Annotated in this window: 41 protein-coding genes, 1 pseudogene and 1 riboswitch; of the genes and pseudogenes, 25 read left to right on the top strand and 17 right to left on the bottom strand. The window is 62.4% G+C overall.

Features of this window, described 5'->3' with window-relative positions; all coding sequences use genetic code 11:
- Window positions 1-131 precede the first annotated feature (131 nt).
- Both ACNPAA_RS14060 and ACNPAA_RS14055 read left to right on the top strand, forming a co-directional pair.
- Window positions 132-458: pseudogene (locus ACNPAA_RS14060) on the top strand (NrdJb); the annotation flags it as partial.
- 206 nt (window positions 459-664) lie between these two features.
- Entirely contained in the window at window positions 665-2035 is a 1371-nt protein-coding gene (locus tag ACNPAA_RS14055; protein WP_010673145.1) for a PhoH family protein, read from the top strand.
- Between the two features lie 66 nt (window positions 2036-2101).
- On the opposite strand, the gene ACNPAA_RS14050 is transcribed toward ACNPAA_RS14055, so the two are convergent.
- The 4 genes from ACNPAA_RS14050 to thiB form a co-directional block, all read right to left on the bottom strand.
- Entirely contained in the window at window positions 2102-2263 is a 162-nt protein-coding gene (locus ACNPAA_RS14050; RefSeq protein WP_164882965.1) for a hypothetical protein, read from the bottom strand.
- 15 nt (window positions 2264-2278) lie between these two features.
- On the bottom strand, window positions 2279-2989 hold the full coding sequence (thiQ, locus tag ACNPAA_RS14045) for a thiamine ABC transporter ATP-binding protein (RefSeq protein ID WP_049637131.1): 711 nt from the start codon (window positions 2987-2989) through the stop codon (window positions 2279-2281).
- A 141-nt stretch (window positions 2990-3130) separates the two neighbouring features.
- On the bottom strand, window positions 3131-4759 hold the full coding sequence (gene thiP / locus ACNPAA_RS14040) for a thiamine/thiamine pyrophosphate ABC transporter permease (RefSeq protein WP_201872920.1): 1629 nt from the start codon (window positions 4757-4759) through the stop codon (window positions 3131-3133).
- A complete protein-coding gene (gene thiB, locus ACNPAA_RS14035) occupies window positions 4735-5715 on the bottom strand; it encodes a thiamine ABC transporter substrate binding subunit (RefSeq protein WP_042016675.1) in 981 nt (326 codons plus the stop codon). The genes thiP and thiB overlap by 25 nt, the downstream gene beginning before the upstream one ends.
- An 83-nt stretch (window positions 5716-5798) precedes the next feature.
- Window positions 5799-5889, bottom strand: a riboswitch (TPP riboswitch).
- Window positions 5890-5980: 91 nt separating this feature from the next.
- On the opposite strand from thiB, the gene ACNPAA_RS14030 reads away from it, so the two are divergent.
- Complete coding sequence (locus ACNPAA_RS14030; RefSeq protein WP_039041182.1) at window positions 5981-6271, top strand: PilZ domain-containing protein; 291 nt, start codon at window positions 5981-5983, stop codon at window positions 6269-6271.
- A gap of 51 nt (window positions 6272-6322) precedes the next feature.
- Here the strand turns inward: ACNPAA_RS14030 and ACNPAA_RS14025 are convergent, their stop codons facing one another.
- The 5 genes from ACNPAA_RS14025 to leuA all read right to left on the bottom strand — a co-directional run bounded on the left by ACNPAA_RS14025 (window position 6323) and on the right by leuA (window position 12166).
- Window positions 6323-7252, bottom strand: a complete 930-nt coding sequence (locus ACNPAA_RS14025; RefSeq protein WP_201872922.1) for a transglutaminase domain-containing protein — start codon at window positions 7250-7252, stop codon at window positions 6323-6325.
- 112 nt (window positions 7253-7364) lie between these two features.
- Window positions 7365-7964 (bottom strand): 3-isopropylmalate dehydratase small subunit, encoded by a 600-nt coding sequence (gene leuD, locus ACNPAA_RS14020; RefSeq protein WP_109111918.1) that lies wholly within the window; start codon window positions 7962-7964, stop codon window positions 7365-7367.
- Window positions 7965-7976: 12 nt separating this feature from the next.
- A complete protein-coding gene (leuC, locus tag ACNPAA_RS14015; protein WP_041211113.1) occupies window positions 7977-9374 on the bottom strand; it encodes a 3-isopropylmalate dehydratase large subunit in 1398 nt (465 codons plus the stop codon).
- A gap of 32 nt (window positions 9375-9406) precedes the next feature.
- Window positions 9407-10492, bottom strand: a complete 1086-nt coding sequence (gene leuB, locus ACNPAA_RS14010; RefSeq protein ID WP_161470222.1) for a 3-isopropylmalate dehydrogenase — start codon at window positions 10490-10492, stop codon at window positions 9407-9409.
- Window positions 10493-10603: 111 nt separating this feature from the next.
- Window positions 10604-12166: a 2-isopropylmalate synthase gene (gene leuA, locus ACNPAA_RS14005; protein ID WP_010673154.1), complete on the bottom strand. Its 1563-nt coding sequence runs from the start codon at window positions 12164-12166 to the stop codon at window positions 10604-10606.
- A 405-nt stretch (window positions 12167-12571) separates the two neighbouring features.
- Here leuA and ACNPAA_RS14000 point away from each other — a divergent pair, with 405 nt between their 5' ends.
- The 6 genes from ACNPAA_RS14000 (at window position 12572) to ilvN (ending at window position 17721) form a co-directional block, all read left to right on the top strand.
- Complete coding sequence (locus ACNPAA_RS14000) at window positions 12572-13195, top strand: TetR/AcrR family transcriptional regulator (RefSeq protein ID WP_010673155.1); 624 nt, start codon at window positions 12572-12574, stop codon at window positions 13193-13195.
- A 125-nt stretch (window positions 13196-13320) separates the two neighbouring features.
- Window positions 13321-13824 (top strand): phosphatase PAP2 family protein, encoded by a 504-nt coding sequence (locus tag ACNPAA_RS13995; RefSeq protein ID WP_202044164.1) that lies wholly within the window; start codon window positions 13321-13323, stop codon window positions 13822-13824.
- Window positions 13821-14930 carry an MJ1255/VC2487 family glycosyltransferase gene (locus ACNPAA_RS13990; protein WP_029313827.1) on the top strand — a complete coding sequence of 370 codons (1110 nt, stop codon included), beginning with the start codon at window positions 13821-13823 and terminating at the stop codon, window positions 14928-14930. Before ACNPAA_RS13995 ends, ACNPAA_RS13990 begins: the two co-directional genes overlap by 4 nt.
- A gap of 35 nt (window positions 14931-14965) precedes the next feature.
- On the top strand, window positions 14966-15118 hold the full coding sequence (locus tag ACNPAA_RS13985; protein WP_010673158.1) for a hypothetical protein: 153 nt from the start codon (window positions 14966-14968) through the stop codon (window positions 15116-15118).
- A 390-nt stretch (window positions 15119-15508) separates the two neighbouring features.
- Window positions 15509-17227 carry an acetolactate synthase 3 large subunit gene (locus tag ACNPAA_RS13980; protein WP_279987821.1) on the top strand — a complete coding sequence of 573 codons (1719 nt, stop codon included), beginning with the start codon at window positions 15509-15511 and terminating at the stop codon, window positions 17225-17227.
- Window positions 17227-17721, top strand: coding sequence for an acetolactate synthase small subunit (ilvN, locus tag ACNPAA_RS13975; protein WP_010673160.1), 495 nt, complete (start codon window positions 17227-17229; stop codon window positions 17719-17721). Before ACNPAA_RS13980 ends, ilvN begins: the two co-directional genes overlap by 1 nt.
- Window positions 17722-18199: 478 nt before the next feature.
- On the opposite strand, the gene pta is transcribed toward ilvN, so the two are convergent.
- Together pta and ACNPAA_RS13965 are read right to left on the bottom strand one after the other, a co-directional pair.
- Window positions 18200-20353 carry a phosphate acetyltransferase gene (pta, locus tag ACNPAA_RS13970; RefSeq protein WP_049637125.1) on the bottom strand — a complete coding sequence of 718 codons (2154 nt, stop codon included), beginning with the start codon at window positions 20351-20353 and terminating at the stop codon, window positions 18200-18202.
- 70 nt (window positions 20354-20423) lie between these two features.
- Window positions 20424-21626, bottom strand: coding sequence for an acetate kinase (locus ACNPAA_RS13965; protein ID WP_109421833.1), 1203 nt, complete (start codon window positions 21624-21626; stop codon window positions 20424-20426).
- Window positions 21627-21927: 301 nt separating this feature from the next.
- Here ACNPAA_RS13965 and yfbV point away from each other — a divergent pair, with 301 nt between their 5' ends.
- Window positions 21928-22368 (top strand): terminus macrodomain insulation protein YfbV, encoded by a 441-nt coding sequence (gene yfbV / locus ACNPAA_RS13960; RefSeq protein ID WP_039040944.1) that lies wholly within the window; start codon window positions 21928-21930, stop codon window positions 22366-22368.
- Between the two features lie 52 nt (window positions 22369-22420).
- Here yfbV and ACNPAA_RS13955 read toward each other — a convergent pair whose 3' ends face one another.
- The 3 genes from ACNPAA_RS13955 to ACNPAA_RS13945 all read right to left on the bottom strand — a co-directional run bounded on the left by ACNPAA_RS13955 (window position 22421) and on the right by ACNPAA_RS13945 (window position 24139).
- Window positions 22421-22921, bottom strand: coding sequence for a YfbU family protein (locus tag ACNPAA_RS13955; protein WP_039040945.1), 501 nt, complete (start codon window positions 22919-22921; stop codon window positions 22421-22423).
- 196 nt (window positions 22922-23117) lie between these two features.
- Complete coding sequence (bcp, locus tag ACNPAA_RS13950) at window positions 23118-23582, bottom strand: thioredoxin-dependent thiol peroxidase (protein WP_010673165.1); 465 nt, start codon at window positions 23580-23582, stop codon at window positions 23118-23120.
- A 23-nt stretch (window positions 23583-23605) separates the two neighbouring features.
- Window positions 23606-24139, bottom strand: a complete 534-nt coding sequence (locus ACNPAA_RS13945) for a glycine cleavage system protein R (RefSeq protein WP_201872398.1) — start codon at window positions 24137-24139, stop codon at window positions 23606-23608.
- A gap of 188 nt (window positions 24140-24327) precedes the next feature.
- Here ACNPAA_RS13945 and dapA point away from each other — a divergent pair, with 188 nt between their 5' ends.
- The 3 genes from dapA to ACNPAA_RS13930 all read left to right on the top strand — a co-directional run bounded on the left by dapA (window position 24328) and on the right by ACNPAA_RS13930 (window position 27599).
- Window positions 24328-25215, top strand: a complete 888-nt coding sequence (gene dapA / locus ACNPAA_RS13940; protein WP_201872397.1) for a 4-hydroxy-tetrahydrodipicolinate synthase — start codon at window positions 24328-24330, stop codon at window positions 25213-25215.
- Complete coding sequence (bamC, locus tag ACNPAA_RS13935; protein WP_029313833.1) at window positions 25208-26326, top strand: outer membrane protein assembly factor BamC; 1119 nt, start codon at window positions 25208-25210, stop codon at window positions 26324-26326. Before dapA ends, bamC begins: the two co-directional genes overlap by 8 nt.
- A gap of 169 nt (window positions 26327-26495) precedes the next feature.
- Window positions 26496-27599, top strand: a complete 1104-nt coding sequence (locus tag ACNPAA_RS13930) for a phosphoribosylaminoimidazolesuccinocarboxamide synthase (RefSeq protein WP_039040947.1) — start codon at window positions 26496-26498, stop codon at window positions 27597-27599.
- A gap of 123 nt (window positions 27600-27722) precedes the next feature.
- Here the strand turns inward: ACNPAA_RS13930 and ACNPAA_RS13925 are convergent, their stop codons facing one another.
- Entirely contained in the window at window positions 27723-28325 is a 603-nt protein-coding gene (locus tag ACNPAA_RS13925) for a short chain dehydrogenase (RefSeq protein ID WP_102948889.1), read from the bottom strand.
- Between the two features lie 97 nt (window positions 28326-28422).
- Between ACNPAA_RS13925 and ACNPAA_RS13920 the strand changes: the two genes are divergently transcribed.
- From ACNPAA_RS13920 to ACNPAA_RS13905, 4 genes are all read left to right on the top strand, one after another.
- Window positions 28423-29325 carry a LysR family transcriptional regulator gene (locus tag ACNPAA_RS13920; protein ID WP_042016837.1) on the top strand — a complete coding sequence of 301 codons (903 nt, stop codon included), beginning with the start codon at window positions 28423-28425 and terminating at the stop codon, window positions 29323-29325.
- A gap of 74 nt (window positions 29326-29399) precedes the next feature.
- Complete coding sequence (locus ACNPAA_RS13915; protein WP_408757409.1) at window positions 29400-30023, top strand: DUF2057 domain-containing protein; 624 nt, start codon at window positions 29400-29402, stop codon at window positions 30021-30023.
- A gap of 73 nt (window positions 30024-30096) precedes the next feature.
- Window positions 30097-30543, top strand: a complete 447-nt coding sequence (locus tag ACNPAA_RS13910; RefSeq protein WP_039040966.1) for an HIT domain-containing protein — start codon at window positions 30097-30099, stop codon at window positions 30541-30543.
- A 118-nt stretch (window positions 30544-30661) separates the two neighbouring features.
- On the top strand, window positions 30662-31354 hold the full coding sequence (locus ACNPAA_RS13905; protein ID WP_029313837.1) for a DUF3334 family protein: 693 nt from the start codon (window positions 30662-30664) through the stop codon (window positions 31352-31354).
- A gap of 61 nt (window positions 31355-31415) precedes the next feature.
- Here the strand turns inward: ACNPAA_RS13905 and ACNPAA_RS13900 are convergent, their stop codons facing one another.
- On the bottom strand, window positions 31416-32414 hold the full coding sequence (locus tag ACNPAA_RS13900) for a DUF2860 family protein (protein ID WP_201872395.1): 999 nt from the start codon (window positions 32412-32414) through the stop codon (window positions 31416-31418).
- 202 nt (window positions 32415-32616) lie between these two features.
- Between ACNPAA_RS13900 and arcB the strand changes: the two genes are divergently transcribed.
- From arcB to ACNPAA_RS13860, 8 genes are all read left to right on the top strand, one after another.
- Entirely contained in the window at window positions 32617-34929 is a 2313-nt protein-coding gene (gene arcB, locus ACNPAA_RS13895; protein WP_201872393.1) for an aerobic respiration two-component sensor histidine kinase ArcB, read from the top strand.
- A 29-nt stretch (window positions 34930-34958) separates the two neighbouring features.
- The gene (gene dgt / locus ACNPAA_RS13890; protein ID WP_043152541.1) at window positions 34959-36335 is read left to right on the top strand and encodes a dGTPase; all 1377 of its coding nucleotides are present in this window, start codon (window positions 34959-34961) and stop codon (window positions 36333-36335) included.
- A 293-nt stretch (window positions 36336-36628) separates the two neighbouring features.
- Window positions 36629-36832, top strand: a complete 204-nt coding sequence (locus tag ACNPAA_RS13885) for a hypothetical protein (RefSeq protein WP_041211124.1) — start codon at window positions 36629-36631, stop codon at window positions 36830-36832.
- A 144-nt stretch (window positions 36833-36976) separates the two neighbouring features.
- A complete protein-coding gene (locus ACNPAA_RS13880; RefSeq protein WP_234924966.1) occupies window positions 36977-37405 on the top strand; it encodes a transporter substrate-binding domain-containing protein in 429 nt (142 codons plus the stop codon).
- Window positions 37406-37432: 27 nt separating this feature from the next.
- Window positions 37433-40546, top strand: a complete 3114-nt coding sequence (locus ACNPAA_RS13875; protein WP_417891831.1) for an ATP-binding protein — start codon at window positions 37433-37435, stop codon at window positions 40544-40546.
- A complete protein-coding gene (locus ACNPAA_RS13870) occupies window positions 40536-41252 on the top strand; it encodes a response regulator (RefSeq protein ID WP_223954416.1) in 717 nt (238 codons plus the stop codon). Before ACNPAA_RS13875 ends, ACNPAA_RS13870 begins: the two co-directional genes overlap by 11 nt.
- A complete protein-coding gene (locus ACNPAA_RS13865; RefSeq protein ID WP_201872391.1) occupies window positions 41245-42456 on the top strand; it encodes an EAL domain-containing protein in 1212 nt (403 codons plus the stop codon). The genes ACNPAA_RS13870 and ACNPAA_RS13865 overlap by 8 nt, the downstream gene beginning before the upstream one ends.
- Before the next feature lie 37 nt (window positions 42457-42493).
- On the top strand, window positions 42494-44470 hold the full coding sequence (locus ACNPAA_RS13860; protein WP_417891830.1) for a methyl-accepting chemotaxis protein: 1977 nt from the start codon (window positions 42494-42496) through the stop codon (window positions 44468-44470).
- Window positions 44471-44637: 167 nt separating this feature from the next.
- Here the strand turns inward: ACNPAA_RS13860 and rfaH are convergent, their stop codons facing one another.
- On the bottom strand, window positions 44638-45138 hold the full coding sequence (rfaH, locus tag ACNPAA_RS13855) for a transcription/translation regulatory transformer protein RfaH (RefSeq protein ID WP_010673182.1): 501 nt from the start codon (window positions 45136-45138) through the stop codon (window positions 44638-44640).
- Window positions 45139-45333 lie beyond the last annotated feature (195 nt).

Raw genomic sequence — 45333 nt, 5'->3', positions numbered from 1 at the left:
ACTTCACGCAAGGCGAGCGTAAGACGGAAGCAAAAAATCGCAGGAATGAGCAGTGAATATCTGGAAACGGTACTCAATGCGGGTCTCAAAAAACTGGGTGAAATTTAACAAAATGTTCACGCTCTCACCCTGAGTTGCGCTCCGTGTTCGATCCCAAGGGGGGGTACTGGAACAAGGGCAAGTACGTGCCCTCTCTCATCGCCGAAATTGGCAACGTGATCGAAACCCATCTCACCGAGATCGGGATGCTCAAGGTGCCCGGGCTGGACGAGCACCAGCAGGCGTTCCTGGCCGAGAAGCAGGCGCAATTGCAGGCACAGCAACAGGCAGAAGAGCAGCCGGCGGGCAGCGGTTTCCCACCCAGTGCCGCGCTCTGCTACAAGTGCCACACCAAGGCGCTGGTGCAAAAGGATGGCTGCATGACCTGTCTCAATTGCGGGGATTCCAAGTGCGGTTGAGGGGCTGATTGCCACCAAAGGCCGGCGACATGCCGGCCTTTTCATTGCTGATTTTATGTTCGAACGACGCCCATGATGGCAGCGATTTGTTGCGCACCGGTAAATTCGGGCGTAGCGTTGGGGGTAATAAAACTGTCACGGCCGTGTGGTTTCAATGACATCTGAGATTCACACACGTGGCACCTTCAGTGCCAAGGAGGATGCTTATGGACAACACGGACCGAAAGCTGTTTATCCTGGATACCAACGTTCTGCTTCACGAACCCCTCGCCATCTACTCCTTCAAAGAGCACGACGTGCTCATCCCCATGACGGTGCTCGAAGAGCTCGACAACATCAAGGATCGCCAGAAGGACGTCAGCCGTGATGCCCGCATCGCCATCCGTGCCCTGGAAGATGTGTTCCGCGATGCGACTCCGGAGCAGATAGTGCAAGGAGTGGCACTGGCCGGCGAGGCGAGCGGCCGTATCTCCATCTTCAGCGATCACCATCTGCCCCAGGATGCCGAGGTGTTCACCGACAAGGAGGCGGACAACCGCATCATCAACGCCGCCCTCTACCTGCAAAAGCACGAGATGAAGCGTCAGGTGGTGCTGGTCACCAAAGACATCAACATGCGCCTCAAGGCCAAGGGAGCAGGTCTTGCCCATGTGGAGGATTACCGCAGCGACCAGCTCATCGACGACATCCGCCTGCTCGCCAAGGGCTTCCAGGTGGTGCCTGGCAGCTTCTGGGAGCGGGTCGGTGAGTGTGACAGCGAAACCCATGGCCGCGATACGGTCCACGTCATCGATGCCAATCTGCTGGAGGGAGTCCACGTCAACCAGTACCTGCTGGACGAGGAGAACTTCTTTGCCGCGCGGGTGCTGAGCCACGACGGCAACAAGATCCGCCTGAAAGATCTCGGCCGCGAGCGGCTGATGTCCCGCAAGGCCTGGGGGGTGCATCCCAAGAACGTCTATCAGGGCATGGCGCTGGATGCCCTGCTGGATCCGCACATCGACCTGGTGATCCTGACTGGCCCGGCGGGCTGCGGCAAGACCCTGCTCGCCATGGCGGCGGCGCTGGAGCTGGTGATCGAGAAGGGGATCTACGAGAAGGTGATCGTCACCCGCAATACCCCGGAAATTGCCGAGAGCATCGGCTTCCTGCCCGGCACCGAAGAAGAGAAGATGATGCCCTGGCTGGCGGCGGTGACCGACACCCTGGAGGTGCTGCACAAGCAGGACGAGAACATGAGCGGGTCGCTCAGCTACATCATGGAGAAGGCCAATATCCAGTTCAAATCGGTCAACTTCATGCGCGGGCGCAGCATCCAGAACACCTTCGTGCTGCTGGACGAGTGCCAGAACCTGACCGCGTCCCAGATCAAGACCATCATCACCCGCTGCGGGGAGGGGACCAAGATCGTCTGCTCCGGCAACCTGGCTCAGATCGACTCCAACTACCTGAGCCCGGTGACCTCGGGTCTGACCTACATCGTCGAGCGGTTCAAGGACTTCGACGGCAGTGCCAACATCTTCCTGAACGGGGTGGTGCGCAGCAGGCTGGCTTCGTTCGCCGAGGAAAATCTCTGATTTGACGGGATCTCTGCATGAGAAAGGGGAAGCCGGACGGCTTCCCCTTTTTTGATCCCGCCTATCTCATGCCTCTCTCGGTCGGCCCAGGTAGCGCAGCAGCCCCGGGTGATCGCTGCTGTGCAGGATATCCGGCTTGCCCTGCAAGGCGATGCGTCCCGCGTCGATGAAGAGCACCTGATCGGCGATGAGCTGGGCATCGTCCTGGGAACGACAGGGAGAGACCATCTGCTTGTCAGCCCTTCACTGTGGCGCCAGAGCGCGGCCCAGGTAGCGCAGCAGCCCGGGGTGATCGCTGCTGTGCAGGATATCCGGCTTGCCCTGCAAGGCGATACGCCCCGCGTCGATGAAGAGCACCTGATCGGCGATGAGCTGGGCATCCTCGGGGTTGTGAGAGACCATCAGCACGGTGATGCCCTGCTCGCAGGCGAGGCGGGCGACCTCCGCCAGCATCTCCCGGCGCAGGGCCGGATCGAGGGCCGAGAAGGGCTCGTCCAGCAGCAGCAGCGGCCTGCCCCGCACCAGGGCGCGGGCCAGCCCCACCCGCTGCTGCTGGCCGCCGGAGAGCTGCTCCGGCAGGCGCGTCAGCATCTCCCCCAGACCCACCTTGTCAGCGGCCTCCTGCACCTGCCTTTTCTGGGCCGGATTCAAGCGCAGGCCGGGATGCAGGCCGATGGCGATGTTGTCGAACACCGACAGGTGCAGGAAGAGGTTGTGATCCTGGAACAGGGTGGTGACCGGGCGCTCGGCGGGGCCCAGTGACAGCAGATCCTGGCCGTCGAAGGTGAGGGTGCCCGACTCCACCGGCACGAAGCCCGCGATCATGCCGAGCAGGGTGGACTTGCCGGCGCCGCTCGGACCGATGAGGGCGGTGATCTCCCCCTTGGGCAAGGTCGCACTGAAGGTCACCTGCCAGTCGGGATAACTGGTGACCAGTTCCTCAATTACCAGCATGTTTGGCTCCTGAATGTCGTTTTATAGAACAACAAGTAAGAAAAATTGATGAAAGGCAGCGTGAGTGACTGCACCAAGGGGAGCCTCAGGGGCGTGCCCGGCCGGATCCGGGGGGCAGGGAGGCGGCAATGCCGCCTGGGATCAGTGATCCACATGCCTGCCTCCCAGTCCCCGTTCCACCAGCCAGAACAGGGAGAAGCAGAGGGTGAGCAGCAGCAGGGCGGTGGCGGCCGCCTCGGTCAGCCGGTAGCTGCCGAGCTGTTGATAGAGCAGCCAGGGCAGGGTAGTGAGGGTCTGGCTGCCGAACATGGCGATGGCCCCGAGATCCCCGAGGGACAATATCATCGAGAGCGCCATGGCCAGGGCCAGCGGACGGCGCAGCAGGGGCCATTCCACCAGGCGCAGGCGATGCAGGCCGCGCACCCCCAGGCTGTCCGCCAGCCGATCGTACTGGCGCACCACCAGTTGCATGGGGGCCGAGAGGGTGCGCAGCACATAGGGCAGCGCCATCAGGGCGTTGACCAGCACCACCAGCCAGGGGCCCAGGGCAAAGACGTCGGTGAAAGGCATGAACAGGATGAAGAGGCCGGTGGAGAGCACCACCGCCGGGATCATCAGGATCATGGAGCCGCTGGCCTCCCACAGGGCGGCGGCCCGCCGTTTGCGATCCCGCACCCTCAGATGCCGGCTGGTGAGCAGCAGCCCGGCGCCGAGCAAAGTGGCCAGGGAGCCCGCCGCCAGGGCTATGCCCAGGGACTGCCCCCCTGCCTGCCACAGCCGGGGTGAGCCGAGCGCCGCCAGCAGACCGGGGTTGAACCCGGCGACCACGATGGCCAGCAGGGGCGGCAGGAAGATGGCGAGCCCCATGGTCAGGGCCAGGCCATCCACCAGAGCGCTGCCCTTCTGGTGTCTGTCGGGACGCAGGCAGGGGCGACGGCTGGTGAGGCGACTGGCCGGGGGGGTCTGCAGCTTGTGTTGCAGCAGGAGCAGGGCCAGGGTCAGCAGCAGTTGCACCAGGGCGAGCCCGCCAGCGGTGGCGAGATCGAAGTCAAAGCGCAGCGCCTGGTAGACGGCTACCTCCAGTGTGGTGGACTTGGGGCCGCCCCCGAGCGCCAGCACTGTGGTGAAGCTGGTGAAGCAGAGCATGAAGATGAGGCTGGCGAGCCCCGGCAAGATGCCGCGGATGAGCGGCCACTCCAGCAGCCGGAAGATGTGGGAGGAGCGCATGCCGAGCTGGCTGGCGAGGCGCCAGGAGGACTCGGGGATGCTCTCTATGCTCTGCAGAATGAGGCGGGCGGCCAGCGGCATGTTGAAGAAGACATGGGCCAGCAGGATGCCGAACAGGCCATAGAGGTAGTTGCCGGGATCCATGCCCAGGCCGTGCAGCAGTTGCGGCAGCCAGCCCTGGCGACCGTGCACCGCCACCATGCCGAAGATGGCGATGATGACCGGCAACACCAGAGAGAGGCCGAAGAGCTTGAGCAGCAGGCGGCGTCCGGTGAAACGGCGTCGCGCCAGGGCCCTGGCCACCGGGATGGCAAGCCCCAGGCTCAGCAGGGTGGAGAGCAGTGCCTGCCAGAGGCTGAAACCCAGCACGTGGCGCAGGTAGGGATCGCCTAGCAGGGCGCGGGGGGAGAGGGTCCCCGCCTGCCACAACAGGGCGACCAGCGGCCCAATGGAGAGCAGCAGGATGACCAGGGTGGCTGCACTGCCCGGCAGCCACCAGAGGGAACGACGACCTGAACTCACTGGGTGACGGCTTGCAGCCATTCGCGGATCCACCCCTTGCGGTTGGCGGCCACCTCGTCAGAGCTGAAGGTGAGCGGCTTGGCCACGGTGATCATCTGTTCGAACCCCTTGGGCAGCGCCACGTCTGTCACCGGATACATCCAGTTGCCGCCGGGGATCTCGTTCTGGAAGGCGGGGCTCACCATGAATTGCAGGAACTGGTCAGCCAGTTTGCCCTGTGTGGCGCCCTTGAGCTTGGCCGCCACTTCCACCTGGCGGTAGTGACCCTCCTCGAACGCGGCCGCCCGGTACTGGGGCTTGCTCTCGGCAATCAGGTGATAGGCGGGGGAGGTGGTGTAGGAGAGTACCATGTCCGCCTCGCCGTCGAGGAACATGCCGTAGGCCTCTGACCACCCCTTGGTGACGGTGACCGTCTTTTTGGCCAGTTGCGCCCAGGCGGTCGGTGCCTCATCCCCGTAGACCGACTTCATCCAGAGCATCAGGCCCTGACCCGGGGTGGAGGTGCGGGGATCCTGATAGATCACCTTGATATCGGGACGTGCCACCAGCTCCTTCAGGCTCTTGGGGGGCTGCTTGAGCTTGTTGCTGTCATAGACGAAGGCGAAGTAGCCGTAGTCATAGGGGACAAAGGTGTCGTCCTGCCAGCCACCCGGTACCTTGAGGCCATCGAGCCTGGTGGAATGGGGGGCGAACAGGCCGCTCTGTTTGGCCTCGCTGATGAGGGCATCGTCCAGCCCCAGCACCATGTCGGCCTTGCTGTGCTGGCCTTCCAGCCGCAGCCGGTTGAGGATGGCGACGCCATCCTCGAGGGGCACCAGATTGAGGGTGCAGCCGCACTCCTTCTCGAAGGCCTGCTTGATCTTGGGACCCGGCCCCCATTCGGCGGCGAAGGAGCCGTAGGTGTAGACGGTGAGGGTGTCGGCGGCAAACGCCTGGGCAGAGAGCAAGCTGGTGGCGATCAGCAGCAGGGTCTTCATCAATGGCACTCCTGTGGATGTCGGGGTGCTCATCAATGGCACCTCGCGTGTGGTGAGCGCCGGCGGATGAGGGCACAAAAAACGCGCGCCATGCCTCAAATTCCTCCGCCAGCATTATCTGGATCAGGTTCACGGGTATAATCTCAGCGGTAAACCGCACCCCGTTTGAGCAACGCATCGCATTGTATTGGCGTTCCTGGGGGGAGGCCAGCACTATGTTTCACGGGCCGCATCGTGCGAGCCACCACCAAGGAGGAAGTCCCCAGTGATCACCAGCACCAAGGAAAGACGTGCCTTCCAGCGCATGGTCATCAATGCCCCCGTCACCCTGTTCCAGCATCAGCAGGTGCTGGAGGGGGTCTGCCGGGATCTCAGCGCCAACGGCATGGGCGTCGAGGTGAACAAGCACGCGTTCGATCTGGCCCAGCCCATCCGGGTGAGCCTAGCGACCAGCAGCAATCTTCTGCCTCCCTTCGAGGCCCAGGCTCGCATCGTGCGGGTGCTGGAGGAAGAAGACGGTCTCCTGCTGGCGCTGGAGTTTCTCTCCCTCACCTGAGACCCGGGCGCCCGTCCTCCTCGAGACAGGCCAGCCATGGGCTGGCCTGTCTCATTTCCCCTCATCCTGCACCGGCTGCACGCTCAACTGGCCGCTGTCGACCAGCGTCTTGCTGGTGGGCGCGAGCTGGCCCATGGGCAGCTGGGCCGGGCCGGTCGGCTCCATCAGGAGGTAGGTCTCCCCCGCCCGGCTCAAGGTGGCCTCCCCCGGTTTGGCTGGCAGGGCCACCCCCAGCAGGACATGTCCCGGCACGAACACCATGGCCTGCTTGAGATCGGGATACCCCTGGGCCAGCAGGGCGGCCATCAGGGTCACCTTGCTGTCGCAATCCCCCCGGTTCTGCTCCAGCACCTGGCGCGGGCTCAGAAACCCCTTGCCAGAGCGGCCCGACTGGCTGTCGAGCAGTTGATAGGGGATGGCCTGGATGAAGTCGAGCATGTAGGCCACCGTCTTCTGGCGCGCCTCGGTCTCGGTGGCCCCTTCCTGCTTGAGCTGCTCCATCAACGGGGCCAGCTCGTCCCGACTCTCCAGGGCGATGCGCACATGATCCTGCTTGATGGCGGGAGCGCCGTCGGGGGCAGTGAAGGGCTGGAAGTAGTGCTGCGTGAGCCAGGCGGCCTCCAGTTTGGCCTGCTCGGGCTTGACCCATTGGGAGGCTTCCCGCGCCTTGTCGGCGTTGCGGCTCTTGATGCTGAGGCTCATGGCGGGGCGAACGAGGGAGAACTGCACCTCGGGGAACGCCAGGGGGGCCTGCTGCAGCAGGCTTTGCAGTACGTCTTCCTGCATCCTGGCCGGACGGTAAGCGATGAGAGGGGGCAGCTTGCCCGCCTCCAGCCGATAGCTGAGCTGCTGCGCCTTGCCCTCTCTGTCCTGCCAGCCGACGTTGAGCTGACCGCCACTGTTGGTGAAAGAGGTCTGCCCGCCCAGGGCCGGGAGGCTGATCAGCAGGCAGAGCAATGAAAGGGCGCCCCTTGCGGACATAGGTGTCTCCTGTCGGACATGCAGAGGTGGCGGGCTTTGTACTGCGACCCGACAATAAAACAGGGAGCCTCGGCTCCCTGTTGATTCTACTCGCTTTTTTGTCGCAGGCTCGTCAAATCCAGCTTGGCTGCTTCGCCTCGAAGGCGCTGATGGCGGCCTCGTGCTGCAGGGTCAGACCGATGGCATCCAGCCCGTTGAGCAGACAGTAGCGACGGAACTCGTCGATTTCGAAGCCGAACGTGAGGCTGCCTGCACGCACCTGGTTGGCCTCCAGATCCACTTCGATCTCGATACCCGGCTGGGCGGCGACCAGCTGGAACAGGGCGTCGACCTCCTCCTCTTTCAGACGAACCGGCACCATGCCGTTGTTGATGGCGTTGCCGTAGAAGATGTCGGCAAAGCTCGGAGCGATCAGGGTCTTGAAGCCGTAGTCCGCCAGCGCCCAGGGGGCGTGCTCGCGACTCGAGCCGCAGCCGAAGTTCTCCCGCGCCAACAGGATGCTGGCCCCCGCGTAGCGGGGCTGGTTCAGTACGAACGCCGGGTTCGGCTGCTGGCCTGCATCGTCCAGGAAGCGCCAGTCGTGGAACAGGTGCTTGCCAAAGCCGATGCGGTTCACCTTCTGCAGGAACTGCTTGGGAATGATGGCGTCGGTGTCGACGTTGGCGCTGTCGAGGGGAACGACGATCCCTTTATGCTGTTTGAATCCTGTCATCGCTGTTTCCTCTTACAGTGCGCGAATGTCGGCGAAGCGGCCGGTGACGGCGGCGGCGGCGGCCATGGCCGGGCTCACCAGGTGGGTGCGACCGGCACGACCCTGACGCCCCTCGAAGTTGCGGTTGCTGGTGGAGGCGCAGCGCTCCCCCGGTTGCAGCCGGTCGTTGTTCATGGCCAGACACATGGAGCAGCCGGGCAAACGCCACTCAAAGCCTGCCTCGATGAAGATCTTGTCCAGCCCCTCGGCCTCGGCCTGGGCCTTCACCTGCTCGGAGCCCGGCACCACCAGGGCCTGTACCCCGGCGGCGACCTTGCGGCCACGGGCGATGGCGGCAGCAGCGCGCAGATCCTCGATGCGGCTGTTGGTGCACGAACCGATGAACACCTTGTCGATGGCCACGTCGGAGAGCTTCTGGCCCGGTTGCAGGTCCATGTAGGCGAGGGCCTTGCGGGCGGACTGCTGCTCCACCGGATCGGCGAAGGATTCCGGTGCAGGGATGGGCTCATTGACGGCAATCACCTGGCCCGGGTTGGTGCCCCAGGTCACTTGCGGGGCGATGTCGGCGGCGTCGAGCACCACTTCGGCGTCGAAGTGGGCACCTTCGTCGCTCTTGAGGGTCAGCCAGTAGGCGATGGCCTGTTCCAGCGCCTCCCCCTTGGGAGCGAACTCCTTGCCACGGATGTAGTCGATGGTGGTCTGGTCGGGGGCAATCATGCCCGCTTTGGCGCCGAGCTCGATGGCCATGTTGCACACCGTCATGCGCCCTTCCATGGTGAGCCCCTCGATGGCTTCACCGGCGAACTCCACCACGTAGCCGGTCCCGCCTGCGTGACCCACCTTGCCGATGATGGCGAGCACCACGTCTTTGGCGCTGATGCCTGCGGCCAGCTTGCCGTTGACAGAGATACGCATGGTCCTGGCGCGGCCCTGTTTCAGGGTCTGGGTGGCCATCACGTGTTCCACCTCGGAGGTGCCGATACCGAATGCGAGCGAGCCGAAGGCGCCGTGGGTGGCGGTGTGTGAGTCACCGCAGACGATGGTGGTGCCGGGCAATGTGATGCCGAGCTCGGGGCCCATCACGTGGACGATGCCCTGATATTTGTGGTTCAAGTCATAGAGACGAACCCCGAACGCCTTGCAGTTGGCGGCGAGTGTCTCCATCTGGATGCGGGCCATCTCACCGGAGGCGGCGATGTCCTTGGTGGTGGTGGAGACGTTGTGATCCATGGTGGCCCAGGTCAGATCCGGGCGACGCAGCTGGCGGTTCATGGCGCGCAGGCCGTCGAATGCCTGGGGGCTGGTCACTTCATGCACCAGGTGACGGTCGATGTAGATGAGAGGGGTTTCCCCTTCCACTTCCCGCACCACGTGGGCGTCGAACACTTTCTGATAGAGGGTCTTGGACATTGCTCGGTTTCCTTGTTATCGATGCCGTGGGATCAGATGCGCGCGGCGATCTGGCTGCCCATGTCGGCCGTGCTCTGCACCGGGTGCGTGGCGCTGGCCTGATGCAGGTCGGCGGTGAAATAGCCTTCTGCCAGGGTCTGGGCCACGGCCTGCTCGATGGCCTGGGCGGCGGCTTCCTGGCCGAGACTGTAACGCAGCATCAGGGCGGCGGAGAGGATCTGGGCGATGGGATTCGCAATCCCCTTGCCGGCGATATCGGGGGCCGAGCCACCGGCCGGCTCGAACAGGCCGAAGCCGGATTCGTTAAGGCTGGCGGAGGGGAGCAGGCCCATGGAGCCAGTGATCATGGCGCACTCGTCGGAGAGGATGTCACCGAACAGGTTGGAGCAGAGCAGCACGTCGAACTGGGACGGATCCTTGATGAGCTGCATGGTGGCGTTGTCGATGTACATGTGGTTCACGGCTACGTCCGGGTAGGACTTGGCGACCTCGGTCACCACCTCGCGCCACAGGATGGAGGAGGCGAGCACGTTGGCCTTGTCGATGGAGGTGACCCTGGCCTTGCGCACCCGGGCCGATTCAAACGCTATCTTGGCGATGCGCTCGATCTCGAAGCGGTGGTACACCTCGGTGTCGAAGGCCTTCTCGGTGGCGCCTTCCCCTTCACGCCCCTTGGGCTGGCCGAAATAGATGCCGCCGGTCAGCTCGCGCACGCAGGCGATGTCGAAGCCGCGATCGGAGATGTCGGCACGCAGCGGGGAGAACTGCTCCAGACCGGTGTAGATGCGGGCCGGGCGCAGGTTGCAGAACAGTTTGAAGTGGGCACGCAGGGGCAGCAGGGCACCGCGCTCCGGCTGATCGTTGGGCGGCAGGTGCTCCCACTTGGGGCCACCCACCGATCCGAACAGCACCGCATCGGCCGCTTCGCAGCCTTTGATCGTGCTCTGGGGCAGCGGTGTGCCGTGGTTGTCGATGGCGATGCCGCCGACGTCGTGACGGTCATAGTCGAGGGAGAAGCCGAATTTGGTCTGCACCTTTTCCAGTACCTTGATGGCCTCAGCCATCACTTCCGGGCCAATGCCGTCACCCGGCAATACTGCGATCCGATAACTGCTCATACTCTCTCCGTCTTGATAGTGTGATTCCGTTTCATCCGGGAGGCCGGTCCGGGCCACTGCCCTGGCCCCGGTCCTCCCCATGTCATGCTGTCATCTTGTCCGGCGGCGGGCTCAGACGGTTTCCGATTTGATGGTGTGGTTGCGCTCCATCTGCTCGGCCACCTGGTCCGCGCGCCAGATGCTGTTGATCACGTGGACCAGGGCCTGGGCCGAGGATTCGATGATGTCGGTGGCCAGCCCCATGCCGTGGAACTTGCGCCCCTTGTACTCGGCGACGATGTCCACCTGGCCGAGGGCGTTCTTGCCCTCGCCCTTGCCCTTGAGTTCGTATTTATCGATGCGGATCTCGTAGCCGGTGATGCGGTTGATGCACTGGTAGACCGCATCCACCGGGCCGTTGCCGGTGGCGGCCTCGCACACCAGATCCTGGCCTACCTTGAGCTTGACTGAGGCGGTGGCGAGCACCGAGCTGCCGCTCTGCACGCCAAGGTACTCCAGCTTGAAGTGCTCGGGTTCCTCGTGGATCTGGCTGAAGAAGGCGAGGGCCTCCAGGTCGTAGTCGAACACCTGGCCCTTCTTGTCGGCCAGGGTGAGGAACTTGGCGTAGAGATCGTCGAGGTCGTAGCTGCTCTCGGCGTAGCCCATGGACTCCATCCGGTGCTTGATGACGTGGCGGCCGGAGCGGGAGGTCATGTTGAGGTTGTTCTGGGTGAGACCGATGCTCTCGGGGGTGATGATTTCATAGGTGTTCTTCGCCTTGAGCACGCCGTCCTGATGGATGCCTGAGCTGTGGGAGAAGGCGTTGGCGCCGACGATGGCCTTGTTGGGCTGCACCGGCATGTTGCAGATTTGACTGACGAGGGTGCTGGTGCGGTGGATCTCGCTGTGGCGAATGTTGGTGTGTACCCCGAGCAGGTCGGCGCGGGTTTTCAGGATCATCGCGACCTCTTCCAGAGAGCAGTTGCCAGCACGCTCGCCGATGCCGTTGATGGTGCACTCGATCTGGCGGGCCCCCATCTGCACGGCACTGATGGAGTTGGCCACCGAGAGGCCCAGATCGTCGTGGCAGTGCACCGAGATGATGGCCTTGTCGATGTTGGGTACCCGGTTGAACAGGGTGTGGATGATGCCGGAGAATTCGGTCGGCACCGTGTAGCCCACGGTGTCAGGAATGTTGATGGTGCGGGCGCCGGCCTTGATGGCGGCTTCCACCATGCGGCACAGGTTGTCTATCGGGGTGCGGCCCGCATCTTCGCAGGAGAACTCCACGTCATCGGTGTAGCGCAAGGCGTGCTTGATGGCGCCGACCCCCATCTCCAGCACGTCTTCGAAGCTCTTTTTCAGCTTGCTCTCCACGTGGATGGACGAGGTGGAGATAAAGGTGTGGATGCGAAACGCCTCGGCCACTTTCAAGGCTTCGCCGGCGGCATCGATGTCTTTTTGCAGGGCGCGGGCCAGGGCGCAGACCCGGCTGTTCTTGATATGGCGGGCGATGGTCTGAACCGATTGAAAATCGCCGGGGGAGGAGACGGGGAAACCCACTTCCATGATATCGACACCGAGCCGCTCCAGCGCCTGGGCGATCTGCAGCTTCTCCTTGACCGTCAAGCTGGCCGACAGCGCCTGCTCACCATCACGCAAGGTGGTGTCGAATATGATGACCCGATCTGACATGTGACTTCCCTCTTCCTAAGTTCGCTGCGTGCATCCTGCATGGCATAAAAAAACCCGTGCGGGGTGCACGGGTTTCTGTAAATTCCGGCTATGCCTTAGCCCGGCTACAAGGATCCCGCGCGAGGAGTCGCGATTAGGGAGAGCAGTAGTAGCGGAGCGGCAATACGCATGATGTCTCAATCCTTCCAGTCGATAACGCTACTACCAATAACGAGATTTTTATGCTGTGTCAACCGGAATGGACAGGTTCAATCCACTGGTTTATTTAATCGGATTGTAAAGGAGTGCAAATTCTCTTGTCCCATATTCGGTTCATGCCTGATTATCTGGTCATTCCTGCTGTACTCGATCACCCGCACAATCAGATCGACTTATCAGCCCTTGCTGAATTATCTGAGGTATTCCATGGAAAAACGCAGACCTGGCCGTCCAGTCGGACGTTCCGACATTCGTGACAAGCTGCTTGCCGCCGCACGCGAACGTTTTCTCAACACCCCCTACAGCAAGGTGACGACCCGCGAGATTGCCGAGCTGGCAGGCTCCAATCTGGCGATGATCCACTACTACTTCGGCAGCAAGGAAGGCCTCTACAAGGCGGTGCTGGGGGATGTGGCCGAGCCCCTCGAGCAAGCCTGGCACGACGAGAGCAGCAACCGCAGCCTGACCGATCTGCTCAACACCTACTATCAGGTGATGGCGCCCAACAGCGAGCTGACCTCTGCCATCTCCAGCGCATTGTCCACTGAAAAGAGCCCGGGGCGTGATTTTGTGCTGAGCCGCCTGCTGGATCGTCAACTTCCCCAGTTCGATGCCCTGCTCGAATCCATGCGCTCCAACGGCCAGCTGGCGGACAACCTGGACCCCGAGATGCTGAAGATCTCCTTCCTCAGCATGATGTGGCAGCCTTTCGTGATGAAGGATCTCTACGAACAGGTGTTTGGTCTGACGGTGGACGAGCACTTCATGAGCCGCCTCGCGGCCCACAACTGCCGCCTGATGGAAAACGGCCTGCGCGGTGCCCTGAACTGACTTTTTCGGGATGACGGATGAAAAAGGGCCCCTGGGCCCTTTTTTTCATCAATCTGTTATCTGGGCGTCAACGAAGTGTCATGCCGCCCTCCTAGTCTGCACTCAGGATGCAAGGGAGGGCCGTGATGAACAAGATCCAGCAATGGGACCTGCGGGTGTGCCGTGTCTGCCTGCTCCACCCCTACAATCAGCCGCAGGCCAGGATAAGCCGGCTTGTCTCCCGTACCGGTGACGGCCCCCTCTATGCCGTGGCGGCCTGCCTGCTCTGGTGGCAGGGGATCGCCGGGCAGGAGGCGGTCAGTATGGCGCTCTGGGCGTTTGCCCTCGAGTTGCCGCTCTACCTGCTGCTCAAGAATGCCCTCAAACGCCAGCGCCCGGCAGGGCTGCCTGTCTTCATCACCCCGTCGGATCGTTACAGCCTGCCCTCGGGCCACACCGCGGCCGCCTTTCTGATGGCGACCGTACTGGCCGCCAGTTTCCCACTCTGGGCACCGCTGCTGTTTGTCTGGGCCGCGCTGGTGGGGGCGTCCCGCCTGCTGCTCGGGGTGCATTATCTGAGTGATCTTGTGGCCGGGGCGCTGCTTGGCGGTGGTTGCGCCCTCTGGGCGCTGGGTTGGAGCCAGGGATGAGGATACTGTTCGGCGTTCAGGGGACCGGAAACGGCCACATCAGTCGTAGCCGGACCCTGGCGCGCGCATTGAAGAGCAGGGGCGTGGCGGTGGACTATCTGTTCAGCGGGCGCGCCGCCGACGGCTACTTCGAGATGGGGGAGTTCGGGGATTATCGCACCTTCCCCGGTATCACTTTCGCCAGCCATCAGGGGCGCATCTCGGGCTGGCGCACCCTCAAGGGACTCTCTCCCCTGCGTTTCTGGCAAGATCTGCGTGCCCTCGATTGTCGCGAGTACGATCTGGTCATCAGCGACTTCGAGCCGCTCAGTGCCCATGCTGCTCGCCGCTGGGGCAAACCCAGCCTCACCATCAGCCATCAGGCGAGCTTCGACTGGCCGATCCCGCGCTGGGGGGAGAGCGGCTTCAACCGCCAGCTGATGCGCCATTTTGCGCCGGTACGCCAGTCTCTGGGGCTGCACTGGTTCCATTTCGGCCAGCCCCTGTTGCCTCCCATCGTCGATCCCCTCGAGCCGGTGCCGGACAACCAGCAGATCCTGGTCTATCTGCCATTCGAGCAGACAGAGACGATCGCGGCCCTGTTGTCGCGTTTCAGCACGCAGTCGTTCATCTGCTTCCATCCCGAGGTGCGCAAGCGTAGCGAGTGGCGCAACATCCGCTTTGAACCTCAGGCCAGAGAGGGGTTCAAGCTGGCGCTGGCCGGTTGTCGCGGGGTCATCAGCAATGCGGGATTCGAGCTTGCCTCCGAGGCGCTCTCCCTTGGCAAGAAGCTGCTGGTCAAACCCCTGGGTGGCCAGTTCGAGCAGTTGACCAACGGCAGGACCCTGGAACTGATGGGGCTGGCCCAGTTGATGGACAGCCTGGATGCCAATGCGGTGCGAAGCTGGCTGGAGGCCCCTTCTCCTGGCAGGGTACGCTATCCCGATGTGGCAGGAGAGCTGGCCGACTGGTTGCTGGCCGGGGCAGGGGAGGAGGTGGGGGCGCTCTCCCGCCGCCTCTGGGGCAGGACTCTCTTTCCGGAGGAGGTGTGTGACAGCCTGGGGGAGCTTGCCAGCCGTACCGGCCAGGAGCGTCCCTGGTTATCCCAACTCAGCGCCTTTGACTAAACTGAGTCGATCCCACCACGGAGAGGACGGATACCATGCGCTTTACCAATGAAAACGGCGACACCATGACTCTGGCAGACAATCTCACCCTGCATGAGCTGCTCGACATGGGTGTCAGCATTTCGGTCTGCGAAGAGACGGATCCGGATCAGCAGATCTGGCTGGCAGAACCCGAAGACGAGCAGTGAAACCAGCCAGTTTTTGACGGCCCACCCCCTCGGGGTGGGCCGTTTATTTTGTTCCTCACCGACGCGGGCAGCATGATCCGCTGGTTGTTCCCCCCAGGGCCCCTCTTTGTTGCCCGTCTGGTGGCCAAGTCACTGAATGTTAATAGCTGTTTGAAATTTATGACTGTTATGGCCAGACAAAGCCGTGGACAAGCGTTCACGGGCGGGTTAAGTTGGTTTTTCACCCGCTTTTCGGGTGAATGATGGAAAACCCCTATTTTTCTACTATCGACGGCTCCGAACTCGCCTGATCTGCCTGCAGACAACAACAAGACTCGGATCGGCGCTGCCGGGAAGCAGCGGACTGTCGATAGCTTTCGCTTAACGGAGCAAAGCCTGGAGGGCTTTATCATGGAGATGTTATCAGGCGCCCAGATGGTGGTTAGAGCGCTGGAAGATCAGGGAGTGGAACACGTTTTCGGCTACCCTGGTGGCTCAGTGCTCGACATCTATGACGCTCTCTTCGAAAACGGCAAGATGGAGCATGTCCTGGTGCGGCACGAGCAGGCCGCAGTGCACATGGCGGACGGTTACGCCCGCTCCACCGGCAAGGTGGGCACTGTGCTGGTGACCTCGGGTCCCGGCGCCACCAACTGCATCACGGGGATCGCCACCGCCTACATGGATTCCATTCCCCTGGTGATCCTGTCCGGCCAGGTGCCGACCAGCATGATCGGGGAGGATGCGTTCCAGGAGACCGACATGATCGGCATCTCCCGCCCGGTGGTGAAGCACAGCTTCCTGTGCAAGAAAGCCAGCGACATTCCCGAGGCCATCAAGAAGGCCTATTACATTGCCGCCAGTGGCCGCCCGGGGCCCGTGGTGGTGGATCTGCCCAAAGACGTGCAGAATCCGAAAGAGAAGTTCCCCTATCAGTATCCCGAGTCCGTTTCCCTGCGCTCCTACAATCCGACCAAGGCGGGACACAAGGGCCAGATCAAGCGGGCTGCCAAGCTGCTGACCGAGGCGAGCCGCCCGGTCATGTACGTGGGTGGCGGCGCCATCAACGCCAATGCGGATCACCTGGTGACCAAGCTGGCGGAGCTGCTGAACCTGCCGGTGACTACCACGCTCATGGGGTTGGGCGCCTTCTCCGGCACCCATCCGCAGTTCATCGGCATGCTCGGCATGCACGGCACCTTCGAAGCGAACAAGAGCATGCACAACGCGGATCTCATCTTCGCCGTGGGTGCCCGCTTCGATGATCGCGTGACCAACAACGTAGCCAAGTTCTGCCCCAACGCTACCATAGTCCACATCGACATCGACCCCACCTCCATCTCCAAGACGGTACAGGCCCATGTGCCCATCGTCGGCTCGGTGGAAACCGTGCTGGAACAGATGCTGGAAGTGATCCGCGAGTGCGGCTTTGACAACGACAAGCAGGCGCTGGCGGACTGGTGGGAGCAGATCAACCAGTGGCGCTCCCGCAACTGCCTGGCCTACGAAACCCATCCCACCCTGATCAAGCCGCAGCAGGTCATCGAGACTCTCTACAAGGTGACCAAAGGGGAGGCGTTTGTCGCCTCCGACGTCGGCCAGCACCAGATGTTTACCGCCCTCTACTACCCGTTTGCCAAGCCGCGTCAGTGGATCAACTCCGGCGGTCTCGGCACCATGGGCTTTGGCATTCCCGCCGCCATGGGGGCCCAGTTTGCCAATCCGGAAGCCGTGGTCTGCTGCGTCACCGGCGACGGCTCGGTGCAGATGAACATCCAGGAGCTCTCCACCTGCATGCAGTACGGGGTGCCCATCAAGATCATCTCCATCAACAACCGTGCGCTGGGCATGGTCAAGCAGTGGCAGAAGATGTTCTACGGCGGCCGTCACAGCCACTCCTACATGGAATCCCTGCCTGACTTCGTCAAGCTGGCGGAAGCCTATGGCCACGTCGGCATTGCGGTGAGCGATCCGGCGGAGCTGGAGAGCGCCATGGAGAAGGCCTTTGCCATGAAGGACAGACTGGTGTTCATGGACATCTCGGTCGATCCGGACGAGCACGTCTATCCGATGCAGATCAAATTTGGTGCCATGGACGAGATGTGGCTGAGCAAGACGGAGAGAACCTGATGAGACACATCATTTCAGTACTGCTGGAGAACGAATCCGGCGCCCTGAGCCGTGTGGTGGGCCTCTTCTCCCAGCGCGGCTACAACATCGAGACCCTGACGGTGGCCCCCACCGAGGATCCCACTCTGTCCCGCATGACCATCGTCACCATGGGGGATGAGCGGGTGCTGGAGCAGATCCAGAAGCAGCTGCACAAGCTGGTGGACGTGCTCAAGGTGTGTGACCTGAGCGAGGGTGAGCACATCGAGCGGGAGATCGCGCTGGTCAAGGCGCGCGCCGCCGGTGGTGCACGTGACGAACTGAAGCGGCTGGCGGACATCTTCCGTGGCCAGATCGTCGACGTCACCCCCGAGCTCTACACGGTGCAGCTCGTCGGGACCAGCGAGAAGCTGGACGCCTTCATCAAGACGGCTGCCCAGACCAACGAGATCATCGAAGTGGTGCGCTCCGGTGTCTGTGGCATCTCCCGGGCGGACAAATCCCTGCGTCCCTGATGTGGCCGGATGTGAAAATAGCTGTTCAAGGGCTCTTCGGAGCCCTTTTTCGTGTCTGGCAGCGTTGCGGGCAAGTGGGGGGGCCGGTAGGGATGCTGGCCACAGCATCAGGAGGTTATCGAGGGGGTGAAAGAGAAGGGGGAAGGGAGGGTCTTCACCTGTCATTTTCTTTCAAATGATCGGTAAACTATCCACAAAAGCTGTGGAAAACTCTGTAGATTAGCGGTGTGTCCGGCGTTAGTCACATGATCTTAAAGGGATATTTCAATTTGATCCTGGCTGGATCGCATTTGTGCAATCCCCTGGCGAGGGTGTGAGCGTTTGCTTATCCCTCGAGCCTTGCCAAGGGCGGAACGCGGATCTGTCTGTAGATCCGGACGGGATCCCGACCTGATCTAGCGGATCAACATTTCTGGGCGCGAGCCATAAAAAAACCCGCCTCTCGGCGGGTTTTTCATTGTATCGGACTGCGGGTCGATTACTCGGCCTGGGCTGCCTGGATACCGGTCAGGGCGATGGTGTAGACGATGTCGTCCACCAGGGCGCCGCGAGAGAGGTCGTTGACCGGCTTGCGCATGCCTTGCAGCATGGGGCCGATGGAGACCAGCTCTGCGGAGCGCTGTACCGCCTTGTAGGTGGTGTTGCCGGTGTTCAGATCCGGGAACACGAACACGGTGGCCTTGCCGGCAACCGGGGAGTTCGGTGCCTTGGACTTGGCGACGTTCTCCATGATGGCCGCATCGTACTGCAGCGGGCCGTCGATGATGAGGTCGGGACGCTTGGCCTTGGCCAGCTCGGTCGCTTCACGCACCTTCTCCACATCCGCGCCGGCGCCGGAGGTGCCGGTGGAGTAGGAGATCATGGCCACGCGCGGCTCGATGCCGAAGGCGGCAGCGGAGTCGGCGGACTGGATGGCGATCTCGGCCAGCTGCTCGGCAGTGGGATCCGGGTTGATGGCGCAGTCACCGTAGACCAGTACCTGGTCCGGCAGCAGCATGAAGAAGATGGAGGAGATCAGGGAAGAGCCCGGAGCGGTCTTGATGATCTGCATCGGCGGACGGATGGTGTTGGCAGTGGTGTGCACTGCGCCGGATACCAGACCGTCGACCTCGTTGCGCTCCAGCATCATGGTACCCAGTACCACGTTGTCTTCCAGCTGCTCGCGGGCAACCACTTCGGTCATGCCCTTGTTCTTGCGCAGCTCGACCAGACGAGCCACATAGCGCTCGCGCACGGCAACCGGATCGATGATCTCGACGCGGTCGGTCAGGATCACGCCCTGCTGTTCAGCGACGCGGCGGATCTCTTCCGGGTTGCCCAGCAGGACCGGACGGGCGATGCCACGCTCGGCACAGATGGCGGCAGCCTTGATGGTGCGCGGCTCTTCCCCTTCCGGCAGCACGACGCGCTTGTTGGCCTGACGGGCCAGCTCGGTCAGCTGATAGCGGAAGGCCGGCGGGCTCAGGCGACGGGAGCGGGTGGACTTGGCGGAGAGAGACTCGATCCAGTGCTTGTCGATGTGACCAGCAACGTAGTCCTGCACCAGCTCGATACGCTCGCGGTCATCTTCCGGGATGTCGACGTTGAAGTTCTGCAGGCTGACGGCGGTCTGCCAGGTGTTGGTGCCGGTGATCATGATCGGCAGACCGGTGGCCATGGCCTGTTGGCACAGTGCCATCACCTGGGGTTCCGGGTGGTAGTTGCCGGTCAGCAGCAGGGCACCCAGCTTGACGCCGTTCATGGCGGACAGGCAGGCGGAGACGATGACGTCGGAGCGGTCGCCGGAGGTCACCAGCAGGCTGCCCGGACGGAAGTGCTCGATCATGTTGTGGATGGAGCGGGCGCAGAAGGTCACGGTCTGCAGGCGGCGGCTTTCCAGCTCACCCTTGTTGATGATCTTGGCGGCCAGGTGCTTGGCGAGATCCTTGGCGCGCGGGGCGATCAGCTGGGTGTTCCAGGGGATGCAGCCGAGGATGCGCAGCGGGCTCTTGCCGAAGACCTGCAGCACTTCCAGGTTGTGGCCGGTATCGGCGCCGTGGTGATGCGCTTCGAACATCTCGGTCAGGTCGGGACGGGTTACGCCGTGCTCGTCAACCGGGGCACCCACCTTGTTGATGACGCAGCCCACGATGCGCGGGTTGTTGACGCCACCGAAGTTGGAGCAGGCCAGCTCGATGCGCTCTTTGAGCTTCTGGCTGGAGTCGTTGCCCGGATGGGTCACGAACACCATGTCGGCGTCCAGCGCCTTGGCGACGTCGTAGTTCAGCTTGTTGGCAAAGGGTTGCTTGTCGGTCGGAACCAGGCCCTCGATCACCACCACTTCGGCACCGCTGGTCTTCACGTGCTCTTCGAAGCGGGCCACGATCTCTTCCAGCAGGATGTCGGTGTTGCTGGAGGTGATCATGTTCTCGGCGTAGGAGAGGGCGAACGGCTCGGGCGGGTTGATGTTGGCAGCGGCGCGGATCACTGCGGTGGAGCGCTCGGTACCGGTTTCACCCGGACGCGGCTGGGCGACCGGTTTGAAGAAGCTGACATTGACACCGTGACGTTCCATGGCGCGAACGACGCCAAGACTCACGGAGGTTACGCCGACACCAGTGCCGACCGGGATGAGCATAATAGTGCGTGCCACTTATTACCCCTTGTTCATTTTTTGGGATCAGGAAAAGGCCGCCCTGGGGCGGCCTTGCTCTACAGCTAATTTATGCGCCGACCAGTTCCAGCGCGTCGTGGGCGATGACCCACTCTTCGTTGGTCGGGATAACCAGGGCCTTGGTGGAACCAGCCTTGGTGATCTCGCCGCCCTTGCCGAAGCGAGCCTTCAGGTTGGCGTCGTGGTCGACGTCAAAGCCCAGCAGGCCCAGCTTGTTCAGGGTGATCTCACGGATCGGGGCGGAGTTCTCGCCGATGCCGCCGGTGAAGACCACGGCATCCAGACGACCGTCCATGGCGGCGGCGTAGGCACCGATGTACTTGGCCAGACGGTAGCAGTATACGTCCATGGCGCGCTTGGCTTCTTCCTTGCTGTCGTAGTTGTCTTCAACGAAACGGCAGTCGGAGGTGACTTCGGTCAGACCCTGCAGGCCGGATTCCTTGGTCAGCATGGTGTTGATTTCGGCAACGCTCATGCCCATCTTGTCGTGCAGGAAGAAGATGATGGCCGGATCGATGTCACCGGAACGGGTACCCATCACCAGGCCTTCCAGCGGGGTCAGGCCCATGGAAGTGTCGACGGACTGGCCGTTCTTGATGGCGCAGACGGAGCCGCCGTTGCCCAGGTGGCAGTTGATGATGTTGAGCTCTTCCACCGGCTTGTTCAGCTGCTTGGCCGCTTCCTGGCTGATGTAGTAGTGGCTGGTGCCGTGGGCGCCGTAGCGACGGATGCCGTTCTCTTTGTAGAGCTTGTACGGCAGGGCGTACAGGAAGGCTTCTTCCGGCATGGTCTGGTGGAAGGCGGTGTCGAACACGGCGACGTTCTTCTCGGCCAGTTCCGGGAAGACCTTAAGGGCGGCACGGATACCGATCAGGTGAGCCGGGTTGTGCAGCGGTGCGTAAGGAATGGCGGCTTCGATGCCGGCAATGACGTCATCACAGATGCGAACGGAGGAGGTGAAACGCTCGCCGCCGTGTACCACGCGGTGGCCGATGGCGATCAGGTTCTTGGACAGTTCCGGGTTGAGCGGCAGGATCTTGTGAACGATGAAGTCCAGCGCTTCCTGGTGAGCGGCACCGGCACCCAGATCAGCGTTGCCTTTCTCGCCGTTCAGCTTCCACTTGATGCGGGCGTCGTCGAGGTTGAAGCATTCGGCCAGGCCGGACAGCAGGTCATCACCGGTGGTTGCGTCAATGACAGCAAACTTCAGGGACGAGCTGCCACAGTTAAGAACAAGAACCAGCTTACTCATGAATAAATCCTATCGCAGATTGGGTTGGGTTGGAGGATGCGCCGGACGCGGTGCGTCCAAAAACTATCAACTTATCCTTATGAGGGTTGGCAATCTGTTGCTTGCCCCTTGTATAGTGATACAAGACCCGAAATTCAGACGTCCCTGACTGGTCAGTGGCCGTGCCCCAGCGTAAAAATGGGCGTACAAAGGATAACCTGATTGTTGAAAAATAACAAAGTCATCCTCAACCTTTGTTATTGCCTCTCAAATATTGTCGAGGTTTTGCCGTTAATGCGTTCGAAAAGAGCTCGGAGGTAGCATGAGCATGAACATTTTTGGAACTAAATTACAGCAAGGCCGTCATTATATGACTCTTTGGCCGCGCCGTCCCGAGCTTAATTCCATGTTCCCGGAGAATCGGGTGATCAGGGCCACCGAATTCGCCCTCAAGGTGATCCCGGCACTGGCGGTGCTCAGCGTCATGGTGCAGTTCCAGTTTGGCGAGCTTCATTACTGGCCCTCCGTGATGGCGTCCGTGCTCTTCCTGCTCAGCCTGCCGCTGCAAGGGTACTATTGGCTCGGCCAGCGCGCCGATACCCGGCTGCCCCCCTCCCTCGCCACCTGGTATCGGGAGATAAACGGCAAGATGAACGAGCAGGGCGGTCAACGTCAGCTGGTGGCCCGTCCCCGCTACGAAGAGCTGGCCGATACCCTCAACGCCGCCTTCAAGCAGCTGGACAAATCCTTCCTCTACGAATGACTTTCCGAAGTCAGACTGACGAAAAAGGCGCCCTCAGGCGCCTTTTTCACATTCAGGCGGCCAGCACCTTGCTGATCTCCTGGATGGAGAGCTTGTACTGACGGGGGCACTGACGCCAGACCGCCAGCATGCGCTGGTACTTGTCCCGCATGGCGATGTCGCTGGAGAGCTCGTCGCAGGGGCAGGGCAGTTCGGGGAAGCGCTTGTCCACTTCCAGCAGGAAGCAGACGTAATCCGCCAGTTCCCGCTCCTGGCTGCGGCTGTAGCCGTTGAAGGCAAGGCGGCTCTCGTTGACATCGGCCCGAGCGCTGGCATCCAGGTTGCCCCAGGAGATGGCCAGTGCATGGTGCAGCTCCAGAGTGTCCAGCACCTCCTGGCAGGTGGCGAGATCCAGATGGCCGAAGCTCTTCTCCAGCTCGAGGATCTGCAGGCAGTAGCCGCGTTCGACGATGGTGCTGGCACGCTGGTAAAACGCCGCCTTTTCCGGATTGAGTTTGGCCAGGATCTCGTACTGGTTGCTCAGGATCAGGCGTTCGGTGTGGCTCATGTTCATGGGCTGTCTCGCTGGAAAATGAATCTGGGGTCACGTTAACCCATATCCAGGATGAATTTTTTGATCTGAGAGGGGAGGTTGGCGAGAAAAGGGGGGGAAGAGGCGCCCTGGTGAGCCGCCAGAGAGTGGGGGCTGATGCCGTGGTGAAACGAGCAGGGCCCGCCATGGCGAGCCCTGCAACAATGCCGCTGGTGGCTTAGCCCTTGACGAGGTCGAGCACCACCTGATGGTGATCGCTGGTCTTGAACTTGTCGAAGCGATGGGCAACCTTGCCCTCTTCATCGATGAGGAAGCTCAGGCGATGAATGCCGTCATACTCCTTGCCCATGAACTTCTTCGGGCCCCAGACGCCAAAGGCATCGGCCACCGCGTGATCCTCATCGGCCAGCAGGCGGAAGTTGAGGTTGTCGCGCTCCTCGAACTTTTTCAGGCGCTTAGCGCTGTCCGGGCTGATGCCGAGCACCACCACATTGAGGGCAGCCAGCTCGCTATTGACGTCGCGCAGACCGCAGGCCTGGGTGGTGCAACCCGGGGTCATCGCCTTGGGGTAGAAATAGATCAGCACCTTCTTGCCGCGCAGGTCGGCGAGGCGAACCTGATTGCCGTCCTGATCGGAGAGGGAGAAATCGGGGGCCTGGGTACCAGCTTCTAGTGGTGACATGGGGTCTCCTCGGATAAACGCCGTCAGGCGTACTTGTGATTGACGATGAATTCGAACGACTCGGCGCCCAGTCCACGACAGAAATCGGCGAAGGCTGTCTTCGAGCCGGGCTCTTCTCCCTGCTTGGAGAGATTCAACTGAAAGTTCGCCTTGAGCAGGTTGAAGGGCTGCTGTTCCAGGGTGATGGTCTGCATTGCCTGGATGTCCCAGCCGTGATCGCTGAAGAACTGGGTGCACTGACTTACGATGCCCGGCTGATCCCGGATCAGCACCTCTGCGCTGGCGCTGATGTCATATTGCAGGGAGTGGTGGCGCTCGGTGCGTTTCATCATGGTGATGAGATCCCACTCCTGGCTGCGCAGTGGGAGGCTGATTTCCAGTTGCATCATGCTGTTCCAGTCACCGGACAGCAGCATGATGAAGGTGAATTCGTTGCCGAAGATGCCAAGACGGCTGTCGACAATGTTGCAACCGCAGCCACTGACGTGACGGGTCACCTCATTGACGATGCCAGGCCTGTCCGTGCCGATGGCCGTTACGACCAGGTAGTGAGTCATAAATCGTCTCTCGTCCATTATTGAGAATGCGTTGACCGCGGGTGCCGGCACCCTGCCGGGAGGCCTCTTGTGCGCTCGTGCATTCATACGTTTTGTGCCGGATGGTAACACGGCTTGTCCCGTGCCTCCCTTGTTTTTCAAAAGGGGCAGCTTTACCATTACGCCCCTGAAAATCGGGAGAATTATCCATGTTACGCGGTAGTATTGTTGCGCTCGTTACCCCCATGCTGCCCTCGGGCGACATCGATTGGGTCAGTCTGGCAGCGCTGGTGGAATATCATGTGGATGCCGGGACCAGCGCCATCGTCGCCGTGGGAACCACGGGAGAGTCGGTCACCCTGAGCGAGCAGGAACATATCGCCGTGGTTGAGAAGACGGTGGAATACGCCGCCGGACGCATTCCCGTCATCGCGGGCTGCGGCTCCAACAATACTGCTCACGCCATCGCCCTCTCCCGGCGTTTCGCCACCATGGGCGTGGTGGCGGGTCTCTCGGTGACCCCCTATTACAACAAACCCACTCAGGAAGGCCTCTATCGTCACTATTGTGCGATCGCCGAGGCTAGTGGTCTGCCTCAAATTCTCTATAATGTGCCCGGTCGCACCTGCTGTGACCTCAAACCCGAGACGGTGGCCCGTCTGGCCAAGGTGCCCGGCATCATAGGTTTGAAAGAAGCGACTGGCGATCTTGGCCGTACCCCGCTGCTGCGCGAACTGTGCGGGCCGGATTTTGCGCTTTATAGTGGCGATGACGCCAGCGGATGTGATTTTATGCTGCAAGGGGGCGATGGTGTCATTTCGGTCACCACCAATATTGCGGCGCCCCAGATGGCCGACATGTGTCGTGCTGCCCTGGTCGGTGATGCCGGGCAGGCTCATGACATCAACAATCGATTGATGCCGTTGCATCAGACTCTGTTCTGTGAACCGAGTCCCATTCCGGTGAAATGGGCCTGTGCCCGGCTGGGATTGATGGCGACGGCGACCTTGCGTCTGCCCCTGACCGATCTCACCCCCGAGGGGGAAGCGGCGATGGCGCGAGCACTGACGACTGCGGAGTTGATGGCGAGTGTTTAAAGCAAATGGAAAGGGAAATGCAGTGCGCCTGGTACTGAGTGTCGCGACGGTGGCCGTGCTGGCTGCCTGCAGCTCACCCCAGGAACGCAAAATGGCCAACCGTGGCTTCGAGTATGAAGAGAGCCGCCTCGAAGGCCGCGCCTTCCTTGTGCCCGCCGGGTTGAGTACCCCCGCCTTTAACAGCAATTTCGACATTCCGGCCCTGCCCGAGAGCAGCCGTGAGGGCGCCCTCGGGGCCAAGGTGGACGTGCGTCCGCCCGCCCAGTTGCTCACCGTGGTGCCCGGCAGCCAGGTGGTGGCCAATGCCAGCGAGCCGACCGTCGCCTTCTATGCCCTCAGCACTTCCCAGAGCGTGGAGCGCGATACCTGGGCCTTCCTGATGAACTTCCTGGCCGAACACAAGGTCACCACCGAGAAGCTGGACCAGCAGGACGGCGTCTTGCAGACCGGCTGGTTTGACAACTCGGCGGTGCTCGATGGCTGGGCGGAAGATGACGATGACTTCAAGATCCGTCAGCGTTACCAGTTCACCCTGCGCAACGATGTGCAGCGCCACGCCATCAAGATGTCGGTACGGGTGCTGGATCACGAAGAGACCATCGACGGCGAGACCAGCACTGTGCTGACGCCGGCGGACGCCCAGCGTTATGCTACCCGCGCCCTGAACCAGTTTTCCCTCTATTACGACAAGCAGCTCAAGGCCCGTGAACAGCACAAGTCCAGCGATGGCATGGGGCTGGAGCTGGGTCTGGACAACAACGAGCTGAGCGCCTGGATTGCCGAAGGGTCGTTTGACCAGGTATGGCGCCGCCTCAATCAGGTGCTGCCTGCCTATGGTTTCACCATCAAGGATACCCAGCAGTCCCTGGGCTGGATCGACGTGGAGTACGACGAGCCGGACAGCGAGTTCTGGAAGGCCAAGGGAGCGGAGCCCTTCAAGCTCGAGGAAGACAAGTATCGCTTCCAGCTCGGCGAGATGACGGGCGGCAAGACCTCCATCACCCTGTTCGACAAGGACAAGAAGCCTGTCGCATCCGGTGTCATCTCCCAGATGTACATCAGCCTGTCCGAGGCCTTTGCCAAGGGCTTGGCCGATCAGGGGGCGAAGTAAGCATGGAAACAGGGGCCTCGCGCCCCTGTTTTGTTATGTCCGGGTTGCCGCAGGGCCAGCGTGCCGAGCCGGTTGCCCCGGGCCTGAGTACCTGATGATGTGAATCCCCCACAGACAGGGGTCTGGTGCCCCTGCCTAACTAGTCCCACAACAGGAAGTGTTATTAGCCATGAGTCTTGCAGATCAAGTATTGGCGGTGAACGACGATTTGCCGATCCGTACCGATAAACCTGTCCATTCCGGCAAAGTGCGCAGCGTCTACTGGTTGACCCCGGCAGACAGTGCCCGGCTCATTCGGGAGAAAGGCTATGATGTGCCGGCCGATACGCCCCTGGCCCTCATGGTGATCAGTGATCGCATCTCGGCTTTCGACTGCATCTGGCAAGGGGTGGACGGTCTGAACGGCGTGCCGGGCAAGGGCGCGGCGCTCAATGCCATCTCCAGCCACTGGTTCAAGCTGTTCAAGGAGCAGGGGCTGGCGGACAGCCACATCCTGGACATCCCGCACCCCTTCGTCTGGATCGTGCAAAAAGCCCGTCCCGTGATGATCGAGGCCATTGCCCGCCAGTACATCACCGGCTCCATGTGGCGTGCCTACAAGGATGGTGAGCGGGAATTCTGCGGCATCACCCTGCCGGAAGGGCTCAAGAAGGATCAGAAGCTGCCCGAGATCCTCATTACCCCGTCCACCAAGGGGATCCTCAAAGGGCTGGATGGCGTGCCGGAAGCGGACGACGTCAACGTCTCCCGCGGCGACATCGAGCGCCACCATCAGGCCTTCGGCTTCCGCTCCCCGGCGGACATCGACCGCTACGAGGCGCTGCTCAAAGAGGGCTTCAACGTCATCAGCGAGGCGCTGGCTGCCCTGGATCAGGTCTTCGTCGACACCAAGTTCGAGTTCGGTTACGTGACCGATGCCGCCGGTCGCGAGAAGCTCATCTACATGGATGAAGTGGGCACCCCCGACAGCTCCCGCATCTGGGACGGCGCAGCCCTTCGCGGCGGCGAGATCATCGAGAAGTCCAAAGAGGGCTTCCGCCAGTGGCTGCTGAACCACTTCCCGGATCCGGACATCCTGCTCAACAAGAACCGCATGCCCGAGCGCTTCGCCCTGGCCCGTGACAACAAGCTGCCCACCGAGGTGATGATGGATATCTCCCGTACCTATGTGGGGATCGCCGAGAAGATCATCGGTCAGCCGCTGGTACGCAGTGCCAATCCGAAGCAGGAGATCATCGAGGTACTGCGGGAGCAGTACGGCCTGATCGACTGAGGCCGACCGCTTTTTTTGCCGCAGGCGCACAAACGTTTGCCGGTGGCAGGGGAGGCACTTGCAACGCAGATGACAAAACGGGCCCCATGACGGGGCCCGTTTTCATTGGGTTGTCCGGAGCGCTCAGCCATTGACCCGGAAGATCTGACCGGTCTGTACCCCCAGTACCGATTTCTTGTAGGCCTGGGCCACCCGGGCGGCGGGTACCGGCACGAAGCCCGGGAAGAAGTCGGCATACTTTCCCATGGACTCTTCCAGCACGGTGGGGCTGACCACGTTGATGCGAATGCCCCTTGGCAGCTCGCAGGCGGCCCCTTTCACGAAGTGCTCGATGGCACCGTTGATGGTGGTGGCGCTCACCCCCCAGTGGATGGGCTCCTCGCTCAGAATGCCGCTGATGAGGGTGATGGAGCCACGGTCGCTCAGGTGGGCAATAGCGGCCCGGGTCAGGTTGATCTGGCCCATCAGCTTGCTCTGAAGCCCCACCTGCCACTGCTCGTCCGTCATCTCGGTCAGGGCATTGAAGGCGACGCTGCCGCTGGCGACCACCAGGGCATCGAAGGATCCGACCTGCTCGAAGAGCGCCCGGATGGAGTCGGGGTCGCGCATGTCCACTCTGGCATCCCCCTGGCTGTGACCTACCCGGATCACCTGGTGATCCTGGGCAAGCAGTTCGCTGACGGCGGCGCCAATGGTGCCGGAGGCACCCACAATCACAATCTTCATATCTATCGCTCCTGGTTGAGATGAGTTGATGATAGCGGGATAAAAAGGGAGAAAAAGCGCTTATGATGAACCCATTGTTTCCATATTGGTGCTAATGATGGATATCACCCACCTGGCCAGTTTCTATGAAGTGGTGCAACGAGGCAGTTTCTCCGCCGCTGCCGATGCCCTGGGGGTGAGCAAGGGGATGCTGAGTCGCCATGTCAGCGCCCTGGAGTCCGCCCTCAATGCCCAACTGCTCCAGCGCACGACCCGCAGACTCAGCCTGACCGAGGCGGGGCGGGTGCTTCACCAGCAGGCCGGCGAGATCTTCGCCCTGGCCCGGGAGGCGGAGGAGGGGATCCGCGCCCTGACCGAGGAGGACAGCGGCCGCCTGCGCTTCACCTGCCCGGTCAGTACGGGGGACCGCATGGTGAGCGAGCTGCTCGCCCGTTTTGCCGAGCTCTGCCCCGGCGTCCAGGTCGAGCTCAACTTCACCAATGCCATGATCGACATGAGCCAGGGGGAGAATGACATCGCCCTGCGGGCCATGGAGCTGATCCCCGACAACCTGGTGGCCCTGCCGCTCGGCAGGCTCAAGGATGTGGTGGTGGCAAGCCCCGCCCTGCTGGCGCGGGAGGGGATCCCCGCCACTCCCTATGAGCTGGGGGGGCGCTCCTGCCTGCTGCAGGGCCACAACCCGGACTGGGAGCAGTGGCACTTTCGCCAGGGGGAGGAGGAGGCGCACATCCTGGTGCAGGGGCGAGTGCGGGCCAACCACTACAGCACCCTGCTGCAACTGGCCCGGGCGGGCATGGGCTTTGCCAAGTGTCCACTGATGCTGGTGGAGGCCAGCCTGGCCCGAGGGGAGCTGGTGGCCGTGCTGACGGAGTGGCAGACCGGACTGCACCCGATCCATGTGCTGCACGCCCAGCAGCGCCGGGTGCCGCGCAAGATCCGGCTGTTCAAGCAGGTGCTGGCCCAGTGGTTTGCCGAGCGGCCCCATTATCTGCTGGGGTGAGCCTGCATCCCGTTATTTTTCTGTCATCTGGGGCTGCTACCCTGCGCCCTTCATCGCGAAAGGAGAGTCAGGGAATGAATCGTCATCAGGGTTGGGCAGGGGTTGCGCTGCTGTGCTGCGGCGGTGTGCAGGCCGAGGTCAGGGTCGAGGTGCCCCGGGATTTCCAGATCCTGGCGGTGAGCGCAGGCAAGGTGCAGGACGAGCAGCACGCCGTGCTGGCCGACGGGGAGCAGCAACTGCTGGTGCGTTACGAGGGGGTGATCCCGAGTCGCAACAGCAGCGACAACGATCGCCAGGTTCGCTCCGAGCCCCAGGTGCTTCGCTATAAGGCCCGCGGGCAGTCGGTGCGCCTGCAGGCTCCCGTGCCTGCGGACGAGGCCGGGATGGAACGCTACGCCAGGGCCCCAGTCCTGAGCCTGGTGGCGGGGGGGCAGCCCCTCGAGGTGCGCCAGGATACGCTGATGGTGCAGGGGATGCAGATCGGCATGGACTGGCATGCCAGGCTGATGGAGTACAACCGTGGCGAGGGGCCTGCCGTGCTCGCCGGTGCGGCGGATGTGACTGCGGCCGCCGTGGCGACGCCCCGGGCCTCCTCCGTGCCGGCCAGCGCCCTGGAAGGGCAGTTGCAACAGCTTTTCCTGCAGGCGGACCCCGCGCTTCGCAAGCGCTTCATCGGTTGGGCCGTGCCGCGCCTTTAAGTTTGCTCCCCGTTGCAGTAACGTGGGCACATCTTTGATTCCCGATGTGCCCATGTTGATCAGCGAGGCCCCCATGTTTGAATTGCACCCCCGCCTTCAGGCGGATACCCGGATACTCGGGGATCTGCCCCTGTGCCGCGTCCTGCTGGCCAAAGACAGCCAGTATCCCTGGCTGATTCTGGTGCCCCGGGTCGCCAACCTGCGGGAGATCCATCATCTGGCCCCCGAGCAGCAACAGCAGTTGATGCAGGAGTCCTGCGCCGTCGCCACCCTGATGGAGCGGGCACTCGGCCCGGACAAGATCAACGTGGCGGCCCTCGGCAATCTGGTGCCTCAGCTGCACTTGCACCATGTGGCCCGCTTCAGCTCGGATGCGGCCTGGCCCGGTCCCATCTGGGGTGCCTGTCCCGCCATTCCCTATGAGGAGCAGGCCTTGCAAGGGGCGGCTGCCAGTTGGCAAACCCGTCTGGCTACCCTGGATGGATTTCAGCCATTTCTGACTGATAATCCAGTCAAGTGAGAGGTGGCTCGCGCTTTGGGCACCGGGATCACGCAATCTGTTAGCGTATCGCGTCGGTGCATGGTGACATGGGCGACACGAGTGACAGCCCCATTATTTCGATCAGCAGGAAGGTTCCATGATAGTGACAAGATCCGAGGATGATGCCGTATTGACCACAGAGGACGTACTGCTGAGCCTGTGCAATTCGGTGACGAGCGTATTGAGTGCGGCGACCCAGACCCAGGTGCGCTTCTCCGGCATGGTGCAGCGGATCAGCAAGACCTGCCTCAAGCCTGACATCGGCTGTTTCGTGCTGTTTGACGGCGGCTTCTCCGGGCTGGTGGTGATCAACTTCTCCGCCGCCGCGGCCATGGAGCTCTACCAGAGCTACATGCTGAGCATGGGGCTCTCCAAGGAGGATCTCGCCATCTCCCACACCTCGGACGAGGTGAGCAACGTCATGGGCGAGCTGATGAACCAGATCGTCGGCAGCTTCACCACCAAGGTGGGGCGTGAGCTGCAGACCCACATCACCCAGAACCAGCCCAAGATGCTGGCGCTCAACAAGCAGGTGATGCTGAGCGTCGACACCAACCTCGACAATCCCGAGACCCGCCGGGTGACCTTCTTCACCGCCAGCAACAACATCTTCTATCTGGAGCTGGCCATGGACAAGACGGAGTTTATCCGGATCCATGATGGCGGCGTGCAGGAGGAGGTGGATCCCGACGAGCTGATCGCCCAGGCCAAGCAGTCAGCCAAACCGGCACCGGCGGCCGCGCCGGCGAGCAACGAGCACGACGATCTGCTGGATTCCCTCGGCATCTGATGGTCGAGGGTTGTGCAAATGAAGAGGCCACCCCGGGGGTGGCCTTCTTGCTTGGGGCGGGTCAGAAGTTGTAAAGCAGCCCGGTACTGAAGCGAAGCGCCTCGGCATCGTAGAAGTCGATGTCGGAGTCGGCGCTGGAGTAGGCCGCGGTGAAGGTGGCGGCAAGGGGTTTGATGCCGAACAGGTTGTGCCAGAAGAAGGTGCCATTGAGGGCGAACTCGCTGGCATCGGCGCGCTGGCCGAACAGGGGATTCGCCTCGTCATACTTGCGCTTGCCGGCGTAGAGGTTGCTCACGATGGACCACTGGGAGGCGCGCTTGGCATAGGTCAGCTGCAGACCGGTGTTCTTGAAGCTCTCCGCACTCCCGTCCAGGCGGGCCTCCTTGTAGAGGAAGGCGGGCTCCAGCAGCTGGTCGCCGCCGAAGTGGTACTGGTAGGAGACAGCCAGGTCGTGGACCTTGCCGTTGCGGCTCAGCATGGAGGCGTAGTGGGTGCCGTGGGTCAGGTCATATTGCTGGCCGCTGCGCTCCTCGTCGAGCTCCACTTCCCGGCTGGTCAGGGTGGCGTAGACGTTGCTGCCCCAGATCCTGTCCCAGGCAAAGCGCACCCCTTTTGAGGTGAGATCGGTGGCGCTGCGATCCACGCCGGTGGCGAAGGGATCGCTCCACACTTCTACCGGCATGAGGTTGAACACCAGGGAGGTGGCGACGATACCCTTGTCACCCATCTCCTGGCGCAGACCGAGTTGCTGGGTCAAGTCGAAGCGCACCGCGTCCTGGATGAGGTTGCCGAGGAAGACCTGGGTGCGGGTATCGGCGAAGGTGTAGCGGATATCGGCATTGAGCAGCGGGCTCAGACCGCTTTCGCGGCCGGGGGAGCCCAGATCATCGATACGGCTGTTGCTGTCGTCACCGGCATAGAAGTTGGACTTGTGGCTGCCGGCATTGACCCCGCCCAGCAGAAAACCGGACCAGCCGGTCTGGCGGGGGATCTCCCCCAGATCGGCGTGGGCGGTGGTGGCGACCAGCAGGCCAAGGCTCAACAGAACATGATTTCGCATCGGGTATGCTCCTGACATAACGAATGAGAAGGGTGACAGTGCGCCCCGGTATTCCGGTGGAACCGGTGCTGACTGAGGCATGGCAGGCATACTACCCCAGCCGGAGTGTGACGTTAATCAATAATTGAATACGCGACGGACAAGAGTTCATGGCGCCGTACTGGTATCCTGTTTGCGCAAGAAAAGGGGAGAAAACAACGAGATGAAGCAGATCAAATCCTGGGCGCAATATTACGTCGACCTGATGACCAAGCTGGGACTGGTGCGCTTCAGCATGTTCCTGGCCACCGCCATCATAGTGCTGGCCGTGTCGATCCAGATGGGGGTGACCCTGTTTTTGCGCGGCACCGTGGACATCGTCGACCTGGTGCGCTCTGTCTTCTTCGGCCTGCTGGTGACCCCCTGGGCCGTCTATTTTCTCTCCATCGTGGTGGATCAGCTGGAGGACTCCCGCCAGCGGCTGACCCGGATGGTGCGCAAGTTGCAAGACATGCGCGAGCGGGATCTCGAGCTCAACAGCCAGTTGCAGGAGAACATCAGCCGGCTCAACGCCCAGATCGCCGAGACCAACCGGGCCGAGACCCTGCGCCAGCAAGCCATCGAGGATCTCGAAAACGAAGTGTTCCAGCGGGAGAAGGCCCAGTTGCATCTGGGGGAGCGTACCGCCCTCTTGCGCTCCTTCATCGACTGCTCCCCCGATCTGGTCTATTACCGCAACGAGGACGAGCAGTTCTCCGGTTGCAACCGCGCCATGGAGGAGCTCACCGGCAAGGTGGAGGCGGAACTCATCGGCCTGACCCCGTTCGATGTCTACAAGCACGACATCGCCAGCAAGGTGGTGGAGACCGACAAGCAGGTCTTCGCCCAGAACGAGCCGCTCACCTATGAGCAGTGGCTGGAGTATCCCGATGGCCGCAAGGCCTACTTCGAGCTGCGCAAGGTGCCCTTCTTCGACCGCTTCGGCAAGCGGCTCGGCCTGCTCGGCTTTGGTCGCGACATCACCGAGCGCAAGCAGTACCAGGACAAGCTGGAGAAGGCGAGTCGGGACAAGACCACCTTCATCTCCACCATCAGCCACGAGCTGCGCACCCCGCTCAATGGCATCGTCGGCTTAAGCCGGATGCTGATGGATACGCCCCTCGATGCCAGACAGCAGCAGCAGCTCAAGACCATCCACCTGAGCGCGGTGACGCTCGGCAACATCTTCAACGACATCATCGATCTGGACAAGCTCGACCGTCGTCGGCTGGAGATTGCGCCGGCTCCGCTGGATTTGCCCGCCTTCCTCGACGAGCTGGAGACGCTGTCGCGCATCCAGGCGGAGCAGAAGGGGCTCTACCTGTACTTCGACCGGGACGGCGACATGCCCCAGTTCGTGATGGCGGACGGCACCCGGCTGCGCCAGGTGCTGTGGAACCTGGTGGGCAATGCGGTCAAGTTCACCGATGAAGGGGGCGTCACCATACGCTGTCTCGCCCACGCCGCTGATGAACCGGGCAAGCTGGCGCTGCACTTCGAGGTGGAAGACACCGGGGTGGGCATTCCCCGCGCCCAGCAGGAGAAGATCTTCGCCATGTACTATCAGGTGCAGGGCAAGAAGCACGCCACCGGCACCGGCATCGGGCTGGCGGTCTCCCGTCAGCTGGTGCAGGCGATGGGCGGCCAGCTCTACGTGGACAGCGACCCGGGCGAAGGCGCCTGCTTCACCGCCGAGCTGGAGGTGGACTGCGTCGAGCCCAGGGCCGCGGCCCCGGAGCCCGAGATGCCCTGCCTCGATATCCTGCTGGTGGAGGATGTGGAGCTCAACGTGACAGTGGCCTGCGCTCTGCTGAACAAGCTCGGCCATCAGGTCAAGGTGGCGCGGGATGGTGCAGAGGCGCTGGCCATGGCCAACCCGGATGATTTCGACTTGATCCTGCTCGACATCCAGTTGCCGGATATGACGGGGTTCGATGTGGCGGAGCAACTGCTCGCGCGCTACGGCGACAGCTTGCCCCCCATGGTGGCGCTCACCGCCAACGCCACCGGCGATCGCCAGTACTACCGGGATCACGGCATGCAGGATGTGATCAACAAGCCGCTGGGCTCCAAGGCGGTGCGGGAGGTGATAGGCCACCTGTTTGCGGATCTTGCCGGGGACGAGGCGGACGAGCAGGACGATGTCCACCATCAGGATGCCCTGCTGGATCTGCCCTTCCTCACCGATTACGCCAGCACGGTCGGCAAGCCGGTGCTGCTCTCCAGCGTCGAGCTGTTCGAGAAGATGATGCCGGATTACATGGCGGTGCTCGACTCCAACATGATTGCCAGGGATCAGGCCGGTGTGGTGGAGGAGGCCCACAAGATCAAGGGGGCGGCGGGCTCCATCGGCCTGCGCCGGTTGCAGCAGACGGCCCAGCTCATCCAGAGCCCGGAACACCCCGCCTGGTGGGAGAACGTGGAGGACTGGATTGAAACCCTGCGCCGGGAATACCCGGGTGACATCGCCCGCCTGCGGCGCTGGCTGCTCTCGTAGACACGACGCCTCAGGCAAGGAGCCACGACATGTATGACCGTTTGATCCCCCCCGAGCGCATTCACCCCTGGGGAGACGAAGACCTGCTGGAGGCGACGGAGCAGGACCGCACCCGCATCGTGCAGGCGGCGCCGGTGCGCCGCCTGCAGCAGAAGACCCAGGTCTTCCCGCTCGATGTGAAAGCCTCGGTGCGCAGCCGCCTCACCCATTCGTTGGAGGTGCAGGAGACTGGTCGCCAGATCAGTCGCCGCATCCTGGCGGCGTTGCCAGCCGGAGTGGTGTGCGAGGGGGCCTTCATCAATCTGGTGGAGATGTCCTGCCTGTTGCACGATGTCGGCAACCCGCCGTTTGGCCATTTCGGCGAGCAGGTGATGAGTCAGTGGCTTGCCCAGGAGCTGGACGGCCTCTTCGCCCGTGCCCACGACCAGTTGCCGAGCCCCCAGTGGGCAACCCTTCGCCAGGATCTGCTGGTGTTTGACGGCAATGCCCAGAGCCTGCGACTGGTGCACAGCCTCCATGAGCTGAACCTCACCCTGGGGCAACTGGCGGCGCTGTGCAAATACCCGCAGCAGCCCCTGCCGGGCCTGCACCATCCACAGGGCTATGGTCAGCACCACGGCTGGACCAGCAAGCGCGGCATCTTCTTCAGCGAACAACCCCTCTATCGTGCCCTCGGCCAGAGCCTGGGGCTGGCCGAGGGGTGCCGTCATCCGCTGGTCTACATCATGGAGGCGGCGGACGACATCTCTTACTGCATCGCCGATCTCGAGGATGCGGTGGACAGGCGCATCCTCACCCAGAGCGAGCTGCTGGCAGCCCTGCGCGAGGCGGACGAGGGCGGTTACATGGCCGATCTGCTCGATGAGGCGCTTGCCTCCGGTCGGGGGTTCTTCCCCCATTTTCGCCAGCATCTGACCCGGGATCTGGTGGCGCTGGCCGCCCATACCTATGTGGCCGAGCACGATCAGATCCTGAGCGGGGCCTATCCCCAGGCGCTGCTGCACGGTCAGGCTCCGGCAGCCCGGGTACTCGATACCCTCAAGCGGGTGGCTCGCGAGCTGGTGTTCATGCGCCCGGAGGTGGAGGCGCTGGAGCTGGAAGGCTATGCCGCCCTGCGCGGGGTGCTCTCCACCTACGCCTGCCTGCTGGCCCTGCCCGCCAGCCAGTTCGAGCGGCTGCTCGCAGGCAACGGCGGGAGCGAGCTCTTCTTTGCCCGGCGGCTGTTCCACCGCCTCTCTGCCCGCCACCTCAAGGCGTACCGGCTGGCGGTGGCGAGCCGGGATCCCCGTTTCGAAAAGGAGAGCGAGCAGGAGTGGTACTACCGGGTGCGGCTGCTGCTCGATTATGTGAGCGGCATGACGGATACCTATGCGCTGGAGGAGTTCCGGCTGTTGTCAGGGATTTGACTGAACCTCTTTTTGGCCGCATTCCACCCATATGGGTGGGAGAGATATTGCGTAAAATTCGGTGTTTTTTTACACTGCGGCAACTTGTTCAACTTTCACACGGTAAGGAGACGACCATGCAACATTCCATGTTCAACGTTGCGTTCGATCGCTGCTCTGGCAGCGCGAAGACTCGTGCTCTTTATTTGCCGCGTGGAGGGGACAGGTAACACCTGCTTTTTTCATCACCCGCGGTTGTCCCGCAGGGTGATCACCTCTCTCCGGGGGAACCGCACGTTCAACTGGAGAATATTATGTCTATCGAACTCGCCCTGCTGCGCCACGTAGAGACCCTGGTTCAAAAAAGGATCACCCGGCTGGAGCGTCGCGTCAGCTACCTGCATCTTTCACCTGCCCTGCTCAAAGACATCGGGCTGGAAGGCAAGGAAGTGCAGATCGCCCACATCCGTGAGCGGGAGTTTCAAACCGGTTTCCGGCTCGGGAACCGAATAACCTGATGGGAGGGGGCCCGGCCCCCGACCTGGTGGATGGCAGGCCTGGGCCTGCCATTTTTCTTTCCTGATGAGCATTGTCTCAATTTAGTTGTCGCACATTGCGCCAAACACTCTATGATCCCCCTCCGTTTCGTATGGGAGTTGATAATGTTCCGCCGCTGCTGTCGTCTCATCCTGCTATGTGGTCTGGCTTTCTGGAGCCTGATGGTTGCGGCTGCGCCGGTGCAACTGGACCAGAGCAACTTCACCCTGGACGAACTGCACTGGCTTGCCACCCATGATGAACTGGTCGTCGGCATGCCTTCGGCGGCCTGGCCACCCTATGTCTATACCGATGGGCGCGGCAATTTCACCGGCCCCCTGGATGAGTTCGCCTCCCAGATTGCAGCCAGGCTGGGAGTGAGCCTTCGCTACCGTGCGTATGCCAACAATGCGGCGGTCCAGCAGGCCTTGCTGGATGGCAAGGTCGACATGTTGATCGGGGTGGCTCCGAGCCCGACCCGCACCCTGCAGATGCAATTTACCTCCGAGCTGATGGCAATGCCCCGGGCCGTGCTGTTGACGGGGGGGCGGTAGAGCCTCTCTCTGGAAGAGGCCTATGGGGTGCGCTGGGTCTGCGTCTTCGGTGTCAGCGCTTGCGATGAGCTGCTGCGCCTGGGGATCTCGAACCTGATCACGGCCGACAGCCGGGACGAGGCGATCTTCATGCTCAAGGAGGGCAAGGCGGATGCCTATCTGGCCGAGCTGCCCATGCTGAACAGGCTGCAAGCCATGGCGGGCATGGCGCTGGCCAGGATCGACTGGATGAGGGATACCTCCCTCGCCATGGCCGTGGCACCCAGGAATGATGTCTTGCAGGGATTGCTGGAGCGGGCCCTCGAGGATATCTCTCCCCTCGAGCGTCGCGCCATTCTGGAGGCGGGGGACATCCTCGACTATGCCCTGGTGAAAAGGAGCAGGGAGATCGTCTTCAATCCGCAGGAGCAGGCGTGGTTGCAAGCACATCCGGTCATCCGCTACGGGGTTGCTCCGGATTGGCCCGGGATGAGCGAGGTGGACGACAGGGGGCGGCTCAAGGGGCTCATTGCCGATCTGCTGACACTGATGAGCCAGCGTGCCGGGCTCCAGTTCACCCTGGTGCCGACCCGGAGCTGGGCCCAGAGCATGGCGCTCTTCCAGGATCGCAAGCTGGATCTCATCCCGGCCATGACTCCCACCGCGGAGCGTCAGCAGTTTGCCCGCTTTACCCCCAACTACGCGTCGATCAACCGGGTGGTCGTGGCGAGGCAGGGGATGGCCGAGCTCACCGCCGCCAGGGCACTGAAAGGGCACAGGGTGGGCATGGTAGGGGGCTCGGTGGAGCAGGTCTTGCTGAACGAGGTGGGGGCCATCGCCGTGCCGGTGGCCAGCGATGCCGAATTGCTGCCCCTGCTGGACCAGCAGAAGGTCGACTATGTGCTGATGAGCACCACCACCCTGGAGCAGTCGCTGCAAAAGGGATTCAGCGACCGCTACCAGGTGGTCTTCTCCGGCAGCGACCTGCGGGTACCCATCGCCATGGCGACCCAGTTGCAGGACCCCATGCTGCAGCAGATCCTCACCAAGGTGCTGATCGCCATTCCCCCCGACGAGCTCTCCGCCCTGGAGAAAGAGTGGCTCTCCCTGACCATACAGACGGGACTGGATCCGAAGACGGTGCTGCTCTGGTCCTCCCTTGGTGGCGGCATTTTCCTGCTCTGCCTCTTGCTGTTCATGGGCTGGAACCGGACGTTGCGCCGCCAGATCAGCCAGCGGCGGGAGGCCGAGCGGCGGCTCGAGGAGCAGTTGATGTTTGTCCAGATGATGCTGGATGCCCTGCCCAACCAGGTGGTGCTGACCAACGAGCGCTATGAAGTGGCAATGACGAACCGGGCGTATCGGCAGATGTTTCTCGGCGGGGAGAACCTGACGGGCTCCTATGAGCGGTTGCTCCAGGATCGATTGCCCGAGTCGATCCGCACCAGGGTGATGGAGGAGGATGCCAGCGTCTGGGAGAGCGGAGAGGAGCTTCATGGCCGGGGCGAGATCCGGTTTGATGACGATCGCCTGCACCAGATGATCTACACCAAGCGGCTCTTTGCGGGGCCCGATGACAAGCGGCTCGGGATCCTGACCGTGCTGACCGACGTGACCGAGCTGGAGCAGGCGCGGTTTGCGGCCCAGGAGGCGCAGACCCGGCTGACCCAGATCACTGACAGCATGCCGGGTCTGGTCTATCAGTATCACTGGCTTGGGCCGGGCAAGGGGCACTTCCTCTACACCTCGCAAGGGGTCAGGGAGATGGTGGGGGTCGAAGAGGAGCATGCCGGCATGGCGGTCACCGGTGCCTCCATCCTGGGGCTGACAGGCAAGGCGCACCAGGACTTCGTGGCCACGGTGGATCGTCATGCCCTGAGCATGCAGCCGCTGGATCTCGAGGTGGAGATCCGGCGCCAGGGGGAGGCGGGCTATTTGCAGATCCGTGGTCATTTCGTTCACCAGGAGGGGCTTGAAGGGGTCATATTGAACGGCGTGGTGCAGGACATCACCAAGCTCAAGCGCCAGGAGCTGGAGCTGCGCCAGGCCAGGCGGGTGGCGGAGGAGGCGACCCAGGCGCGCAGCCGCTTCCTCGCCACCATGAGTCATGAGCTTCGCACTCCCATCTCCGGCATGCACGGCATGCTGGAGCTGCTGCAAATGAGCCCGCTGGATGACGATCAGCGCTACATGTTGCGCAATATCTCGACCTCCACCAACCACCTGCTCTATCTGGTGAACGACATCCTGGACTTCTCCAAGATGGAAGCCGGGCAGTTGCAACTGCATCCCCATCACTGCCGCCTGACCTCGGTGATTTGCGATGTCATCCGGGGACATGCGGCCCTGGCCTATGGCAAGGGACTCATTGTGACGCTGCGGTGGGGGAAGACGGTGCCGGATCTGGCCTGTATCGACGGGATCAGGGTGGGGCAGGTGATCTCCAATCTGTTGAACAACGCGGTGAAGTTCACCGAGGCAGGGGCGATCGCCATCCAGGTGGATTATGAAGACGACCGGCTGGCCTTCCGGATCCGGGATACCGGGATAGGCATCGCCCTGGAGCAGCAGCGCACCCTCTTCATCCCGTTCAAGCAGGTGGAGTCCGACACCAACCGCCGGTTTGGCGGCACCGGGCTCGGGCTTGCCATCTGTCATCAACTCACCCAGAAAATGGGGGGGAGCCTGACCCTGGAGAGTACCCCCGGAATGGGCACCTGCGTGACTTTCACGTTGCCTCTGGCCGAGTGCCAGTGGGAAGCGCCGCCCCTGACCGGCCAGGTATGGTGGTGGTTTGGGGAGGATGAGGGGCTGGAATCGGTGATGGCCAGGCTGGGCGCCAGACTGGTTCGCATGGAGGCACACCATTGGCAGCAGCCCCTCGAGGGGCATCTGCTGGCGCAGGAGAATCACCTGGAGCAGGCCCTTGGCAGTGACTGGCTGGCCTGTTTGCAGCGTTCGAACCTCAAGGGCATAGTACTCTCTCCCCATGAGGCCCTGCGGGGACGCATGGGTGGTGACGCCTGGTGGCGACTGGGACAATCGCCTCTCTATCCCGATCTGTTGCTGGAAACCTGCCAGTCACTGTTCAACCAGCAGGCGAGCCAGTCGATGGGGATGGAGGGGGGAGAAGCTCAAGGGGCGGGTGCTGGTGGCCGATGATCACCCCGTCAACCGGGCATTGCTGACGAGACAGCTCGCTATCCTGGGGCTCGAGTCCGAGGTGGTGGAAGATGGCGAGGAGGCGCTGCGCGCCTGGCAGGGGCAGGACTTCGCCCTGCTGCTGACCGACTGCCACATGCCGGTGATGGATGGCTATGCCCTCACGCGAGCCTTGCGGGATGCCGGGGACAGTGCTCCCATTATCGGGGTGACGGCCGATACCTCTGAGGAGGCGAGCCAGCAGATGCGTGATGCCGGCATGAACGACATGCTGTTCAAGCCCTACAGCCTGGATGCCCTGAGCCAGACCCTGGGACGCTGGTTGCCGACTCAGGAAGAACAGCTCGCCTCGGAGGCGCCCCGGCAAGCCAGGGTTCAACTGCCAGGCATAAGCTGGTTGACCCTGTTCGGGGATGAGGCGGTGGCACGCAGCATGGCCAGCGAATACCTGGAAGCCAACGAGCAGGATGGCGAGGACATGAGGCTGGCGCTGGCCAGCCAGGATACCCAGGCGCTGGTGGAGACGGCACATCGCATCAAGGGGGCCGCGCGCATGGTAGGACAGCAGGCATTGGCAGAGGAGGCAGCCCGGCTGGAGGCGGCGGCCAGATTGAAACAACTGGACAAGCTCGATGACCTGGCCAGGGCGGTACAGGCATTGATGGACTCTATCAGAGGTGAAACGGGGTTATGGCTCGATGAATAGCGCACGGCATGAGTTGGCGATCATGGTGGTGGAGGATCACAACTTCCAGCGCAAGGCCCTGATGCACCAGATCCGCGGACTGGGCTACGGCAACCTGCTGGAGGCGCAGGACGGGGAGGAGGCGCTGGCACAGTGCCAGCACCACAGGGTCGACATCCTGTTCTGCGATCTGCGTATGCCGGGCATGGATGGCATGGCGCTGCTGCGCCGCCTCTCCCTTGGCGGGTTCCGCGGCGGCATCGTGCTGTGCAGCGCCCTGGAGGATGACGTGGTCGATGCCGTGCTGCGCATGAGCCGGGCCTATGGCCTGCAGGTGCTGGGGCGCATCGAGAAACCCGCGTCTCCCCAGCAGATCGCGCAGCTCATCGGTGCCTGGCGGCCCCAGCAGGTGCGCAGCCAGGAAGAGGATGGTTATCACCTGACCCTGGATGAGCTGCGCCGGGCGCTGGATCAGGACCAGTTGCTGCCCTGGTATCAACCCAAGGTGGGATTTCACAACGGGGAGTGGCTCGGCATGGAGGCGCTTGCCCGCTGGCAGCACCCCGAATATGGCCTCATCTCGCCAGCCCGTTTCATCCCGCTGGCGGAGCACAACGGGCTCATCGACCCGCTCACCGAGGTGATCATCGGCAAGGCGCTGCGGGACGGCCACCTGTGGGAGAAGACCGGGCTCTCCCTGAACCTGTCGATGAACCTTTCTACCACCTCCCTCATCGAGGGGGATCTGTGCAACACCCTGCTCAGCCACTGCCAGCGCTGGAGCATCAACCCCGAGCTCATCACCCTCGAAGTGACCGAGAGCGCCTTCGTCAAGGATCTCGGCAAGTCGCTGGAGGTGCTGACCCGCTTGCGGATGCACGGTTTTGGTCTCTCCATCGATGATTTCGGGACCGGCTACTCCTCCATGCAGCAGCTCGCCCTGCTCCCCTTTACCGAGTTGAAACTGGACAGATCCTTCGTGGATCGCTGCTATGAAGATCCCTCTCGCCTAGCCATCATCGAGTCCAGCATCGAGCTGGCTCGCAAGTTGGGCTTGAAATCGGTGGCCGAGGGGGTCGAAGATGAGGCGACCTGGCAATTGCTGGCGAAGCTGGGGTGCGATCAATGCCAGGGCTTCTTCTCCGCCCGTCCCATGCCCCGTGAGGAGCTGCTGGGATGGCATCAGGGTTGGCAGGCTCGTTTGCCCGCGCTCATCAGATGCTAATCCCGGGCAGGATGCCCGACGAATTCCAAGGATGGCCATGAAAATATCAAGCAAGTTGTTGTTGAGCTTCTGTTTTATCAACCTGCTCATCATTCTCTCCTCCGCCCTTGTCTATCATCAGCTCGGCCGGATCGAAGGCTCGCAAGATGCCTTGCTGGCCCAGGCCCTGCCCGCCCTGCAGCGGGACGAGGCGAGCCAGAAAGCCCTGATTGCCACCGTTTCATCCCTGCGGGCCTATCTCATCCTCGGCAAGGATCCGGCACAGGGTGATCGCATCAAGCAGGAGTGGGAAGAGGCCTGGCACGCCATCGAGCGCCAGCGTTTCACCCCCGACCTGACCCGGGCACTCAAGGATTTCAAGGGGGCACAGTCACAGGTGTGGGCCCTGGCTCACACCGAAGAGAACCTGCCCGCCCACACCCTGATGCTGCTGGAGGCCGGCCCTCTGGCGGAGTCGGCCCTCGATCAGTTGCAGTCTTTTGCCAATGAAGAGGTGGCGACGCCCCAGGCGACGTTGCCCGGTGACAGGCGCCTGCTGCTCAAGCAGGTGGGGGATGCCTACAACAGCCTGGGCAATGCGCTCTCCGCCCTGCGGGATTTCCTCATCTCGGGGGAGAAGGAGTACCTGGACAAGTACCGGGACTACTACCAGTTTCACCAGCAGCGGGTGGCCGAGCTGAAACAGCAAGAGGCCAACTTCACCGAGGCACAAAAGGGGCTCTGGACGCTCTTTGAAGAGATGTCAGCCCCCTTTGCAGAGCTGGTCGGTCAGGTGATCGAGAAGCGCCAGGCCCCGGACTGGGACAGGGCCAACCACCTGATGGCCACCGAGATAGAGCCCGCCCTGACCCGGCTGGCGGATCAGCTGGCGACCCAGGTGACCCATACCCGTGCCGAGGTGGACAAGATGGCGGGGGAGATGGCGGCCGCCAGTCAGACCATTCACCGCACCCTGCTGCTCGCCACCACCAGTGTCATCCTGCTGGGCACCCTGGTGGCCCTGCTGTTCAGCCGGCGCCTGACCCGGGACATCGCCAGCCTGGTGAAACGGGCGGGCCTGGTGGCCGATGGCCGCCTCCCCGTCACCCCTTTGCCCGTGCTTCGTCAGGATGAGTTGGGAGGGCTCACGGGCTCCATCAACCGGATGTCGGTACAGTTGCGCGAGCTGGTGGGGGAGATCCAGGGGGCGGTCGGTCAGGTGGAAGGGGCTGGCCGCGAGGTGGGCGAGACCACCAATGCCATCGTGGATGATCTGGCGAGCCAGAACCAGCGGCTCGATGCGGTGGCAGCCGCCATCGAGCAGATGTCGGTCAGTACCCGGGATGTGGCGGGCAACATTGCGGACGCGGCGGGAGCGGCTCGCCAGACCGAGCAACAGGCAAGGGAGGGAGAGCAGGCCCTCGCCCGCATGGGGACCACCATGGCGCAGATTGGTGCCATGATTGCCCAGGCAAACCAGGCGATGACGCAGCTCAGCAGCCAGAGCGAGCAAGTGGGGAGGGTCACCGAAGTGATCGCCACTATCGCCGAGCAGACCAATCTGCTGGCACTCAATGCGGCCATCGAGGCGGCGCGGGCCGGTGAGCAGGGACGGGGATTTGCCGTGGTGGCCGATGAAGTGAGGCAGTTGGCCAGCCGCACCAGCGCATCGACCATGGAGATCAACCAGACCATTGCCAGCATCCAGCAGCAGACCCGGGAGACCGCGGATACCGTGGGCAGCGGCACCCTGCTGGTGGAGCAGGGGCGCGGCGCCGTGGCCTCGGTGACCGAGACTCTGGAGTCGATGGCGACGCTGGTGCAGGATCTCAGCGGCCAGCTTGCCGCCATCGCCACCGCCACCGAGCAGCAGTCAAGGGCGGCGCAGGAGGTGGCGGGCACGGTGGAGGAGATTGCCGGGCTCAGCCATCAGTCCAGCGAGCATGGCCAGCAGGGGGAGCAGATCGCCGCCCGCCTGACCCGGGAGACCGGGAGACTGACATCGGCCATCAGCCGCTTCGAACTGGATGCCTGACGCAAGTGAGAGAAAAACGGGGCAGACCTCTGGGTCTGCCCCGTTTTTTTCGGCCCGAAAACCTGGTGGTGGAAGGATGCACGCCGCAGGTGCGGTCCTGACCGTTCGGAAGCTGGGGGATGGTGTCTTGTGTACTGCCCTGTGGCTCTTTCTGCCGGCAGGACGGGTCACTCCAGGCGGCGGAAGGCCTGGTTTTCGAAGCTGCTGCAGGTCTCCTGGTTGAGCAGGTTGACCAGCAGGATGGCCCGCTTTTCGCCATCCGGTTCCAGATAGATGGCTTCAAACCCGGCGAGGGGGCCGGATTCGATAAGTACCTTGTCTCCCTGGGTCGGCAGGCGGGCATAGCTGGCGCGCGCCTCGTCGCTGTCGTCCCGGCTCATGAGCCGGTAGATCAGCTGGCTGCTGACGGGGGTCCACTCCTTGCCGAAGTGGATGATGCGACTGATGCCCCGGGTCGATTTCAGGGTGACCGGGGTGACCTCTTCCAGATCCACGTAGATGAAGAGATAGTTGGGGAACATGGGCTCGCGCTGGGGCACGCGCTTGCCTCGCCGCAGTTTTTCAATCTCGACCATGGGGTAATAGGATTCAACGCCCTGGGCTGCCAGATGGGCGCGGGCGCGGGCCTCTTCCTTGGGTTTGCAGTAGGCCAGATACCATTTCTTCATTGTTGTTCTGTTTTTCGTGTTGCCGTGCTTGTGGCTATGATAACGGGGGTAAAAAAAAAGGCCACGCTTGACGTTAATGCCAGTCAGTTAAGCCTGACTGGCATTGTTTTTACTAGGTTTTCTCGTCGCATACTTCTGTGGTTTGGCTTTGATGCACCTTGGGTAACTTCGTTCTCGGCGGGCGGGTAACTTGAA

Origin of the sequence: Aeromonas sp. PS2Canimalfood6, from assembly GCF_048276795.1 — a bacterium.
In the GTDB taxonomy this organism is placed as follows: domain Bacteria; phylum Pseudomonadota; class Gammaproteobacteria; order Enterobacterales; family Aeromonadaceae; genus Aeromonas; species Aeromonas caviae.
This window is presented reverse-complemented; position numbering and strand designations above follow the sequence as displayed.

What these genes read in the sequence shown, in the direction of transcription:
- ACNPAA_RS13985 (WP_010673158.1), top strand. Translation starts at nt 14,966, where the DNA reads ATGCGCTTTACCAATGAAAACGGCGACACCATGACTCTGGCAGACAAT.
- ACNPAA_RS14055 (WP_010673145.1), top strand. Translation starts at nt 665, where the DNA reads ATGGACAACACGGACCGAAAGCTGTTTATCCTGGATACCAACGTTCTG.
- ACNPAA_RS13900 (WP_201872395.1), bottom strand. Translation starts at nt 32,414, where the DNA reads ATGCGAAATCATGTTCTGTTGAGCCTTGGCCTGCTGGTCGCCACCACC.
- ACNPAA_RS13885 (WP_041211124.1), top strand. Translation starts at nt 36,629, where the DNA reads ATGTCTATCGAACTCGCCCTGCTGCGCCACGTAGAGACCCTGGTTCAA.
- ACNPAA_RS14000 (WP_010673155.1), top strand. Translation starts at nt 12,572, where the DNA reads ATGGAAAAACGCAGACCTGGCCGTCCAGTCGGACGTTCCGACATTCGT.
- thiQ (WP_049637131.1), bottom strand. Translation starts at nt 2,989, where the DNA reads ATGCTGGTAATTGAGGAACTGGTCACCAGTTATCCCGACTGGCAGGTG.
- ACNPAA_RS14025 (WP_201872922.1), bottom strand. Translation starts at nt 7,252, where the DNA reads ATGTCCGCAAGGGGCGCCCTTTCATTGCTCTGCCTGCTGATCAGCCTC.
- leuD (WP_109111918.1), bottom strand. Translation starts at nt 7,964, where the DNA reads ATGACAGGATTCAAACAGCATAAAGGGATCGTCGTTCCCCTCGACAGC.
- ACNPAA_RS14050 (WP_164882965.1), bottom strand. Translation starts at nt 2,263, where the DNA reads ATGGTCTCTCCCTGTCGTTCCCAGGACGATGCCCAGCTCATCGCCGAT.
- ACNPAA_RS13880 (WP_234924966.1), top strand. Translation starts at nt 36,977, where the DNA reads ATGTTCCGCCGCTGCTGTCGTCTCATCCTGCTATGTGGTCTGGCTTTC.
- dapA (WP_201872397.1), top strand. Translation starts at nt 24,328, where the DNA reads ATGTTACGCGGTAGTATTGTTGCGCTCGTTACCCCCATGCTGCCCTCG.
- ACNPAA_RS13955 (WP_039040945.1), bottom strand. Translation starts at nt 22,921, where the DNA reads ATGAACATGAGCCACACCGAACGCCTGATCCTGAGCAACCAGTACGAG.
- rfaH (WP_010673182.1), bottom strand. Translation starts at nt 45,138, where the DNA reads ATGAAGAAATGGTATCTGGCCTACTGCAAACCCAAGGAAGAGGCCCGC.
- ACNPAA_RS13990 (WP_029313827.1), top strand. Translation starts at nt 13,821, where the DNA reads ATGAGGATACTGTTCGGCGTTCAGGGGACCGGAAACGGCCACATCAGT.
- ACNPAA_RS13980 (WP_279987821.1), top strand. Translation starts at nt 15,509, where the DNA reads ATGGAGATGTTATCAGGCGCCCAGATGGTGGTTAGAGCGCTGGAAGAT.
- leuB (WP_161470222.1), bottom strand. Translation starts at nt 10,492, where the DNA reads ATGAGCAGTTATCGGATCGCAGTATTGCCGGGTGACGGCATTGGCCCG.
- bcp (WP_010673165.1), bottom strand. Translation starts at nt 23,582, where the DNA reads ATGTCACCACTAGAAGCTGGTACCCAGGCCCCCGATTTCTCCCTCTCC.
- ilvN (WP_010673160.1), top strand. Translation starts at nt 17,227, where the DNA reads ATGAGACACATCATTTCAGTACTGCTGGAGAACGAATCCGGCGCCCTG.
- ACNPAA_RS13920 (WP_042016837.1), top strand. Translation starts at nt 28,423, where the DNA reads ATGGATATCACCCACCTGGCCAGTTTCTATGAAGTGGTGCAACGAGGC.
- ACNPAA_RS13925 (WP_102948889.1), bottom strand. Translation starts at nt 28,325, where the DNA reads ATGAAGATTGTGATTGTGGGTGCCTCCGGCACCATTGGCGCCGCCGTC.
- ACNPAA_RS13945 (WP_201872398.1), bottom strand. Translation starts at nt 24,139, where the DNA reads ATGACTCACTACCTGGTCGTAACGGCCATCGGCACGGACAGGCCTGGC.
- yfbV (WP_039040944.1), top strand. Translation starts at nt 21,928, where the DNA reads ATGAGCATGAACATTTTTGGAACTAAATTACAGCAAGGCCGTCATTAT.
- ACNPAA_RS13910 (WP_039040966.1), top strand. Translation starts at nt 30,097, where the DNA reads ATGTTTGAATTGCACCCCCGCCTTCAGGCGGATACCCGGATACTCGGG.
- ACNPAA_RS13860 (WP_417891830.1), top strand. Translation starts at nt 42,494, where the DNA reads ATGAAAATATCAAGCAAGTTGTTGTTGAGCTTCTGTTTTATCAACCTG.
- thiB (WP_042016675.1), bottom strand. Translation starts at nt 5,715, where the DNA reads ATGAAGACCCTGCTGCTGATCGCCACCAGCTTGCTCTCTGCCCAGGCG.
- dgt (WP_043152541.1), top strand. Translation starts at nt 34,959, where the DNA reads ATGTATGACCGTTTGATCCCCCCCGAGCGCATTCACCCCTGGGGAGAC.
- ACNPAA_RS13865 (WP_201872391.1), top strand. Translation starts at nt 41,245, where the DNA reads ATGAATAGCGCACGGCATGAGTTGGCGATCATGGTGGTGGAGGATCAC.
- arcB (WP_201872393.1), top strand. Translation starts at nt 32,617, where the DNA reads ATGAAGCAGATCAAATCCTGGGCGCAATATTACGTCGACCTGATGACC.
- ACNPAA_RS13965 (WP_109421833.1), bottom strand. Translation starts at nt 21,626, where the DNA reads ATGAGTAAGCTGGTTCTTGTTCTTAACTGTGGCAGCTCGTCCCTGAAG.
- ACNPAA_RS13905 (WP_029313837.1), top strand. Translation starts at nt 30,662, where the DNA reads ATGATAGTGACAAGATCCGAGGATGATGCCGTATTGACCACAGAGGAC.
- ACNPAA_RS13930 (WP_039040947.1), top strand. Translation starts at nt 26,496, where the DNA reads ATGAGTCTTGCAGATCAAGTATTGGCGGTGAACGACGATTTGCCGATC.
- ACNPAA_RS13995 (WP_202044164.1), top strand. Translation starts at nt 13,321, where the DNA reads ATGAACAAGATCCAGCAATGGGACCTGCGGGTGTGCCGTGTCTGCCTG.
- leuA (WP_010673154.1), bottom strand. Translation starts at nt 12,166, where the DNA reads ATGTCAGATCGGGTCATCATATTCGACACCACCTTGCGTGATGGTGAG.
- leuC (WP_041211113.1), bottom strand. Translation starts at nt 9,374, where the DNA reads ATGTCCAAGACCCTCTATCAGAAAGTGTTCGACGCCCACGTGGTGCGG.
- ACNPAA_RS13915 (WP_408757409.1), top strand. Translation starts at nt 29,400, where the DNA reads ATGAATCGTCATCAGGGTTGGGCAGGGGTTGCGCTGCTGTGCTGCGGC.
- thiP (WP_201872920.1), bottom strand. Translation starts at nt 4,759, where the DNA reads ATGGCTGCAAGCCGTCACCCAGTGAGTTCAGGTCGTCGTTCCCTCTGG.